The organism is uncultured Helicobacter sp. (assembly GCF_910577135.1).
GTDB classification, from domain to species: domain Bacteria; phylum Campylobacterota; class Campylobacteria; order Campylobacterales; family Helicobacteraceae; genus Helicobacter_C; species Helicobacter_C mastomyrinus.
In genome coordinates, this window is the sequence record NZ_CAJTLL010000004.1 from 66,905 (window position 1) to 124,575 (window position 57,671).

48 protein-coding genes and 9 tRNA genes (2 of these 57 running past the window's edge) are annotated in these 57,671 nt (G+C 38.5%); 32 read left to right on the forward strand and 25 right to left on the reverse strand.

Annotated features, from left to right (window positions below; genetic code table 11):
• The 4 genes from QZ289_RS03135 to QZ289_RS03150 all read right to left on the reverse strand — a co-directional run.
• Positions 1-1,401: the 5' portion of an McrC family protein gene (locus QZ289_RS03135; RefSeq protein ID WP_295699112.1), read on the reverse strand. The gene continues 252 nt to the left of window position 1, outside the view; 1,401 of the gene's 1,653 nt are visible here — the first part of the coding sequence; it begins with the start codon at positions 1,399-1,401; its stop codon lies off the left edge, out of view.
• On the reverse strand, positions 1,391-1,576 hold the full coding sequence (locus QZ289_RS03140; RefSeq protein ID WP_295699115.1) for a hypothetical protein: 186 nt from the start codon (positions 1,574-1,576) through the stop codon (positions 1,391-1,393). The genes QZ289_RS03135 and QZ289_RS03140 overlap by 11 nt, the downstream gene beginning before the upstream one ends.
• Positions 1,570-2,589 carry an AAA family ATPase gene (locus QZ289_RS03145; RefSeq protein ID WP_295699117.1) on the reverse strand — a complete coding sequence of 340 codons (1,020 nt, stop codon included), beginning with the start codon at positions 2,587-2,589 and terminating at the stop codon, positions 1,570-1,572. The genes QZ289_RS03140 and QZ289_RS03145 overlap by 7 nt, the downstream gene beginning before the upstream one ends.
• Before the next feature lie 105 nt (positions 2,590-2,694).
• Positions 2,695-2,874 carry a hypothetical protein gene (locus tag QZ289_RS03150; RefSeq protein WP_295699119.1) on the reverse strand — a complete coding sequence of 60 codons (180 nt, stop codon included), beginning with the start codon at positions 2,872-2,874 and terminating at the stop codon, positions 2,695-2,697.
• 150 nt (positions 2,875-3,024) lie between these two features.
• Between QZ289_RS03150 and QZ289_RS03155 the strand changes: the two genes are divergently transcribed.
• Positions 3,025-3,207, forward strand: a complete 183-nt coding sequence (locus QZ289_RS03155; protein ID WP_295699120.1) for a hypothetical protein — start codon at positions 3,025-3,027, stop codon at positions 3,205-3,207.
• A 709-nt stretch (positions 3,208-3,916) separates the two neighbouring features.
• On the forward strand, positions 3,917-4,498 hold the full coding sequence (locus QZ289_RS03160; protein WP_295699122.1) for a phosphoribosyltransferase: 582 nt from the start codon (positions 3,917-3,919) through the stop codon (positions 4,496-4,498).
• Here the strand turns inward: QZ289_RS03160 and QZ289_RS03165 are convergent, their stop codons facing one another.
• Positions 4,499-4,741 (reverse strand): hypothetical protein, encoded by a 243-nt coding sequence (locus tag QZ289_RS03165; protein ID WP_295699124.1) that lies wholly within the window; start codon positions 4,739-4,741, stop codon positions 4,499-4,501.
• A 300-nt stretch (positions 4,742-5,041) separates the two neighbouring features.
• The gene (gene topA / locus QZ289_RS03170) at positions 5,042-7,261 is read right to left on the reverse strand and encodes a type I DNA topoisomerase (protein WP_295699125.1); all 2,220 of its coding nucleotides are present in this window, start codon (positions 7,259-7,261) and stop codon (positions 5,042-5,044) included.
• Positions 7,262-7,440: 179 nt separating this feature from the next.
• Between topA and QZ289_RS03175 the strand changes: the two genes are divergently transcribed.
• Both QZ289_RS03175 and QZ289_RS03180 read left to right on the forward strand, forming a co-directional pair.
• Positions 7,441-8,985 (forward strand): flagellin B, encoded by a 1,545-nt coding sequence (locus QZ289_RS03175; protein WP_295699127.1) that lies wholly within the window; start codon positions 7,441-7,443, stop codon positions 8,983-8,985.
• A gap of 27 nt (positions 8,986-9,012) precedes the next feature.
• Positions 9,013-10,950 (forward strand): motility associated factor glycosyltransferase family protein, encoded by a 1,938-nt coding sequence (locus QZ289_RS03180; protein ID WP_295699129.1) that lies wholly within the window; start codon positions 9,013-9,015, stop codon positions 10,948-10,950.
• A gap of 212 nt (positions 10,951-11,162) precedes the next feature.
• Here QZ289_RS03180 and QZ289_RS03185 read toward each other — a convergent pair whose 3' ends face one another.
• The 9 genes from QZ289_RS03185 to pheS form a co-directional block, all read right to left on the reverse strand.
• Positions 11,163-12,779, reverse strand: coding sequence for a hypothetical protein (locus QZ289_RS03185; protein ID WP_295699131.1), 1,617 nt, complete (start codon positions 12,777-12,779; stop codon positions 11,163-11,165).
• Positions 12,731-13,525: a hypothetical protein gene (locus QZ289_RS03190; RefSeq protein WP_295699133.1), complete on the reverse strand. Its 795-nt coding sequence runs from the start codon at positions 13,523-13,525 to the stop codon at positions 12,731-12,733. Before QZ289_RS03190 ends, QZ289_RS03185 begins: the two co-directional genes overlap by 49 nt.
• An 11-nt stretch (positions 13,526-13,536) precedes the next feature.
• Positions 13,537-14,055, reverse strand: a complete 519-nt coding sequence (locus QZ289_RS03195; RefSeq protein ID WP_295699135.1) for a hypothetical protein — start codon at positions 14,053-14,055, stop codon at positions 13,537-13,539.
• A gap of 276 nt (positions 14,056-14,331) precedes the next feature.
• Positions 14,332-15,615, reverse strand: coding sequence for a DUF1561 family protein (locus QZ289_RS03200; RefSeq protein WP_295699137.1), 1,284 nt, complete (start codon positions 15,613-15,615; stop codon positions 14,332-14,334).
• Positions 15,575-16,234, reverse strand: a complete 660-nt coding sequence (locus QZ289_RS03205) for a DUF1561 family protein (RefSeq protein ID WP_295699139.1) — start codon at positions 16,232-16,234, stop codon at positions 15,575-15,577. The genes QZ289_RS03200 and QZ289_RS03205 overlap by 41 nt, the downstream gene beginning before the upstream one ends.
• Before the next feature lie 1,615 nt (positions 16,235-17,849).
• A complete protein-coding gene (locus tag QZ289_RS03210) occupies positions 17,850-20,126 on the reverse strand; it encodes a PD-(D/E)XK nuclease family protein (RefSeq protein WP_295699141.1) in 2,277 nt (758 codons plus the stop codon).
• A 9-nt stretch (positions 20,127-20,135) separates the two neighbouring features.
• Positions 20,136-22,097, reverse strand: a complete 1,962-nt coding sequence (gene tkt / locus QZ289_RS03215) for a transketolase (protein WP_295699143.1) — start codon at positions 22,095-22,097, stop codon at positions 20,136-20,138.
• Between the two features lie 28 nt (positions 22,098-22,125).
• Positions 22,126-24,528, reverse strand: coding sequence for a phenylalanine--tRNA ligase subunit beta (gene pheT, locus QZ289_RS03220; protein WP_295699145.1), 2,403 nt, complete (start codon positions 24,526-24,528; stop codon positions 22,126-22,128).
• Positions 24,528-25,517 (reverse strand): phenylalanine--tRNA ligase subunit alpha, encoded by a 990-nt coding sequence (gene pheS / locus QZ289_RS03225; RefSeq protein ID WP_295699225.1) that lies wholly within the window; start codon positions 25,515-25,517, stop codon positions 24,528-24,530. The genes pheT and pheS overlap by 1 nt, the downstream gene beginning before the upstream one ends.
• Positions 25,518-25,709: 192 nt before the next feature.
• On the opposite strand from pheS, the gene QZ289_RS03230 reads away from it, so the two are divergent.
• From QZ289_RS03230 to QZ289_RS03240, 3 genes are read left to right on the forward strand one after another with little or no spacing between them, the layout of a single operon-like run.
• Positions 25,710-26,051 (forward strand): histidine triad nucleotide-binding protein, encoded by a 342-nt coding sequence (locus QZ289_RS03230; protein WP_295699146.1) that lies wholly within the window; start codon positions 25,710-25,712, stop codon positions 26,049-26,051.
• A gap of 28 nt (positions 26,052-26,079) precedes the next feature.
• Entirely contained in the window at positions 26,080-26,712 is a 633-nt protein-coding gene (locus QZ289_RS03235; RefSeq protein ID WP_295699148.1) for a bifunctional 2-polyprenyl-6-hydroxyphenol methylase/3-demethylubiquinol 3-O-methyltransferase UbiG, read from the forward strand.
• A complete protein-coding gene (locus tag QZ289_RS03240) occupies positions 26,702-28,060 on the forward strand; it encodes an MATE family efflux transporter (RefSeq protein WP_295699150.1) in 1,359 nt (452 codons plus the stop codon). The genes QZ289_RS03235 and QZ289_RS03240 overlap by 11 nt, the downstream gene beginning before the upstream one ends.
• Before the next feature lie 92 nt (positions 28,061-28,152).
• Here QZ289_RS03240 and QZ289_RS03245 read toward each other — a convergent pair whose 3' ends face one another.
• From QZ289_RS03245 to QZ289_RS03270, 6 genes are all read right to left on the reverse strand, one after another.
• Positions 28,153-28,449: a DUF3240 family protein gene (locus tag QZ289_RS03245; RefSeq protein WP_295699153.1), complete on the reverse strand. Its 297-nt coding sequence runs from the start codon at positions 28,447-28,449 to the stop codon at positions 28,153-28,155.
• A 16-nt stretch (positions 28,450-28,465) separates the two neighbouring features.
• Complete coding sequence (locus QZ289_RS03250; RefSeq protein ID WP_295699154.1) at positions 28,466-29,197, reverse strand: hypothetical protein; 732 nt, start codon at positions 29,195-29,197, stop codon at positions 28,466-28,468.
• A gap of 319 nt (positions 29,198-29,516) precedes the next feature.
• Positions 29,517-31,751, reverse strand: a complete 2,235-nt coding sequence (locus tag QZ289_RS03255; RefSeq protein ID WP_295699156.1) for an endonuclease MutS2 — start codon at positions 31,749-31,751, stop codon at positions 29,517-29,519.
• Positions 31,752-31,773: 22 nt separating this feature from the next.
• Positions 31,774-32,142 carry a hypothetical protein gene (locus QZ289_RS03260; RefSeq protein ID WP_295699158.1) on the reverse strand — a complete coding sequence of 123 codons (369 nt, stop codon included), beginning with the start codon at positions 32,140-32,142 and terminating at the stop codon, positions 31,774-31,776.
• Positions 32,142-33,461 (reverse strand): UDP-N-acetylmuramate--L-alanine ligase, encoded by a 1,320-nt coding sequence (gene murC / locus QZ289_RS03265; RefSeq protein WP_295699159.1) that lies wholly within the window; start codon positions 33,459-33,461, stop codon positions 32,142-32,144. The genes QZ289_RS03260 and murC overlap by 1 nt, the downstream gene beginning before the upstream one ends.
• Positions 33,458-34,615, reverse strand: coding sequence for a succinyldiaminopimelate transaminase (locus tag QZ289_RS03270; protein ID WP_295699161.1), 1,158 nt, complete (start codon positions 34,613-34,615; stop codon positions 33,458-33,460). The genes murC and QZ289_RS03270 overlap by 4 nt, the downstream gene beginning before the upstream one ends.
• Positions 34,616-35,036: 421 nt before the next feature.
• Between QZ289_RS03270 and QZ289_RS03275 the strand changes: the two genes are divergently transcribed.
• The 22 genes from QZ289_RS03275 to QZ289_RS03380 all read left to right on the forward strand — a co-directional run bounded on the left by QZ289_RS03275 (position 35,037) and on the right by QZ289_RS03380 (position 53,045).
• A tRNA-Gly gene (locus QZ289_RS03275) sits at positions 35,037-35,111 on the forward strand.
• A 101-nt stretch (positions 35,112-35,212) separates the two neighbouring features.
• Positions 35,213-35,300 (forward strand) — tRNA-Leu (locus QZ289_RS03280).
• 42 nt (positions 35,301-35,342) lie between these two features.
• Positions 35,343-35,417 (forward strand) — tRNA-Cys (locus tag QZ289_RS03285).
• A gap of 72 nt (positions 35,418-35,489) precedes the next feature.
• Positions 35,490-35,577: transfer RNA gene (locus QZ289_RS03290), tRNA-Ser, on the forward strand.
• Positions 35,578-35,712: 135 nt separating this feature from the next.
• Positions 35,713-35,788 (forward strand) — tRNA-Thr (locus QZ289_RS03295).
• Positions 35,789-35,843: 55 nt separating this feature from the next.
• Positions 35,844-35,928, forward strand: a tRNA-Tyr gene (locus QZ289_RS03300).
• Positions 35,929-35,989: 61 nt separating this feature from the next.
• A tRNA-Gly gene (locus QZ289_RS03305) sits at positions 35,990-36,066 on the forward strand.
• An 83-nt stretch (positions 36,067-36,149) separates the two neighbouring features.
• Positions 36,150-36,224, forward strand: a tRNA-Thr gene (locus tag QZ289_RS03310).
• A 77-nt stretch (positions 36,225-36,301) separates the two neighbouring features.
• Entirely contained in the window at positions 36,302-37,501 is a 1,200-nt protein-coding gene (gene tuf / locus QZ289_RS03315) for an elongation factor Tu (RefSeq protein ID WP_295699162.1), read from the forward strand.
• A 9-nt stretch (positions 37,502-37,510) separates the two neighbouring features.
• Positions 37,511-37,681 (forward strand): 50S ribosomal protein L33, encoded by a 171-nt coding sequence (gene rpmG / locus QZ289_RS03320; RefSeq protein ID WP_034369264.1) that lies wholly within the window; start codon positions 37,511-37,513, stop codon positions 37,679-37,681.
• Between the two features lie 17 nt (positions 37,682-37,698).
• Positions 37,699-37,774, forward strand: a tRNA-Trp gene (locus QZ289_RS03325).
• Between the two features lie 41 nt (positions 37,775-37,815).
• The gene (gene secE / locus QZ289_RS03330; RefSeq protein ID WP_295699227.1) at positions 37,816-37,995 is read left to right on the forward strand and encodes a preprotein translocase subunit SecE; all 180 of its coding nucleotides are present in this window, start codon (positions 37,816-37,818) and stop codon (positions 37,993-37,995) included.
• A gap of 19 nt (positions 37,996-38,014) precedes the next feature.
• Positions 38,015-38,530 carry a transcription termination/antitermination protein NusG gene (nusG, locus tag QZ289_RS03335; protein WP_295699165.1) on the forward strand — a complete coding sequence of 172 codons (516 nt, stop codon included), beginning with the start codon at positions 38,015-38,017 and terminating at the stop codon, positions 38,528-38,530.
• A 21-nt stretch (positions 38,531-38,551) separates the two neighbouring features.
• On the forward strand, positions 38,552-38,977 hold the full coding sequence (rplK, locus tag QZ289_RS03340) for a 50S ribosomal protein L11 (protein ID WP_295699167.1): 426 nt from the start codon (positions 38,552-38,554) through the stop codon (positions 38,975-38,977).
• 18 nt (positions 38,978-38,995) lie between these two features.
• Entirely contained in the window at positions 38,996-39,700 is a 705-nt protein-coding gene (rplA, locus tag QZ289_RS03345) for a 50S ribosomal protein L1 (RefSeq protein ID WP_295699169.1), read from the forward strand.
• A gap of 90 nt (positions 39,701-39,790) precedes the next feature.
• Positions 39,791-40,273 carry a 50S ribosomal protein L10 gene (rplJ, locus tag QZ289_RS03350; protein ID WP_295699171.1) on the forward strand — a complete coding sequence of 161 codons (483 nt, stop codon included), beginning with the start codon at positions 39,791-39,793 and terminating at the stop codon, positions 40,271-40,273.
• An 18-nt stretch (positions 40,274-40,291) separates the two neighbouring features.
• The gene (gene rplL / locus QZ289_RS03355; RefSeq protein ID WP_295699173.1) at positions 40,292-40,672 is read left to right on the forward strand and encodes a 50S ribosomal protein L7/L12; all 381 of its coding nucleotides are present in this window, start codon (positions 40,292-40,294) and stop codon (positions 40,670-40,672) included.
• 157 nt (positions 40,673-40,829) lie between these two features.
• Positions 40,830-49,514 (forward strand): DNA-directed RNA polymerase subunit beta/beta', encoded by an 8,685-nt coding sequence (locus QZ289_RS03360; RefSeq protein ID WP_295699176.1) that lies wholly within the window; start codon positions 40,830-40,832, stop codon positions 49,512-49,514.
• Between the two features lie 93 nt (positions 49,515-49,607).
• Positions 49,608-49,997, forward strand: a complete 390-nt coding sequence (gene rpsL, locus QZ289_RS03365) for a 30S ribosomal protein S12 (RefSeq protein ID WP_002955409.1) — start codon at positions 49,608-49,610, stop codon at positions 49,995-49,997.
• A gap of 13 nt (positions 49,998-50,010) precedes the next feature.
• Positions 50,011-50,478: a 30S ribosomal protein S7 gene (gene rpsG / locus QZ289_RS03370; RefSeq protein WP_295699182.1), complete on the forward strand. Its 468-nt coding sequence runs from the start codon at positions 50,011-50,013 to the stop codon at positions 50,476-50,478.
• Positions 50,479-50,491: 13 nt separating this feature from the next.
• A complete protein-coding gene (gene fusA / locus QZ289_RS03375; protein ID WP_295699184.1) occupies positions 50,492-52,570 on the forward strand; it encodes an elongation factor G in 2,079 nt (692 codons plus the stop codon).
• Positions 52,571-52,604: 34 nt separating this feature from the next.
• Positions 52,605-53,045 (forward strand): c-type cytochrome, encoded by a 441-nt coding sequence (locus QZ289_RS03380; RefSeq protein WP_295699186.1) that lies wholly within the window; start codon positions 52,605-52,607, stop codon positions 53,043-53,045.
• Positions 53,046-53,561: 516 nt separating this feature from the next.
• Here QZ289_RS03380 and QZ289_RS03385 read toward each other — a convergent pair.
• Genes QZ289_RS03385 through exbB form a run of 3 tightly spaced genes read right to left on the reverse strand, consistent with a single transcriptional unit; the run spans position 53,562 to position 55,050 of the window.
• Positions 53,562-54,263 (reverse strand): energy transducer TonB, encoded by a 702-nt coding sequence (locus tag QZ289_RS03385; protein ID WP_295699189.1) that lies wholly within the window; start codon positions 54,261-54,263, stop codon positions 53,562-53,564.
• Positions 54,229-54,609, reverse strand: coding sequence for a TonB system transport protein ExbD (exbD, locus tag QZ289_RS03390; RefSeq protein ID WP_295699191.1), 381 nt, complete (start codon positions 54,607-54,609; stop codon positions 54,229-54,231). Before exbD ends, QZ289_RS03385 begins: the two co-directional genes overlap by 35 nt.
• 18 nt (positions 54,610-54,627) lie before the next feature.
• Positions 54,628-55,050: a TonB-system energizer ExbB gene (gene exbB, locus QZ289_RS03395; protein ID WP_295699192.1), complete on the reverse strand. Its 423-nt coding sequence runs from the start codon at positions 55,048-55,050 to the stop codon at positions 54,628-54,630.
• 367 nt (positions 55,051-55,417) lie between these two features.
• On the opposite strand from exbB, the gene QZ289_RS03400 reads away from it, so the two are divergent.
• Entirely contained in the window at positions 55,418-55,630 is a 213-nt protein-coding gene (locus QZ289_RS03400) for a hypothetical protein (RefSeq protein ID WP_295699194.1), read from the forward strand.
• Between the two features lie 504 nt (positions 55,631-56,134).
• Entirely contained in the window at positions 56,135-56,575 is a 441-nt protein-coding gene (locus QZ289_RS03405; protein ID WP_295699228.1) for a cupin domain-containing protein, read from the forward strand.
• Positions 56,576-56,638: 63 nt separating this feature from the next.
• Here the strand turns inward: QZ289_RS03405 and QZ289_RS03410 are convergent, their stop codons facing one another.
• Positions 56,639-56,968 carry a hypothetical protein gene (locus QZ289_RS03410; protein ID WP_363322765.1) on the reverse strand — a complete coding sequence of 110 codons (330 nt, stop codon included), beginning with the start codon at positions 56,966-56,968 and terminating at the stop codon, positions 56,639-56,641.
• Between the two features lie 525 nt (positions 56,969-57,493).
• Between QZ289_RS03410 and nikR the strand changes: the two genes are divergently transcribed.
• Positions 57,494-57,671: the 5' portion of a nickel-responsive transcriptional regulator NikR gene (gene nikR / locus QZ289_RS03415; protein ID WP_295699196.1), read on the forward strand. It continues 254 nt past the right edge of the window; the window shows 178 of its 432 coding nt (coding positions 1-178); the start codon lies at positions 57,494-57,496; the stop codon falls past the right edge of the window.

Sequence of the window (57,671 nt, forward strand, 5' to 3'; positions counted from 1 at the left end):
TTGAGCGATATTATCGATATTGTAATGTTTTTGTGAATCTTGGCTTAAAAGTTTCCATTTGGTATCGGCGATAAAAAAGGTTTGTGGGGTTTGTTGGATATTGTCCTTTGTGTAGCCTACAATGTCGGGAATAAGCCTAAACATTTTTTCTTTGTCTTGTTCGGCTAGATATTTTATACTTTCTTGTGTTTTAATGAAGATGTTGTGCTTTTGAATGTCGCTTTGAGAATCTTTCAAAATGTGTTGCACAAATTCATCATAAAGCCCATTTTTGTAGCTTTTATCATTCAAGTATTTTTTCATCTCACTTGCGACATAAGATTCAAATAAAATATTCATATCAAAAAGCAGGGCAAATGCTTTAGAGTTGCCCTGATATGCGCTAAAACTCTGCCTTTTTAAGAAAATTTTGCACCATAATAAAATATTTTCATATACCTTAAAATGCCTCGTGTTTTGACATCTGCTTAAATCTTTATCAATATTTTTGCTTGGCTTAATCTCTGCAAAAATAAAGTGCATTTGTATAAGTTTGCTTTGGGTTTTGCTACTAAGGCTTAGTGTCTCTAAAAGTTTTAGAGTGCTTTTGATAAGGGCATTTTCAGGGATATTATGAGAGAACTCATCACTTGCAGTAAAAAATCGCTCTTTATGTGTGAGGTTGTATTTGAGATGTTGGCTAAAAAGCAATTTGCCCTTTAAAAAAGTGCGATTTTGCTCTTTTAACACATAGTTTGCTCTAATTCCCCTTTTCACAAGGCTCTCAAGCTCATCTAAAAACATTAAAACAAAGGCTTCAAGCAGAGGAAATTGCTGGGCTTTAAGATGTGCAAATTGTGTGTGTTTCAAGGGTGAGTTTTTCAGGCTTTTTAGCATATTGAGTAGAATTTGCTTTGCTTGGCATACTTTGCATTTTTGGCTTTTTAAATTCTCGTTGTGAGGCGATGCATTGATATGGCAATCCACATTGTTTTGGATTGTTTTGTCAGTTTCACTTCCTTGTAATGATGAGCAGGTGCAATTTTTGATTTGAAACACATTGCTTTCTTTAATGCTTTGAAATGTTTTAGGCAGAATCTCTACGCAAAAGCCGCTTTTACTTTGGATAAGCCCGACATAGTTTTGCGCTTTGAGCATATCTTTGCCATTTTGCCTAATGAGTTTTAAAAACTGATGATTGCCCTCATATTTTGTAAAATCTACAAGTTCATTGAATATGCTTTGAGCTTTCGATTCTATGGCTTTTGCTTCACTTGTGATAGTAGCTTTTGTCTCGCTCCATTCTGCATTAGAATTATTAAGAGTAGCATTTATTTTATGATTGGCTTCAAGGGCTTGTTTAACCTCATTAAAACCAAAGCTCTGCCATTCGGCTATGCAAAGGGTGTTTTTAGGCTTCATCTTGCTCGTTTTCTTTTTCTAAGTTAATGTTATTGTCATAAATTCTTTTAAAATTCTCTATTGTCCAATTTTCTTGTTTTGTGATTTCATAAACCACTTTTTCGCTATCAAAATCATTAAATTTTCTCGTGTCAAACAACCTAGAAAATGTCAAATCTTTTTTCTTTTTCACCATTTTATTGCCATTAGGCACGGCGTCAATCTTGGCATAATCCTCATAGAAATACTCCTGCAAAAGCGGGATAATTTTTTAGCAAAAATATTTTTTAAATCCTCTAAGTTTTTAACATCAATAAAAAAGGCGTGCCCTATAGTATGCTCTCTATCGAGCAAAAACTCAATGCGATTGTTTATAGAATCTAAAAGTTTTAGCAGATTCACATCTTTATAGTCATTATTTATTTTACTCGAATCTGGCATTAATTCTATAAACTCAAATCGCCTACGCAATGCCGTATCAAGCAAGGCTATGCTTCTATCAGCCGTATTCATCGTGCCGATGATATAGAGATTTTTAGGCACTCCAAAGGATTCATTGCTGTAGGGTAAACTTACGCGTAATTCCTCACTAGCTCCTATGCGCTTGCCTGGCTCTATCAATGTAATGAGTTCACCTAGAATCTTAGAAATATTCCCGCGATTGATCTCATCAATGATAAGGATATAGGGTTTTAGAGTGTTATCAATAGAATCTGTGGAAATCTGCAATTTTTTTGCTTTTTCTCGCCATTGGGGAGAGTTCTCAAAGTCTTGGATTTTTTCAAAGATGGCATAATATATTTTGGGATCAAAATATATTCCACCTTTTGGTGAAGGAATATTAAACTCCTCTTTTTTAGTATTTTTAAAATTGTTATATTCTGCAATAAGAGCAGCCACACTAAGTTTTTTGGTTGGTTTTTGTGCTGCTGATGTTTTTGCACCTAGCCATCGCTTGTCGGGATTTCCATATATTTTATAAGGACTTGATTCTTTAATTTTTGAAACAAAGAAGTTGTTATAGAATGGAAAATGATATTCTTCATTATCGTCTTCAGTTTCCTTAATTTTTTCTATAAAAGATTCTATTAGTTCTCTTACATAATCCTCTATTTGTAATGTTTCTACTGATTTTTGAGAGTTTTGTAAATTCTCTAAGGCTGCATTGCAAATTTCTTTAAAAATTCCCTCTTCTACTTTATAAACCATTTCATTAGAAAATTCTACTTCAGCATTATTTTTATCGATATCTGGCTTTATCCCCTCGATAAATTCCTCATAGGAAAAGCTTTGATGAAAGGTGATAAATTCAATTTACCTTTTCTCCTTATATTCATCAAAAAGCTTCTTTTGCTCCGCTCTATCATTTGGTATAGAATCTATGAGTTTAAATTCACGCAAGATTTCTAAGGCTTTATTGATAGTATGGTAAGTCTTCCCTGTGCCAGGAGGTCCATAAAGGATTTGATTTAGAGGGATACGATTTTCGTTCATTGATTCTCCTTGTTTTTAATTTGTAGTTTATAGCATATCTTTTTTTTGCAAGTGGCATTAGACAGAATTAATAGAATTTGCCACAAAATGTAATCATTATAGTATAGAACTATTGCTATAATTTTACAATATTTAAGGAAGTTTAGGTGAATGAAGCGACAACAATTAAGCATTTCATCAAGAAATAGCCTTATCAAGAAAGAGATTCATTATGAGGAAAATATTAAGGCTTTGGCTGTAAGTTTAGTAAGCTTTATGGCAATGGCAGAGGAAAGCGGAGTGTTTGTAGGTGTAGGGCTTGGTGCTAATACTTGGCAGAGGAAAGACCTTTGATGTTCCTGATATTAAGAAAATAAGCTTTGATACAGCTCTTAATGTCGCTCTAAGAACTGTATAACCAGATACCATAGCATAGAACTCGCCGCTAGGGAACTATTTGTAGATACTATATTGCATAATCAAGATCCACTAAAATTAATTACAATGTGGGCGTAAGATATGTCTTCAGTTTTTAAGATTTGTTATTGTGCTTATAGCTTTGCTTTCGGGGAGCAGTCCCCGTTAGGCTAAGTAGAATCTTATAGAGTATATCCATAAAATCTTGTAGTAACAAGAGCATAGATATTAGCCCTAATATGTAGAAAAGGGCAATGTCGATTCTCATCTCTACAATTCAAAATTGTAGAGAAATAACATCAGCAATTTATTCTATAAATAAGGCAACTTCCTATTTTTTAACAATAAGCATAGTTAGTGTAGAATAGCAATACCATATCTTGAAAAACGCACTCGATAGATAGGGCACAGCCTTAGCTATAGGTGTATTCTTTAGGCGCATAAGCTGGATTTACTCCTGATTGTGCAAGACCCTTACGGCGATTTATCGCAATAGCAAGGGCATAATAGAATAGCGTTCCTATGCCTTAAAACTTATTTTTTAGGTGCAGATAACATTTGTGTAAATCTCTTTATGCTTTGGCTCATTCCTATTTGTAAGACTACACGGTGCGCTAATATGATAGGGTAGAAATGGAGGGAAAATGTGAAATGTCTTGTATGTGAGCGATATAGCTGGAAGATTCTATGTAGGGATTGCCTGAATGATATTCCTCTAACGCCTCGCCATAGAATCCTTGCAAATTCGATAAAAACTTATAGCTTTTATCGCTATGAAGATGTGGCGTTACTTATGCAGAGCAAATATCATCTTGTAGGTTCGCGTATACTTGCCACTCTTGCAAAAAATGCGGCAAAATATTTTTTTTCACATATATATGATAGTTTAGAGTCCCCAAAACTTACGCTTTTAGGCTTAGATGATTATCCTTATGGAGCATATTCACACACGGGTGTGATAGTTCGGGCATTTACTAAAGAAAGCAAAGGCGTTTTTGAGGGTTGCTATGGTGCGCTTAAGGCACAAAATAATGTAAAGTATGCAGGGGAGAGCTTACAATTTCGACAGGATAATCCTAAGGGATTTGCCTTGCAAAAACCTCTGCAAGATACGCATATTGTGCTTATTGATGATATTATCACCACTGGCACAAGTCTCAATGAAGCTATTAATGTGCTTCATTCTTACCATATCGCATTTTGCTTGACACTTTGTGATGCGAGATAATTATTTTTTCTGTATTTTTTGTGCTTGTGCAGTGTTAAGCACATCAGATTCTATGCGCTCGAGTTCTTGGCAGTATTGTTGTTGGGCAGAGAGAATTTCTTTAAATTTAAACCCTAACATAACGATGGTGTAAAGCTCACTTTTATTCTTTCGCCAATTATAGAGTGTTTTGGTATCGACTTTTAGAATCCCTGCAATATCACGTTGTGAAAGCTTAGGTGAAAGTGAATTATTGCGCCTCATTATGTTTTCCTTAAAGCAATGTATTTTATTCTTTATAAGATTTTACTAAAAGAATATTTCTATTCTATCATAGTGATTATTAAAAATTACTTTTTTACTTAATGCTAGGAGATAAAAGAGTGAAAATTCCTTATGGAAATAGTTTCAAGATCGTGCAAAATATAAGATACTTATCCCTTAAAGAGCAGTTTCATATTTTTTAGAATATCAATATTCACATTTACTAAAATGAGGACAAAGAAGCACCAAGTCTTTATGCGGCTTTTTAGAATCCTTACTTCTATGGGGGGGGGGGGGAAGCTATTTCTCTACTTGATGCTTGCATTTGAGGCATTCATATATGTGCTTTTTGCGATATTCGCGTTCACACATTATCCCACCGCATTCGGGGCATTTTTCTTTAGTAGGTTGAAACTTTGATATAAAATTGCATTTAGGATAGTTCTTACAGCCAAAGAATGCCCCCCTACGGCTGAATCTTTGCACGATTTCACCGCCGCATTGAGGACAAGCTACATCCTCAACGCTTTTAGCTTGAGGCTTATTAGAGAGTGATTTCGTATTTTTGCAGGTAGGATAGCCACTACACGCTAAAAACTCGCCATTGCGTCCAAATTTCTTAACCATAGGCTTACCGCATTTTTCGCATACACCATTGTCTTGGCTTATACCTTGCTCTTTATTTTCATTGGGCTTAATATATTTGCACTTAGGATAGCCACTACACGCCACAAACTCACCATATCGGCTTTGACGCTGCACGAGTTCCTTGCCACATTTAGGACATATCTCGCCTGTAGGTATGATGACTTTCTGCGAGACAATATCTTTTTTGCCTGATTCTATCTTTTGCATAAAAGGCTCATAAAATTCCCATAGCATTGCTTCCCAATCAATTTTTTCTTGTGCGATGTCATCAAGCTTATTTTCAAGCCCTGCGCTAAAGTGAGTATCGACAATTTCATTGAAATGTCCTTCGAGCATTTCAATCACCTTAAAAGCACTCTCACTTGGCACAAGCTGCTTTTTATCAAGCTGCACGTATTCCCTTGCTACAAGTAAAGCAATGGTAGGTGCATAGGTGCTAGGACGTCCTATACCTAAAGATTCCATACTTTTAATAATGCTTGCCTCATTATAGCGCGATGGAGCCTCTGTGGATTTTTCAATCGCCTCTAAATCCTGTAACAGTACACTTTCCCCCTCTTTGCACTCAGGCAAAAGCTTATCCTTATCATCGCTCCCTGTAATTTTATAGAATCCATCAAAGACAAGTTTGCGTCCATTTGCCTTAAAGCTCACCTTATGCTCCCCCTCTTTAGCGCTAAAAATGATATTTTGTGTCTCAAATATCGCATCTTCACTCTGTGAGGCAAGGAAGCGATTGTAGATTAATGTATAGAGTTTATATTCTTCAGGCTTCAAGCAGGATTTTGCCATTTGTGGCGTGAAATCAAGATTTGTAGGACGTATGGCTTCGTGTGCTTCCTGTGCGCTTTTAGACCTTGTCGCATAAATTTTAGGCTTCTTAGGGACATAAGATTCCCCATAAGTTTTTTTCAATACCGCCCTTGCCGCATTTTGCGCTTCTTTAGCGATATTAAGGCTATCTGTCCTCATATAAGTGATAACCCCCATTGTCCCAAAATTCGTATTCACGCCCTCATAAAGCCGCTGTGCGACACTCATCGTGCGCGATGGAGAGAATCCTAAGAGATTTGAAGCACTCTGTTGCAGGGTAGAAGTCATAAATGGTGCAGGGGTGGGCGTTTTCTTAGATTTTTTACTAATTTCTTCAATGATAAATTGAGCACTTTTGATATATTGGCACATCGCTTCTACTGCTTTAGAATCTTGCAAAGAGAGCTTCTCTAGTTTTTTATCATATATAATTAACTCAGATTCTATGCTCTCTTTTGAGGGCAGGGTAAAAGTCGCATTGATCGTATAGTATATGGTAGGCTTGAAAGCGCGGATTTCTCGCTCTCTATCAACGATGATTTTTAATGCGGCGCTTTGCACTCGCCCTGCAGACAAGCCTTTTTGAATCTTGGAAGACATCAGTTGAGAGAGCTTAAAGCCTACGATTCTATCTAGTAGCCGTCGTGCTTGCTGGGCATTGACCTTTGACATATCGATTTTTCTAGGATTTGCTAATGAATGTGTAATAGCATTTTTAGTAATCTCGTGGAATACAATGCGTGGGAACTCATCATAAGGGCGTTCGAGAGCCTGGGTGATATGATAGCCTATTGCCTCTCCCTCTCTGTCCTCATCGGTTGCGATATAGGTAGTCTTTGCCTTTTTGCTCGCATTTTGAATCTTGTCTACAATTTCTTGATGATCTTTATCAATGTCATATTGGGGCGTGAATGTTTTGTCCTTAATCTCAATACCAAAGCTATATTTTGGCAAATCGCGTATATGCCCCTTAGAGGCGATAACCTCATAATTATTCCCTAAAAAAATTTTGATTGTCTTTGCTTTAGCTGGTGATTCTACGATGATTAGATCTTTCATTTAGGCCCCTCATAAAACTTCCCTTGAGATTTAAAGTCGGATTTTAGCATAGATTCTTTGTGAAATTTTATTTATTTTATTTCTTTGTGCAATCTTTATACAAAATTGAATTATTGAATTTGTGGAATCTTTTTTGCTTTATCGACAAAATATAGAAAAATTTTAGCAAAGGATGCAATATGAGTTTTAGGATAAACACAAATATTTCTGCCCTTACCGCACATACCATTGGGGTGCAGAATAACAGAAGTCTGCATAATTCGCTTGAAAAATTAAGTTCGGGTTTGCGACTCAATAAAGCTGCAGATGATGCCTCGGGTATGGCGATTGCCGATAGCTTGCGAAGTCAAAGTGAGGGGTTAGGACAGGCAGTGAGAAATGCCAATGACGCCATTGGTATTATACAAGTGGCTGATAAGGCAATGGACGAACAGCTCAAAATCTTAGATACGATTAAAACTAAGGCTATTCAAGCCGCACAAGATGGGCAAAGCACAGAGACAAGAAAGGCACTTCAAAGTGATATTATACGTTTACTTGAAGAGCTAGATAATATTGCTAATACTACAAGTTATAATGGACAGCAAATGCTCTCTGGCGCATTCTCTAATAAAGAATTTCAAATTGGTGCTTATTCAAATACAACGATAAAAGCCTCTATTGGTCCTACAAGCTCTGACAAAATCGGACACGTGCGTCTGGAAAGTGGCTCGTTTTCTGCTGAAGGTATGCTCGCTTCTGCTGCTTATTCTAACCTCACTGAAGTAATGCTCAAGTTTCGTCAGGTTGATGGAAAACACGATTATGAAACAGAAACCGTTAAAATTTCTACTTCTGCGGGGACAGGTATAGGTGTGCTTACAGAAGTAATTAATAAACATTCAAATACTTTGGGGGTGCGCGCAGCGTGGAATGTAATGGCAACAGGCGATGTGCCCGTGCTTTCAGGCACAGTGCGAGGCTTGGTGATTAATGGTGTAACAATCGGAAATGTTAATGATGTGCGCAAAAATGATTCTGATGGACGCTTACTTAATGCTATCAATTCTATCAAAGAACGTACGGGGGCTGAAGCTTTCACTGATATTACAGGGCGTATCAATATAAGAAGTTTGGATGGACGTGCTATTTCTATTCGCACAGAGGGCGATAGTGGTAAGGTGTTTGGTGGAGGAAACTTTGCCGGAATTTCTGGCACAGAGCACGCCATCATAGGACGCTTAACGCTCATTAGAACAGATGCAAGAGATATTATAGTTAGCGGAATAAATTATAGCCATATAGGATTTCACTCTGCACAGGGTATTGCTGAATATACTGCAAATCTCCGCTATGTGCGTGGGGAAATGGACGCTAATATTGCATCAGCATCTGGAGCAAATGCTAATGTGGCACAAGCCAATCTTCACTTTGATGGTATTGGTGCTGGGGTTACAAGCCTTAAAGGAGCAATGGTGGTTATCGATATGGCAGAATCTGCTCGTATGCAGCTTGATAGATTACGCGCAGATATTGGTTCAGCACAGATTCAGCTTGTTGCAACAATTAATAATGTATCTGTTACACAAGTGAATGTTAAAGCTGCAGAATCTCAAATTCGCGATGTGGATTTTGCTGCAGAATCTGCGACATTCTCTAAACATAACGTTTTGGCTCAAAGTGGTAGCTTCGCTATGGCTCAAGCCAATGCCGTGCAACAAAACGTGCTTCGATTGCTTCAATAGTCATATCGAATAGTGTAAGAATGGTATATGCAGGATTTTTTCTCTCTTAATCTTTCTGCATTAGCAGTAGTTTCTCCTGCTCTTGCGCTAAAACTCAATGATTTTAAACCAAATGAATCTTATGAGGTATTTCAAGGTGATGATGTGCTCAATATCAACATTATTGATAAACGCACACACACACCACTTTTCACACAAAATCCACTAGAAGAAACAAATTCGAAGATTCAGGTATTTAGCACATATTCTCATTATCCATATTTATATTTTTTTGGCGTGGGTAATGGGGTGTTTTATAAAGTGCTGCTGCATAATGAGCTTTTGAAGCGCATAGTCGTGCTAGAGCCTGAGCTTGAATTGCTTTTTATCGCTTTGCATTTTATGGATTTTAGCCAAGAGATTTTGGAGCAAAGAATTATATTTCTTGACGCTACACATTGTGATTTTATCCATATTGATATGCTTTTTGCCACTAATCGCGATGCAAAAGTTTATTCAAAAACCTATGATTTACATTTATTTAATGGCTATTATGAGAAATATGCACAACTCTACATTAATATTAATCAACTTTTTATCCGCGCTATCGAGCATAGTGTCGTGAGTGTGGGTAATGATAGCAGGGACGCTATTATTGGTATTTCTCATCATATACGCAATTTACCAGATGTGCTGAAATCTCCTACTTTGCTAGAGCTTTTAAGGCATATCAAGGGCAGGGATAGCGCTATTATCGTTGCTACTGGACCTAGCTTGAGTAAGCAGATTCCATATCTTAGGCAGATTCAAGACTATGCTACGATTATGTGCATTGATGCGTCTTTTCCTATTTTAGCGAGAGAGGGCATTAAGCCTGATATTGTATTTTCACTCGAACGTGTGGAGCTTACGGCAAGATTCTATGAAGACACGCCTAAGAAATTTCACAAAGATGTGATTTTTGCTATTACCTCTATTGTGCATCAGCGGCTGAAAAATGCGCTTAAAGGCGATGTGGTGCAGTATTCATTGCGTCCATTTGGATATACAAATTACTTCCATATTCCTGAGTATGGTTATTTGGGCATAGGTATGAGTGCGGCAAATATGGCGTATGAGCTTATCGTGCATTCAAAATTTAAGCGTTGTATTATTATTGGGCAGGATTTAGCCTTTGGCGAAGATGGCAGTTCTCATGCAAAAAATGCTGTATATGGCGAGAATGAGATTAGCCCCAAGACAATGGAGGACAAAGGACAAAAGGTAATGGTAGAAAAATATGGCGGTGGCGGTATGGTGGAATCTACTAAAGTGTGGAAGATGTTTTTGACATTCTATGAACGCGATATTGCTAATACGCCCTATCCCATTGAGGTGATTAATGCCACAGAGGGTGGGGCTAGGATTCAAGGCACGAAAGAAATTCCCTTTAAAGAAGCCATTAAACTCATAGATACGACACATAAAAAAAAGCCCATCACCTTAGTTTACCCTAGCACACAAGAGTATGAGGCAAATCTTGATAAGGTAAGGCAGAAGATAGAGGATTGGATTGAGTTAGGCTTAAAGGATAAAGCTTTTGTCGAGGAAGTGTTTTTAGAAGTGGCTGCGCTCACGGAGCGATTTGAGCTACTCAACAAAGAAAATCGGCTAGATGAGCTACAAGCACAGGAGTTGCAAAATTGCATAGATAGAATCCAAAAGGTCAAAGAGCTTTTTGATGATATAAGATTCCGTGAATGCTTTATGGACGCGATACAATCTTATATCTTTCATCAAGAGATGGACATCGCGCGGCTGCTTGTTATGCCTGCAAACAATGAGGAGGCAAAGCTCATCAAACAAGCTGAAATCATCTATGCGCATAAATATTGGCTTTTTTCACTCGCTGGAGGAATGGACGTAGTGATTGAAAAAGTTAAAGAAGCCTATGAGAGTTGGGAGATACATCATCAGGCTAAAGATATGTCTGTAAATAAAGCCTAGGGTTGCATTATCTAATATGGAGTACTAGGGTATATCCTAGCTTCATATAAGAGGAGCTTTTACAAGATAGGGGAGGGAGGGTATCCCTTTATATTTGATTGCAAGTGTAAAATGCAGGGAATCATCAAAGCATTTTGTGTGTTGAGTATGCTGTGTTAAGGAAGCAAAGAGTATAGAATTAAGCTTTTGTGGTAAGCTTAATTCCCTTGCTATCAATACCTATACCCCAGTTGTAGCCAAAATTGCCTACCTACTTCATACACAGGGGTAGCTGTAGTCCCTGCAGTCGTAGAGTATGCAGCTGAAGCAATAGCAAGATTCTTAGCATCTAGCACATTATAAATATCTACATTCATATACATTGTATTGCCTTTATGCATATCTACTTCAAAGCCTAGTCGCATATCCCAAGTAAAAGCCCCTTTAATATCTAAAGGACGAAAGGTATCCACAGGCGTTTCAGGTATGCCATGACCATCAAGGTCAATCTTATCAGGCGGACGAGTAGCCACTGTGGAAGTAGCAAGTGTGCTAGCCATAGCCTTGTAACTACTTCTGTATCTAAAAAAGTTATTTAAAAGCCATTTTGTTTTGCCTACATTAAACGTATGCGTGGTGTTTAAACGCAACGTATAAGGGCGATTAAAGTTTTCTGCTGGTTTATCAGCATAGCGGATAATCTGCCCATTCCAAGAAATCCATTGATTGGCTAATTCTTGATTTGTAAGCGTATCGCTATAATCTGTATAGTTTCTATTCACATTTGTCCAATCAAAGGCAAAAAAGATATGATTTTTCACTCCTAAGATTTTTAAAGGGTGAGTATTTTCTAAAGTGAGAGTGATGACATTGGTAGTAGAGATACCCTCATTGGTGTAGATATAGTAATTACTTGAATAATTTGAATCTGTGGGGAGATTGCTCACGCTTCTGCTACTTCGTCGTATCTCATCTCTCCCCGCACGATAGATATATTTTATCCCTAAATTCATATCATAGATTCTCTGTGAAATACCTATCATCAATTCATCTGCATAAGGGACTTTGAGCTGTGAAAATTTAGTGGTGTTCACGCCTATTGTGGAGATACAATTATCATCATTTCTATTAGTGCATACTCTCCCCTCAGCGAGAATCTCCTCAAAAGATTTGCTTATTTCACTACGTGATACATCTCTACGCAGACTTTCTAGCTGCCCTGATATAGCATAGGCAAATATATTTCTCCCATAGTAGCGATTTGCCCCTGCGGTTATTTGTGTAGCAAAGTGCTGCCCTATATTGCCCTCATTCCAAGGGGTTTGATAATTGAGTGAAAATCTAGGAGCAAAGGTAACTTTTCCCATATAGGAATCACTATCAATGCGTAATCCCGGGCGGATATTTAATGCACCTATATAACCTAAAGGGATTTTCATATTATCCTCAATAAACAATGCTCCCAAAATATTATTGAGTGCGACACTGCCTTTGCCATAAAATCTACTTCCTCGCACCCACTGCCCGTATTGTAATTCATACATCGTATTTCCACCATAGGTAATTTCTTTTACAGAATCTCCATTGGGCGTATATTGGTTCATTCTTATACCAGTAGCATAAGCCTTGCTTGAGTCGCACCATTCTTGATTGGTTTGCAAACAAATAGTTTGTTGTGTTTGTGTCATTGCATAAGGAGTATTAGAGCTTGCAAAGTAATCTCTAGGATTAGCACTTTGCACATATTGATAGCCTAGCTCTAGCCCTGCTTGAAAGTGATGTGTAATGCCTAAGGCATCTTCTATGGGGTGGAAGTCTTGAATGAGTTTATTAGCAATCGTATTTTGCATAGAATCATAGGGCGCATAGCCTCCCTCTCTATAATATCCATTCCAATTTGTGCCATTATGATTTTCAGAAATGAGCCAAAACTTATGGTTGGTATAGCCGTGCTATTTTTCAAAAAAGAGTAGCTAAGGTTGTTGGTAAGCACACCTAAGGCATTATCCCAAGTAGTCTTAAAGCCTACATTATGTCCGCCTGATTCTAAAGTATAAAAGTCTCCTGCGCTCCCTTGAAAGAAATTTTTTGATTTATCGGGCGCAAAGGCATAGCTTAGCTCTAATCTCACAGAATCGCTTGGGTCATAATAGCCTTTGAGAAAGAGATTATAGCTTTGACGATTGATGTCTTGAATAGCATTTTTAAATTGTGATACTTGCGTTACAGGCGTTTCTATGGAGTTTGCATCACCACCTGCATAAGTATGTAGGGGAATAATGCTTTGCGTTGTCGTAAAGCTCGCCATCACTCCACTTCTATCATTGATTTTAGATTCAATACTTGAGCGAAAGAGATGTTTGGTAAATTGAGGCTGATTAGAGCTAGAGGAGGAATTGACAAAGTTTTGTAACGAAGTGGAGTTTGCCTCATAGATATGATAATTTGTAAGGGAGAATTTGCCCGGTTCTGCATTGCCTTGCGTGATTTGATAGCTTATATTTGCGCCAAAGCTTTTTGTAGGTCTCCTTGTATTTGCCTCTACTACTCCGCCTGTGAATCCTCCATAGGCTGCAGATACATTAGAATCTTGCACCGAAATAGATTCTAAAAGGCTAGTCCTTGACTTCTACCTTGCCCCTCTCCGCCATACGCTCCGGCTGTGCCTATGGGATTTATATCATTATTCATATTAAACCCATCAAGCTGGAAGTTATTTTGATAATGCAAACCACCGCTTATACTTATTTTAGCCGGGTCTATCTCTCCGGGTGTAGCACTTCGTAATTGCTGTGTGTCATATTGGACGTTGGGGATGATTCTAAGTATGCTTGTGATGTCGCCATTCCCGCTAGGGTTGGATTCTAACATTTGGGCATTGATAATCTCTCCGCTTTGATAGGCTTTTATTTCATTTACTTCTCGCACAATAGATGTGCCTAGATTGACTTTTCTTATAGAATCTTTAGAGTTTTCTTCATTAGAATCTACACTACTTATTTCATCGGCAGTAAGTGGAAGTGTGAATATCAAGCAAATATATAGAAGTAAAATATGAATTTTGCTAAAGATTCTATCTATCCCCCAAACCCACAGCTTTTTCATAGTATGTTTTAAACATCGCATAATAACCTCCAACTTTATATGAGAAAGTAAAGTAGGGCGAATAATATTATTTCTTATCTTTTAATAAAATAAAAATAGTTATTATTTTATATTGTCAATATGATATAAAAGATATTTCATAAAGTGTGATAGCATAGATTAGGGTAGGAAGAGCTGATAGCTTAGGATTATATTCAAGTATTCGATTCGCTCATTTTATAAAAGTGATATGTGTTTTTAATATCTATAGAAGTTTAGAGAATCTTATTCAATCCTCTAAAACTCTCTTGTCTTCGCCTACTGAACCACACATCTGCCGCTAACACATTGATTAATCATAGTGCTTAAGGGCATACTTGCGCTTCCGTGTCTATCCTCACCCTCGCCAGTGCAGTTATTATTAGACACAAAACTTGTGATAGGATTAGGATAAATTTCGCGTAAACGTAGGGTGTAAAGCATATAAACTTGATGTCTGCCATTATTACTAATGATATTATAAGCCCCTCTTAAATTGTGTGCTAAAGAGGCGTTTAAAGCATATTGATATTCCTCATAAGTTCCATTAGAAAAATTGATAGGAATGAAAAGCACTCCATCGCTTGTGCAAAGAGCCGGCATAGCGTGTCCGTGACGTGCGCCATCGGGGGTAGTATAATACATTTGCACTATCCATAAAGTCCCACTAGGCTGCTCGAATAAATCCCTTAGATTGCTGCGAATAGTAATATCACTTGAAGCAAATTCTGAAGCCATCCAAAAATGCCCCGGAAAGAGTGTTAAAGCCACAGAGCGATACATTTGTGCAGCGTATTCAAAGGTTTGAGCGCGTGATAAGCCTCTTGGTATATTGGAGGATTGATATTGCTCTAAGGAAGCAGCCAAAAGAGGGTATCTGTTTCTAAAAGAAATGAAAGGATTATGCCCATAGAGTGTATCAAAGAAAAAGCCTCCTAGTTCTAGTGGGGCGTAGGTGTATTCTGTTAGTTCTGCTATCATTTGATAACTATGCAGTAAGCACACACCACAATCTCCAGCACGGTCTAGCACCCCATCAGTTGTTGTAGCAATGTCATACAGCCTTCTTTTCCATTCATCGCTTAAAACAAAGCTAGGAGGAAGGATAAGGAGCTTTTGAGTTTTGGCGTTCGTGCCATTAGCCGGACACACAGGCAAAGAATCTGATAAATTACCATTTTTAAATCGCTGCCAATCTTGTAAATTATGGCTGAATCTAAAATAAGAAGTTTGATCTTGCCCTGTGTCTTTAGCTAGATAATCAGGCTTTGCAGTATAGGGCACACCCCAATGCACGCCGTATTTAGTAACGCGTAAGAAATTTCCTAGGTAATCTTTGAGCATAGCTTGATCGTTTTCACCAAATAAAAATAACTCCCATCTTTGATTAGGTTTTGTGTTTGTATTGGTACAGCTTTCCCAGTCTACCCAATTCCAAGCTTGGGAGGTAGTCTGCAAGGAAGTAAGGCAAGTGAGTTTGCCATTTTCGGGGTGATAGAGGGCTATGGTGTTGTTTTCTACATTAAAATACAAAATCCTGCGGGTCGTTTTTGATAGATTCATCATTGGTTATATAATACAAGTCAAACTCGCCAGAGCTAATAAAACTCCAAGCCATGAAGCTTTTAAGATTTAAAGGCGGGGGAGTGGCAATGGTATCACTCCATTCTTGCATATGGTGTAAAATCACCTTAGGCTTAGTGGAAGTTGGCTTTTCAAAGCTCGGTATATTGTTGCTTAAATCAAGCTGGTAGTTCATATCGGGGGTGTAGATTGTATTATCTTTAATCACAAAACTTTGAGTTTTATCATCAATCACGCAAGGTCTTAATACAACAGCCCTGCCCTCGGCATAATCCTCATTTTGTCCGCTCATACACAGCCATACATCATTATAATTCCAAGCTATGTGGCTAAAAACATCATAACGAGCTTCTTGTGCATTTTGATAATCACTTATTCCTACATAGCTCTCATTTTGCCTAAAAATGGGCGTGAGGCATTGAATCAGCGTATCAGGACTGGTTTGAAAAGTAATGATTTTGTCTTTTGGACTATCAGCAAGTTTTTGAGTGGGAGCAGGAATAGCTGAAAAAGAAGAAGGAGAATTTTCAGCCTTAAAAAACAAAAAGAGACAAAACCCAAATATAATGGCACATAGCCCTGCAATGAACACTTTCATTAATACTCCTTTGTGCGAAAATGAAACCATTGTATTGTAGCTTTTTTATTTTTATGTTAATGTGATGATGCTTGATCCCATTTCTTGCCTAGTGAAGCGGAGCAGATATAAGTGAATTTTATACTTATTTGGTTTTGTAATTTAATCTAAATTTTTGAATGTTTGTATTAAAAACGAATTTCTAAGTAAGTTTTTAGATTAAAAAATTAAGTGGCAATATGCGATCATTAACTTTGAAATAATCTTAAGTAATAAATCTCCTAATCAATCCAAGATAGAAATGTTAATCAATTTCTTATAACTTTTCTCAATATGTATAAGGGATAAGAGATAGAGCTATCAATGATATAAGTTTTAGAGATTCACTAGAGATTTTAAGTAAAGAAAAACTATATTATTTTTAAGTTTAGAATGTTTTGCTTTTACAATAAGATTAAATCTTTAAAAAATGATTTGTGCTTTGTTTGAGAGAAACTTATAGTTTTTAAGCAATGAAAAAATGTGATGAAACTAAAGAGATTTTGCTATGAAGTTTATACTTTGTATTGCTCCAAGCAAAGATGTAAAAATTCTTCTCTTTAGTAAAAAACTTTGATAAATATTGTGAAAAAGATTGCAAAGGATTCTAAGCAAAAATTTTTATTGCCTTGTTGAAATTTTTAAAACAAAAAAGCTCACAAAAACCAATAATTTTCTTTCAAAACCTCTACTCAACTTAGATTGTTTTTTGAAAAATTTTCATCGCATTTGAACATTGAAATTTTCAAAAAAGTTCAAACATTACCACTAAAATCACAAAATTTGTGATTGACTAGCATAAAACACCCTTGTATAAGGCATTTGATACCTTTTGATGTGCATAAAAAGGGTTATCCTGCACTTTTTGATTTTGGACTTATTTTTTCTTGAATATTAAGAGAAAGCTTCAAGAAATTTTCTAAAATATTTTTGTATTCTACATATTTTGCCTTTGTTTCTTACCACATTATCAAAAATTTTACTCTCTTAAGCGCATAATTTATATCTTTGCTACAATATAAAAGTAGTTTTCCATTGAGCTTCATTAGATATTTTCTTTTGATGAACATAAGGGAAATAAGATAAAAGACATCATTATTGACATACCCTTGGAAAGCGAATTATTGATGATAAATTATTTGAATACACTTCGTTTAGAAAAGCAAGAATCTTACCTCAAATCTATCAAGCAAGAGTAAGGAATGCTTTTCAATAATCTTACTTAATCTGCTCTATTATATTTACTCCACATAAGATAAATAAAAAGCACATTGTGATAAAAAATATTGGCAATATAAAAAGGATTTGTTTAAAGAATGCTTTAACCTATACGATTGAAAAAAGCTATCAAGCATTTTTCTTTGATACTTTGAGGGATATTTTTAAACAGAATCTCTTTATTCTCTCTCAAGGCAAACTTGATTATACAAATGAAGCAAGTTTAATAAAATTTTCTAAGACATTTCATAGCCTATTACACTACTTTTTTAAGAACCATAAGGGATAAAGACTAGTGTAGTATATTAGAAGCGCTTTGCTTTTTAAATGCTCTTGTTATATTGATTATGCCCAACGCACAGGTTATAAAGATACAACATTATCTATCACACAAATCTGTGAAATCGCAATAATGGCAGTGCTGCTTATTCTCGCATTTGTGAAAGTTTATCTCATCTTGAAAAATTTTAAGGTGTTCTAGTAATTTCTCATTTTTCTCCTCCACACTTTCTTCTTCTACAATCTTACAGCCCTTAATATCCCAATAGCACATTGTTATAGGTAATGAGGCATATTGTGGATTATTCTGCTTAAAAGCCTCTGCATAAAGGATAAGCGCAAAATCACTCGTTTTTTCTGCATTTTTCTCTACCTTGAAATTTTGACGATATTTATAGTCAATGATTTCTATACGCTCTCCTATCTTTTGGATTCTATCCGCACACACACTAAAGTCAAACCCCCCATAATGGGCTTTCATTTTTTCCTCAAGATAGAGAATCTCCACCTCTCTTTTATCCTCATATTGTTTTAAAAATGCCTCTATTTCATATGCAAGTAGCTGTGTATTAATGCCATCTAATGCGCTCATAGAAGCATATTGTGCCTTAAAGTGAGTAAGAATATTTGCATAGATTTCCTTTGCATTAAGCTGCACTTTTTTGCCTATATACTGCCTATATACAGATTCTAAACATTGATGTGCGACATTACCCATAAACGCAACATTACTCTCTTCTTGCACTTTACACAAAGATTCTTCATATTGGTAAAAATAACGCCTCGGGCATTCTAGGAGCGTTTTTAACTTACTTGGTGTAAAAAAGCGCGGAATCTTACCCATAATCTCATCTTCACAATACTCATATTTCCCCCCATGTGGTAAAAGCGCAAAACGCTTATCGCCATCATTTGACGTAATATGCGTATATTGCTCTAATTCCTCAAGTAAAAGGCTTTTATGCTTATCCTCATTCTCCACATACGATACGACTACTTCATCAGCACTGCTAAAAATCCCATAGTAATAATGCTTTTGAAGTTGCTCCTTATCTCGCATTGTCGGCATACCAAGTCTTTGCCTTAGCATAGAGTTCAAAAATAAATCATCTTGTGCTACATTTGGTATCACGCCTTCATTAAAATCCACAATAATAGCCTTCTTACACGTAAAACCTCGCGATTCTAGCACCCCCATCACGCGAATCTTCCCGCCCATCACATCATCAATACTGCATTTTTTTAGCTCCTCTAACAAAAGCTCTAAAATCTCTTTGTAGCGACAATCTGCAAACCCCGCATTTTCCCATATAAAAAGCAGCTCACTTAGACTTTGCCTAAGCTTTTTACTTCCTCTATCATCAAGTGATATAAGATTTACTTCAATCATCTCACATATTTGCTTATAAGGATAAGTTTGCATATCCGCTTCATAGACACTTAGCATATTTTCTAGGCATTTATAAGCCTGTGTACGTGTGATGTCCTTCCCCATTGCAAAGTTAAGATTATGCGCTTTATCAAACAGTGCCAAATAGCTTACAAAATGCTCATCTGGCACAATTACAGCGATCTCCTCCGTATTTACACCATTTCTAAGCCATTCTTCAATCTTATAAAAAACTAATGCCACTTGCGAAATGCGAAGTGAAAAATGATACGTACTCACGCACATAGGGCGATTTATGGGTGCGGATTCTAAAATCTCATTTGTAGCGGGATTAAGCACATAGCGGTGAAAAGGTTTGCAATCCTTCATTTGGGTAAAAAAGGGCAAAGTGATATTAAAATTATCAAGCCAAAAATGCAGCCTAAGGGTAGTCATCTGCGCTACTTGTGATAGAAGCGCAAGATGTGCCTTGCTCACAATTCCCTCAATATATATATCAATGTGTGAAAAATGTCGCACATAAGATTCATTAATGCGTATATGCGCCTGTGGAGGCAGAATTAAGCCATCATAATACTTTAGTTCCTCCAAACGTTGCTTGTATCGATTTTCCACCCATTTTAATACTCGCAAATGGTCTTCATAGTCCCCATACGTATCAAGCAATGGAATCTCATCAATAGAGACTTGCGCTTGAGTAAGCTCATCAAAGAAGCCAAATAAAAATTGCGAGGATTCTAAAAAAGCTAAAAAACTCTGCTCGAAAATAAATTTCACCCGTTCTAATTCTTTAGCGCATTCTTTTAGCACAGACATAGACAGGGGCAAACGCATCGCTTGAGGCAAGGCTCTATATCCATCAACAATAACAAGCTGCGTGAAAAACTCGCCCATCATTATGTGCGGTGAAAGTAGCTCCCCCTCGTTCAAATGTTGCACTAAGGAGCGATGAGAGCTATATACTTTTAAGCAAGATTCACCCGCCAAGATATGCCCTTAAGAATCTGTGCCAAGAAGCTGCTGTGCGACTTCTACAATATGTTCCACACTAAAGCCAAAATGTGTGAATAATCCCTCGCCTTTGCCCGATGCACCAAAGCTTTGCATACCTATCACATAATCCGCCACAACATACCATTCCAACCCCCTTGAAGCTTCAATAGCTAGGACTTTGCTCCCTTGAGATAAAGATTCTCTATAGCTTTTAGGCTGCTTTAATAGCAAATCCAAGCAAGGTACACTCACTACTTGCGCTACTATACCCTTTGCTTGGAGGGCTTCGCTTGCTTTTAATGCAAGGCTCACCTCGCTTCCACTTGCCATTAATGTAACTGCTGCATTGTCTGCAGGAGATAGCACATAAGCACCCTTTTGCACTTGCTCTTTAAGCGTAGATGTGTAAGGGACGATGATAGGGAGATTCTGACGACTTAGCACAAATGCACAAGGCACAGCGGAATCCAAGCTCACCTGCCAACACGCCACATTCTCGTTCCCATCAGCAGGGCGAAATACCAATAGATTAGGCATAGCACGGAAATGGCTTAACTGCTCGATAGGTTGATGTGTCGCGCCATCTTCTCCCACGCCTATACTATCGTGCGTCCAAATGTAATAGACTTTGCTTTTCATTAGGCTTGCCACACGCACACTAGGAGACATATAATCGCTAAAAACAAAAAAAGTCGCGCAAAATGGCAAAAATAGCCCATAATTTGCCACACCATTAGAGATTGCCCCCATTGCGTGCTCCCTAATGCCAAAATGCCAATTTTTGCCTTGGGGGAAGTCTCCCTCATTCTCTAAATGCGTATTGTTTGATGGAGCTAAATCCGCGCTCCCCCCTATAAAACCCTCTAGGCTTTGAGAGATAGCATTAAGAATCTTGCCATTACTCACACGTGTAGCCATACTTTCTCCTAGCTCAAAGTGGGGATAGGCAATGCGTGAAGTATCTACATTTTGCATATTATCAAAGCGCTCTCTAGTGATTTGCGGGAGATTCTCATATTGCTTATGCCATTGCTTAAAGGCGAGTTCCCCTCGCTCCCTCATCAAGCCAAAGGTAAATTTCACATCATCGGGCACATAGAAAGATTGCGCCTCTAGCCCTAGCTTTGCCTTTGCCTTTGCAATAATCTCCTCTCCCAAAGGTGCGCCGTGCGCTTTATGACTACCCTCTAGGTCAAGGGCATTTTTTGCAATAATTGTCTTTGCGATGATTAATGTCGGCTTTGTAGAATCTTTAGCGCGAGTGAGGGCATTATGAAATGCTAAGATATTATGCCCATCACAATTTAGCACTTGCCAGCCTTGCGCTTCAAAACGTTTGCATATATCCTCGCTCATACTCACATTTGTATTACCCTCAATCGTAATATTATTACTATCATAAATCACAATGAGATTATGAAGCTTATGATGTCCTGCAAGGGAAGCAGCCTCATAGCTAATGCCCTCTTGCAAATCTCCATCACCACATAGACAATACACATAATGGGAAATAATCTCTTTACCAAAGAGATTCTGTGTGTATTTACTCGCCATAGCTATACCCACAGCATTTGCCACACCCTGCCCCAATGGTCCTGTGGTGATTTCAACACCTTGTGTATGTCCGTATTCTGGGTGTCCGGGCGTTTTAGAGCCAAGTGTGCGAAAAGATTGCAAATCTTTCATACTCACATCAAAGCCCCATAAATGCAAAAGCGCATATACAAGCGCACTCGCGTGTCCACCGCTAAAAATGATTCTATCGCGATTAAGCCAAGTGGGATTATGCGGAGCAAGGCGGAGATGAAAACTAAGCACACTTGCTATATCTGCAAGTCCCATAGGTGCACCCGGGTGCCCGCTATTAGCCTTTTGCACCATATCGGCACATAAAAATGCAAGCGTATGGGACATCTTTTGCAATAGTGGTAAATCCTGTTCTGTGATTTGTGGTAGGCTCTGCATACTCTCTCCTTTTGTGATAAGCTAGAATCTACGCGCGTAGCGAAGCATTGAATGTATTTGTAAGCACGTTAAGTACGGCTTGTGTTGCGCTATTTAGCTGGGCTTCTTGCAGGGTATCCTCAAAAGACTGCAGCACAAGGCGAATACTTAATGCCATTTGCTCTCCCAATGCGCTATCATAATACACATCGATAGGATATACATTTTGCAAAAATGCAATATTTGCCTGTGTAATTGCCTCCCGCACACGATAAAATGGAATCTTTTTATCGATAAGAATCGTCAAATCACGCATAGATTTTTGATATTTTGAAAACGTCTTTGCCTGTGGCAGCGATACGTTGCTTAAATCAAGCTCTATTTCACAAATAAATGTCTCGCTTAAATCCATATCCGTGGCAATTTGTGGGTGCAGTTTTGCTATCACGCCCACAGGTTTATCCTCCATATATACAAAAGCACTTTGATAGGGGTGCAAGATTCTATCATCGGCAAATCCAAAAGATAGAAGAATCTCATTCGCCCCCTCTACATCGCGAATATTTTTTAAAGATATATCCCCCACACATCTTTGACACACAAGCCCAAAGGAGTAAAAATCCCAAAGTGCTGCTTTTATATGCGGATAGCATTCATCTTTCATTGAACCACTTGCCACAAATGCGAGTTTGTTTTTTTCCTCTCGTTGAGCCGTATAGACACTGCCCATTTCAAATAATGCTATGCTCTTAAATCCTAGATTCTCATTGCGTTTGATAGAATCTAAAAGTGCAGGAAGCAAACTTGTACGTAATGTATCTAGCTCTTGCGTGATAGGATTTAGCAGGGCTAAATTCTCATCAATTTGCACAAAGCCAAGTTGCATTAATCTTTGCGAAGAGGCAAACACGTAGTGTATACACTCCATAAAAGCATTTGCGATAAAGCTACGGGCGAGTTTTCTGCTATTTTTATACACAAAATATGCATTTGATGTATTATGCGATTGTAAGCAAAGCAGAGGTGAAGAAGGAATATTATCAATCCCATAGATTCTTAGTACCTCCTCTGCTACATCTTGTATGCTCTCTATATCGTGGCGATAGTGCGGCACAGCAATCATAAAGAAATTTTCATCACAAGTTACATCAAGCTTGAAATCAAGACGTTTGAGTATGGTAGCAATTTCTTCTTTATCTAAATCAATCCCTATAATCTTATTAATCGCGCCAAAAGTCGTTTTAATCGTTATTTCATCGGCACTTTGAGAAATATTATGCGAACCAGAATACACCAGCACGTCCGAACTATTAACCATTTTTTTACATAAAAAATCCATGCCTTGCTCTAAGAGCGGATTGCTCCCCCTTGTACTACGATAGGTAAGCTGCGTATCGCCTTTGATTTTATGCTGATGGATTGCCTTTGCGATTTGCACAGGTTTCACATAGCTTGCTTCGATGATGAGAATCTCTGAACGTGTCCCAAAATGCCGTTCCCCATAGGTTACACCAATCATAGAAAGTTTTGTATTAGCAAATACTGCCTCTAAGCCATTTTCATCTTTTTTTACTCGAAGCTGTGCGGCTAAACCATTATCTAGAACAATGTCCTTACTCTCGCACTCACGCAGTTTGTAAGCGTTCAAAATCACACCTGTCATATATGTGCCAAATTCCAAAAAATTGCATATAATATCATCAGCTAAACTACCATTTCTTGCTAAAGCAATGGCAATATCTATGGGAAGCCGCGCTTGTTTAACCTCTATAACGCGATAGAGTAGGTGCGCATTAATTTTCTCATCAGTAAGAATCTGCAGTACCCGCCCAAGCCCTAGAGTGATAACATTATCCATATCAATCTCGTGTTTTAAGCGTAAATCATAGCAAGTAGCAAGCTCACGTGCGATACCTAGCACACTCAAGCAATCTCCACGATTAGGTGTTATGCTTACTTCAATCACATAATCGCTAAAAAGCGGTAATTTGCTTAACTCCTGCCCTAGGGTGAGCTTCCCCGCACTCTCATCTAAAATCATAATGCCATCATTGATTTTAGGTAATCCTAGCTCTGTGCTAGAGCATAGCATTCCGCAACTCTCCACACCGCGCAAAGTCGTCTTTTTAATGGTTAGTTCACCGCTTTTGGTATGTGGGATTATCGCACCTTCTAATGCCACCGCTACATACTGATCGGTTTTGACATTGGGCGCACCACATACGATTTGCAGCTCCTGTGTGCCTATATGCACACGGCATACACTTAGTCTATCCGCGTCAGGGTGCTGACTACAAGCAATAATCTTACCTACTACAACATTTTTAGGAATCTTAAGGGCATAGGCAGATTCTACTTCTAATCCAATGTTGCTTAGACGCTCACTCACTTCATTTATATCAAGATGAGATATATCCACAAATTGCGATAATAAATGTTTTGAAAAGATCATTAAAACTGCTCCAATACCCGTAAATCTGTCTCAAAAAAGCTACGTAAATCATTCACACGATGAGTAAGCATAGCAAACCGCTCAACACCAAGTCCAAAGGCATATCCGCTCACATCTTTATAGCCTACAGCATCAAACACCTTTTGATTCACAATGCCACAGCCTAGCACTTCAAGCCACCCTGTATGTGAGCATACCCTGCAACCCTCTGCTTTGCAAAATACACAGCTAATATCCACTTCCGCACTTGGCTCTGTGAAGGGGAAAAAGCTCGAGCGGAAGCGAATGCGAACATCGCCAAACATATAGTGCAAAAAATCCTCTAAAATATATTTTAAATGTGCGAAATTGACTTTATCTTTTTCATCTACTACTAGCCCCTCGACTTGATGAAACATCGGTGAATGCGTCAAGTCATAATCCCGTCTAAACACATTGCCCGGAGCAATCATACGAATAGGCAAGGAATCCTTTTCCATAGTGCGAATCTGCACAGGCGAAGTATGTGTGCGAAGCAACATAGAATCTTTAAAATAAAATGTATCCTGCATATCGCGCGCTGGGTGGTATGCGGGGAGATTGAGGGCTTCAAAATTATGAAACTCATCTTCTACAAGTGGTCCTGTGCCGATAGAAAAATCCATATTGACAAAAAAATCAATGATTCTATCCATTGTTTGCGATATAGGGTGCCCTTGACTTTTTAAACGCAAGGTGCTAAATAAACTCGCATCAATAGATTCTTGAGCGAGATTTTCACTCATTTGAGCTTTTAAGAGCATATCTTTTTTGGTATTAAAAGCCCTTTCAAACTCTTCTTTAGCGGCATTTAAATCCGTAGCAAAAGACTTTTTCGCCTCTCCTTGAAGTGTTTTTAGTATGACAAATTGCTGTGTCAAAACACCCTTTTTCCCTATAACCTCTATCCGCAATGCTTCTAGGGCTTCTAGATTCCCTACCTGCTTTAACTTTTCTAAAATCTCTTGTATTTGCTTTTTCAAATTCCCTACCTCTGTGTTATCTGTTCTTGTGTGATTGGTATTTGCGCGATATAAAAAGCGATATTGTAGCATATTTAAAGATTATTATTGATATTTAAAGCTATAATATCACTTATTCTACATACAATGAGCATTCTCATCTTTATCATATAGCATTAAGAGTCTTGCAAGGAGCATAAAATGGCAGAAAAAAATATTTTTGAGAAAATCGTAGCAGGGGAGCTTCCCTGTAAAAAAGTGGCAGAAAATGAGCAATTTCTTGCTTTTTATGATATTAATCCTAAAGCGCCTGTGCATATTCTAGCCATTCCAAAAGTATGTGTTAAGGACTTCTCTTGTGCTTCTGCGGAGCTTTTAGGAGGGCTTTGTGCATTCAGTCAGGAAGTAGCACGTATGGTAGGCATTGATAAAAGCGGTTATAGAATCTGCACAAATATTGGTGCAGACGGAGGGCAGGAAGTGCTGCATTTGCATTTTCATATCCTCGGCGGAGGTAAACTCTCTTTCTCTAAACTCGCATAGATTCTATTAAAGCACATAAAGTAAAGCAATGCACGAAGACGCACTCAAATGGAATGAACGTTATAAAAATGACTTTATGCCTAATGAGCCAAGTGCGTTTGTTATCAACGCTTGTGCGCTGCTTGAAGCCCATTTCCCACAACTTAAAGTGATAAAAGATACAGACAATCCGCGTCCTGTGGCACTTGATATAGCTTGTGGCAATGGACGCCACGCAAAGGTGCTATCACAGCTTGGTTTTATGGTAGATGCGCTTGATATTTCCTCTATCGCGCTTAAAAATCTTGCCAATATAGCGCATATCACGCCTGTTTTAGCAGATTTAGACAACTTTATATTCACGCCAAATCGCTATGATGTGGTATTGAATAGCTTTTTCCTTGATAGACGCCTTTTTCCATCGCTCATTGCCTCGCTTAAGCCTAATGGCATTGTACTATTTGAGACGTTTATTCGCCTTGATGTGGATTCTCACTTAGATAAAGCCGAAAAAGCCCTTTATGTAAATGAATTAGAGAGTATCTTTAGCCCACAAAATGGCTTTATCACACTTCATCATCATATCTATGAAAATATAGAATCTAGCACAGGTAAAAGGGCGGCGTATCCGCATATCGTGCAATTCATCGCACAATACACAGGCAATCATAATGACATATAATTTCAACCAACGTATGCGTAAGATTCTAAGTATTGCCTTGCCATCTGGAGGCAATTCGCTCTTAGATATTGTTAATATTGCCATTGGTATGTATTTTATCGCGCATATTTCTGCAGATGTGGAGGTTACAAAGCATAATATTGTGGCACTTGGGCTGGGTATGAGCTGCTGGATGTTTCTCTTTGCGCTTACTACGATTTTTTATGTGGGCACAAACGCACAAGTCTCACGTGCCTTTGGAGAAAGGAATTATACGAAAATGCAAGCCGTACTTAGCACGATGAGCATAGGGGTTGTGTTTTTTTCTATACCTATTTATCTCCTTGCTTATAATTTTAATGGCTTGTATTTTGATTGGATGGGTGTGGGGGAGGAGACAAAAGCCTTGGGTATGCTGTATTTGGGCTGGATTTTTTGCTCTATCCCCGCCCTTTTACTTAAAACGATTTTTATCTCCGCCTTAGCCTCCACGGGCGATACAAAAAGTGTCTTTTTTATTAAAATCATTAGCACAAGCTTAAATATTGCCTTGAATTTTATGTTGATTTTTGGCGTGCATTCCCTCCATATCCCTCCGCTTGGCATTGCAGGTGCAGGGATATCAAATGTTATGATCTCTTATTTTGAAGGCATTATTTTGTTTGGAATCCTCTGTGGGCTGCATAGACACTTAAAAATATCTTTGGTTTTTAAATGGCGGATTTTGCTTTTTGGATTGCGCATCGGCTTACCCTCTGGGATTGAACGAGGGCTTACCATTCTCTCCCTTGTGCTGATTACAAAGTTTATGACAGACTATGGCTTAGAGGTGATTGCTGGGTTTCAAATCGGATCAAGGGTGGAGAGCTTTATTTGTATGCCCGGATTTGGATTCCAAGTCGCTGCAATGGCGTTAGTAGGACAAATGCTAGGGGCTAAGCGGCTTGATTTAGCAGAATCTTTTATCCGCACGATTTTGCTTATCTCCTCTATTATTATGGGTATATTGGGGATTGGGCTTTGTGTGTTTGGCAGGGAGCTTTCAAATCTCTTTAGTGAGGATATGGCAGTGCTTGATTATTCTTTAATGTATCTTATCGCCGTTGGTGTATCGCAAGTGCCACAAATCTGCGTGTTTGTGCTTGATGGAGCATTAAGGGGAAGTGGCGCGACAAAGCTATCGCTTTGGATTAATACCGGTAGCATTTGGCTACTTAGAATCTTCCCTATGTGGCTCTGTGTGCATTACCAACTTCACGCAGGATATATTTTTGGGATTATCTGCTGTGAGACATTCCTACGTGCTCTTATCTTTGGCTTTATTTTCTATAAAGGTATATGGAAGCACTATATTGCAAGAATCTTATAAGTGAGATTCTATTATTCTTTGCTTCCAAAATGTTGGAGATGTGGCTTGAGCGAAGAGAAACGCTCTTTAAAACTTAGAGTCATTAATAAGTGTTATATGATAGGAGATGTGACATTGTGCGTATAGATTCTTATATCTGTTTTGCCAAAGGCTTGAAGTAATTTATTGATAATAAAATGTGCATTTTGTTCGTTTAAAAATATTCTAAATAATCCATATTCTTGCCTACCGCTTACTTGTTCATCAGCACTCTGCAAAAGTGAGCTTGAAGCGTATTTGGCACATTTGATATGAAAAAAATCATCATATCCATCTTCTAGCAACATATCTACAATGCTATCTTTGAGTGTAGCCTTAAAATAAATATCAATGCTAAGTTCTGCTTCCATAAGATACCCTATAATGTTATGAAATTGTATTTGGGATTTGCTCCCCATAGGCGATAATTTGATGGATTCTAAAAACAGCAATAAGATAGAGAATACAACCAACAATTAGCAAAATGCAAGTGGCTAGTAAAAGCAAGGCGACTATAACGATAAGGGCTTCACTTTTTAGACCTAAGGCAACCATTGTAAAAACTAGCTCTACAAGCATAGCTATGAATGATATAACCATCATCTTTGTGCCTTTAAAGAAGTAGGCGTCATTGAGAATAAAGCTTAGCTCCTTACCCATTTGCCAAAAGATATAGAAATATACAGGTAGGGCAATACAAGTATAAAGGAATAAAGCCGCTACTGCTAGACTCCCTTCAGAATCTTTGCTAAGTAAATCATCTATATCTTGTGACACAATAAAGTTGATAATAGCCCCAATAAGTGCGATTGCAAAAACAACAATATAGAGATTAAAAATACGTCTTCTTAGGCTTAATTTAGAGAAATAAAAAAAGACGATGAAGAGAGCAATAAATGAACAAGCAGAGAAGATGTTAAGAAATATATTAAGTTCTGGCGGAATAACCGTAATTTCTTTATATCCTGACCAAAATATAAAAGAAAACGCAACACAAAAACTGACAAGATAAGTAGTAACAAGAATAAGTTTCGCACGTTTGAGTAAGGGAGTGTCAGCTATATTATGAATTGCTACACTATCGGGGACTTGAGGCATATTGACTTGAAAGAGAGCCATAAGTTTCCTTTGCTACAAAAAAATAAGAGCAGGATTATAACACAAATATTTGCAGAATCTATTCTTAGAAGCGCTGTTTTAAGGATAAGACCTTTTGATCTTTGCGGCGGTTACATTGCAAAACCCAATCTCTAAATTAACTTGTAAATATGGATTAACACTTCGTGCGAATGACGAATAAGACAATGTCTTAGCCATAAGTCAATAACTTTGGGTGTAAATGGGTGTTTACCCCCATTTACAAGAGCTTGTGTAAGTGTGGATTGGCTTTAAGGCACAAATGCGGAGGCTTAAGCCTCAATAAGCAAAGGCATAAATATTATAACTTAACAACCTTTGCCCCAAAGCCACCCATTTGTGCGGGTGCGTCTGCAAAGGATATGACTTTAGGGTGGGTTTTAAGATAATCATATACAAGCTTACTTAAGATTCCCATACCTATGCCGTGATACACAAGCACTTCATCATATCCAGCAATGAGCGCAGCAGAGAGAAACTCATCAAGTCTCTCTATCGCTTCATCGCCCCGCATTCCGTGCAAATCAAGGCTTACCCCTGCCTTTGCGGGGGCTTTGAAAATAATATCCATCTTTGGAGGAGGTAATGGCGTGCTAGAGGGCTGAATATCCTTAAGATTTGCTTTGATTTTCATACCGCTTTCAAGTGTGATAGTGCATACCTTACCCTTTATGCTAAGGATATGCCCTTGTGTGTTTTGATACTTCACTCTATCACCTACTTTGAAAATATGAGGTTTTTGTGTGTGCGGTGTCAAAGGCTGTGTTTGTAGGGATTGCGTATGTGATAGAATCTTATGGGCTTGGTTAAAAGCCTTGTGTATTTCTTTGCTTTCTTGTGCTTTGAGGGTAGCTTTAAGCGTTTGCGTGGCTTGATGATAAGTAGATTCTAAATTGCGCTTGAGTGTGAGAAAAGCTGTCTTTTGCTCCTCTTCTTGCGTTTTAAGCGATAGAATCTTCGCCTGATATGTTGCAATCGTGGCTTCAAGCTCTGTACGTTTGGTTTGAAGCGCACTCTCTAACTCGCTGGAACGTTCTATAAGTTCATTTAATCGCTCTTTGTCCGCGCCATACACTTCTTTGGCTGTTTTGATAAGGGAAAGTGGGATTCCGTAACGTGCGGCACTTTCAAAGGCATAGCTTTTGCCAATACTCCCATCAAGAAAGCTAAAAAGCGGTCTTTGGGCTTGTATATCATACATCGCTGCACAAAGCTGCACTTTGGGATTATGCGCCATAAGTGCACTCAAATGCTTGTGGTGCGTGGTGAGTAGAATCTTTGCGTGATTATTCATTAAATGCTCTAATAGCACTTTATAGAGACTTGCAGCTTCATCAGCGTCCGTGCCTAGCTCGATTTCATCAATACCAAGCAGTAGATTTTGTGTTTGCAAAATCTGCTTAAACTCAAGCATTCTCCCCGCAAAAGTAGAAATATCGTTTTTGCTATTTTGTGGATCGCTTATAATCGCCACGATATGTTTAAAATAGGGGATTTTAGACTTATAGGCGTTGATTTTGAGCGGGATAAGATATTTGCTTAAGAAACACACAGCAAGGAGGGATTTAAGCAGGATAGTTTTACCCCCTGCATTCACGCCTGTAATCATTAGCACATCACCATTACAGGCAAAGCTAATGGGCTTTGGATTGGCTAATGTGGGGTGTGAAAATTCCTCAATGACAATCTCTTTTTGTGTTGTGAGTTCATATATGAAAGAGAGATTATAAGCCTTTGCAAAGGCGATTCGGGCATAAATTTGATCAAATGTATCAAAGGCGTGATTAAGAAATGTGAGAAAAGGTGTGTATTTATGTAGAGTAAGGCAAAGGCTCTTACAAAGGGTGTAGAGGCTCTCTTGCAAAGTGTCTTTAAGCGCATTTTGCCGCTCTTTTAATGTGTTAATCGCATCTGGCAGGAGATAGAAAAATCCATTGTGAGAGCGCTCAAGTACCATTCCTTTAATCACTTGATTATACCCTGCTTTAAGCAGTAGGCACTCATTTTGATTGATGTAATGCATACTATTATCGACAAGATAGGGTGTAATCTCGCGGGAATGCAGAATCCGTCTGATTTGCTCGTCAATGTGGATTTTGATCTGCTTGATATGGGACTTTAGGTTGTCAATGTCTGGATAAATACCCTCACATAGCTCACCTTGTGTGTCAAAGATAGATTCCATATCGCATATTGCTTGAGGAATGAGAATCTTATCAAGCCACGTTTTTGTATGCGGGGTGGATTCTGTAATATGTGCTTTGAGATAGAGAAAATAACGCACAAGCTGCATAAAGGTAAAAATCGCTTCAAGTTGTAATGTGCTGTGCTTTTGCAAATGCACGATGGGTGTATCAAGCGTGGGTAGAGGTGGCGGAGCATTAAGAGGGATAGAATCGAGCTCTTGCAGGATTTGTGCGTAGAATCTCCTATCGCCATTGAACATAAAGGGTTTTTCTCGTGCAAAATATGTGTGAAATTGAGAAACAAAATCACTTAAATCAAGGCGAGCGATGAGTGTTTGATGGCTTTGCACAGCTTAATCCATAAGATTAAAATTAATCCACTTCTTGCAAAGTGCAATCTTGCAAAGGAATGATAATGTGCGAATAAGAGCTGTTTGGCTTACCTTGAAAGCTCATCGTGCCATTGCTGAGATTAAAGTCTGTTTGTGTAATTTCAATCGCGCTGCCTTGATAGCTACAAACAAGTGGAATATCCCGCACAAAGGCACTTTTAAGTGCGCTAAGATTCTCACTCTCTTTTTCTTGTAGAGTATTATAAATCCCAATAAGCAGGGCGATTGCTAAAAACGAAGCGCCTATGAGAACTTGCGTTTTGCGTGAGATGTGATTTTTATATTTCCCCACAAGCAAACCAATGGCGACAAAAAGTAGCAGTGTAAGCACAAAAATAAGATAGCCCATTATTTTTCTCCTCGTAATTGATAGGTAATGTCCCCCGCACCAAGCCCGATAATAATGGCATTTTGCAGTGTTTTTATAGAATCTTTGCCATCAAATAGGGTAATGCAATCCCCCTCGCGCTTAAGATGTGTAGCAAAAATGGGATTATAGCGCATAAAAAGTGAAGCAAAATCAATATCGACGTGAGATTCCCCTGCTTTCCACACAGGCAGGATAACAAGCTCATCGCATAGATTTGCAAAGCAATCAACAAAGGCTTGGAGATTATCAAGTACACGTGAATACTTATGCGGTTGCCAAATGGCGATGACTTTTTGGTGGGGTTTGAGCTGATTGTAGATAGCTACGCTTTTAAGCGTCGCGAGAATCTCGGTAGGGTGGTGTGCGTAATCATCAATGATAGTCGTTGTGCCTTTAGCGATGATGTCAAAACGTTTTTTAATGCCCTTAAAATGCGCAAGATTTGTCCTTATCTCTTCTAGCGCATCTATGCCTAACTCATCAATCGCACACAATATCGCCAGACTCGCATTTTGCGCCATATGCTCCCCAAAGCCCCATACCTTGAAGATTCCATAATCTTTAAACTCAAAGCTTGTTTGTGGCTCGTCATTGTGAATTTCAAAACGTATATTTGTAATATCACTTTGAGGATTTAAAGTAATAGCTTGTATGGTTTTTAGGCTTTGCAAAAAGGGGTCGCTAAGGTTAAAAATGCGCTTCTTAGCCGTATGGATAAATTGCCTATAAGCACCATAAAATTCATTTAAATCGTGATTGTAGCTCTCCATATGCTCTGGCTCGGCATTGGGGATAATGGCGTAGTAGGGATTGGAATTAAGAAAGCTTTTATCGGATTCATCAGCTTCAAAGATGATAGATTCACTCTTTGCCTCGCGCACATTTGAGCCAAATTCTTTAGAGTCTGCTCCGATAATTGCGCCAAAATGCGGGAAAATACTGCTTAAAATTGCGCTTGTAGTGGATTTGCCGTGTGCGCCACATACGCTAAAGACACGTTTTTCTTTGAGAATAGAGGCAATGGCTTCTTTGCGGGAAAGCACTTTAATACCCTTTTTGATAGCTTCTTGCACCTCGACATTATCAGGCTTGATAATCGCAGAATGGATCACAAGGTCTTGATTAGTGATAGCAGCAGCGTTATGAGGAATATTGATAGACACACCTTGTGCGCGGAGATATTTTGTCGCGCTTCCTTCTGCGATGTCTGAACCGCTAATCTCTATGCCTTGTGCGCGGAGATATTTTGCCAAGCCTGAAATGCCAATACCACCAATGCCTATAAAATGTATTTTCATACATACTCCTTTTTATAAAACTTGATAGCCTCTTTCAGAGCATTTAAAGCTCTTTTTATGGTCTCATTATCATACACAAGAGCTATCCTCACATATCCTTTGCCTTGCCCCTCACGCCCTAAGTAGCTTCCGGGTAATGTCAGCACTCCCATTTTTTCATAGGCAAATTTACAGAATCTTTCATCATCTCCTACATAAAGCCATACATAGAATGTATAGGGAGTAATCTCTGCTTTACTAAGTTGCAAAATTGTTTCTGCAAGGGCGAGATTTTGCGCATAAATGTGGCGAATAGATTCTGGAATGCGCATATCGTTCCACGCAACTGCTGCAGCCTTTTGTAAGGGCAATGGAAGCGCACAGCCTAGATAGGTGCGGTAGAGATTATAGCTTTTTAGAATTTGCTCATCTCCAGCGATAAATCCACTACGCAAACCGGGCGCAGAGGAGCGTTTGGAGATAGAATTAAGGGCGAGAATATTTTTAAATGTGGGATTATCTGCCTTAAGAGAGGCTTGGAGAATACTAGGCGGTGGAGAATTGGCATAAATTTCACTATAACATTCATCATTAATAATCACAAAATCATATTCTAGCGCCTTTTGCACCCATTGGCTTAAAGATTGGATATCTAATGCCCTGCCGGTAGGATTATTAGGGGAATTAAGAATAACTAAATCCACTTCTTTAAGCTGTGTATCGCTAAGAGAGGGCATAAAATTATTATCTTGCGTGAGATTCATAAGGATTATTCGTGCTTTTGAGGCAATTGCCGCGCCCTCATAGATTTGATAAAATGGATTAGGGTAGGCAATGCTAGGGTTTTCTTTGCCAAAAAGATAGAATTGGGGGAAGTTGAAAAGCACTTCACGTGTGCCAAAAGTAGGGATAATTTGATGATGGGTAAGCTCAAGTTGATAGCGATTTTTAATAAAGGAGAGTTGAGCGTTTTTAAGCTCATCTTCACCGCTTGATTTAGGGTATTTGTTCAGCAAGGGAGCGTTATTTTGCCAAGATTCTATAATATTTTGCGGCGTAGGGAATTGAGGCTCACCGATGGTAAGAGTGAAAATTTCACAATCTTTGGGGGGATTACTGTGTTTGAGAAGCGTGTGGAGCTTGTCAAAGGGGTAACTTTCAAAATGATTTAGCACATTTTTCTCCTTGAAAAATTAATATTGATTTATTGGTGGAAACTATCATCTTTAAAACTTACATAAGAATCTATAATTTTTTCTATCCATAATAAGGGGGAGGGCTTAAATGTACAAGTGTGGGCTGGTGCTAAAGCACAAGCACGAGGTCGCTCCCTCCCTCTCCCCTACCACTACGATGCTTTAAGAGGTAGCACTTCGTGCGATTTGATTTTATGCAAGTGAGATATATCTCACTTGTGGGGAGAATAGAGATTTTATGCTTTTAAAACTTAATCTACTTGTAAATCAAGTTTAGAGATAGATTTCATATTTGTGCGGCAGGGATTATATAGTAAAATGATAATTTTTTATTATATTCTTGTATTTTACTCTTGATTTTTTTAAGAAGCGTTGATACAATTATGCCCTTAAAAATTATGCGGGAGTAGCTCAGTGGTAGAGCACAACCTTGCCAAGGTTGGGGCCGCGGGTTCGATCCCCGTCTCCCGCTCCATTAAGACTTAATCTTTACAACTCCATTTTTGTAGTCAATCTAAAAATATTGCTCTTTGATGTTTTGTGAGGAAATGTATTATTTTACATATCAAATCAAAAGCCCGGGTGGTGAAATTGGTAGACACAAGGGACTTAAAATCCCTCGGACATTGCGTCTGTACCGGTTCAAGTCCGGTCTCGGGCACCACCTGATTATCGTAAAAGATTCGTTAAGAAAATATGATAAGGTGGCGACATAGCCAAGTGGTAAGGCATGGGCCTGCAAAGCCTTGATTCCCCAGTTCGAATCTGGGTGTCGCCTCCATAACACTTAAGCATACATTAAATATACTCTTAATCAGTTATGTTTCTAGAATCTGTATTATATTTATGGTAACGGGAGATGGCTGAGTGGTTGAAAGCGGCGGTCTTGAAAACCGTTGAGGGTAACACCTCCGGGGGTTCGAATCCCTCTCTCCCGGCCACTTACTTCTACTTCATATCTCAAAATATTTTATTTTGGGTATTTTCATGATTATATTCATAATGGACATGACGCTTCAATGGATTTACCCTTGACAAAGGGCAGTGAAATCTATATAATTGCAACTTTTTTATGCGCTGGTTTAGCTCAGTTGGTAGAGCATCTGCCTTGTAAGCAGAGGGTCGGGGGTTCAAGTCCCTTAACCAGCTCCATTTTGCACTTTAGCATATTTGCTTTCAGTGTTTGACCAGTTTTGTGATTATTTTTGGTGAGTTACTCAAGTGGCCAACGAGGGCAGACTGTAAATCTGCTGTCTATGACTTCCGTGGTTCGAATCCACGACTCACCACCACTATAAATTGATGATTTTACAATCATTAAAAAGTGGTAGTCAAAATAGTTTTTTTAAGTTTGCGGGAATAGCTCAGTTGGCTAGAGCATCAGCCTTCCAAGCTGAGGGTCGCGGGTTCGAGCCCCGTTTCCCGCTCCATACTGGGAGCTGAATCTTCACTTTGATAACTTTAAGTTAAGATTTTCTCCAAAATAGATTATTATTGTAGTTATTTATAATATGCCCATATAGCTCAGTGGCAGAGCACTTCCTTGGTAAGGAAGAGGTCGGCGGTTCAATCCCGCTTATGGGCTCCAGTTTTCATAGGCTAGAATCTTTAAAAGTCATAATTTAGGGATTCTAAAAAAATAAAATTTTGAGTTAGGAGAACAAAATGGCAAAAGAAAAGTTTGTGAAAAACAAACCTCACGTAAATGTGGGAACAATTGGACACGTGGATCACGGTAAAACAACTTTGAGTGCGGCTATATCCGCTGTATTGGCTACTAAGGGTCTTGCAGAGTTAAGGGATTATGATAATATCGATAATGCCCCTGAAGAAAAAGAAAGAGGTATTACTATCGCTACTTCTCATATTGAGTATGAAACAGAGAATCGCCACTATGCGCATGTGGATTGCCCTGGGCACGCTGACTATGTGAAAAATATGATTACAGGTGCGGCTCAAATGGATGGCGCAATTCTTGTTGTGTCTGCCGCAGATGGTCCTATGCCACAAACAAGAGAGCATATCCTTCTTTCTCGTCAAGTAGGTGTACACTACATCGTTGTATTCCTAAATAAGCAAGATATGGTAGATGATGCAGAATTACTTGAGCTTGTGGAAATGGAAGTGCGTGAATTGCTTAGTCAATATGACTTCCCCGGTGATGATACTCCTATTGTAGCAGGTTCAGCTCTTAAAGCACTTGAAGAAGCAAAGGCTGGAAATGTTGGAGAATGGGGAGAAAAAGTATTAAAACTAATGGAAGAAGTTGATAGATATATCCCTACTCCTCAACGTGATACAGAAAAAACATTCCTTATGCCTGTTGAAGATGTATTCTCTATCGCTGGTCGTGGAACTGTGGTAACAGGTAGAGTAGAAAGGGGTGTGGTAGCAGTAGGCGATGAAGTAGAAATCGTAGGGCTTCGCGATACACAAAAAACCACTGTTACAGGTGTTGAGATGTTTAGAAAAGAGCTTGATAAGGGTGAAGCGGGAGACAATGTAGGTATTCTCTTAAGAGGAACAAAAAAAGAAGAAGTAGAAAGAGGCATGGTGCTTTGTAAGCCCGGTTCGATTACTCCACATAAGAAGTTTGAAGGCGAAATCTATGTGCTTTCAAAAGAAGAGGGTGGAAGACATACTCCATTCTTTAAAGGCTATCGTCCACAATTCTATGTACGAACAACTGACGTTACAGGTTCTATTGAACTACCAGATGGTGTAGAAATGGTTATGCCCGGTGATAATGTAAAAATCACAGTGGAGCTTATCGCACCTGTGGCACTTGAAGATGGCACTCGTTTCGCAATTCGTGAAGGTGGTAGAACAGTTGGTTCAGGTGTTGTAACAAAAATTATTGAGTAGAGGCTTGATATGGCAAAAGGAAACACTGTTAAGATAGGACTTAAGTGTTCAGAATGTGGTGATATTAATTATAGCACTACCAAAAATGCGAAAACGAATACAGAAAAACTGGAGCTCAAAAAGTTTTCACCTCGTTTGAATAAACATACGATTCATAAGGAAGTAAAACTTAAAAGCTAGGCTTTTGCCTAGCTGATAGGTCAGTAGCTCCAATGGTAGAGCGTCGGTCTCCAAAACCGAGTGTTGGGGGTTCGAGTCCCTCCTGGCCTGCCACAAAGCTGTAAGTTTAGATATTGAATAAAAGAGATACGATGATTAAAAAAATAAAAACCTATTTCCAAAATGCAAATGAAGAACGAACAAAAGTAATATTTCCCACAAAAGAACAGATTCGCAATGCTTCTGTATCTGTTCTTATCGTGGTAAGTGTAGTTACTTTATTTTTAGCGTTAGTTGATTGGATTTTATTTCATTCTGTATCCGGTATTTTGTAATATTGTGGAGAGGTGAAACTTGGAGTGGTATGCGATACAAACATATTCTGGTAGTGAAGAATCAGTTGCTAATGCAATAAGGAATCTTATTGAGCAGAATCAAATGCAAGATAGATTTGCTGAAGTGGTTGTGCCTACAGAGCCTATTATTGAGGCGAAGAAGAAAGTTGTAAATAGAAGTCTTTATCCCGGCTATGTCTTTATAAGGGTTGATTTAGACACAAAACTTTGGCATATGATTCAATCTTTACCTAGGGTTGGACGTTTTATTGGTGAAAGTAAGAAGCCCACACCGCTTAATGAAGCTGATATTGCTAAAATTTTAGAAAAGGTAAGAAATCCAAGCGCACCAAAACCAAAGATTTCTTTTGAACACGGCGAAGTTGTGCGGATTATTGATGGACCTTTTGTAAATTTTACAGGCACGGTAGAGGAATATGATTTAGAGCATAAAAAACTGAAGTTAAACGTCTCCATTTTTGGACGAAACACTCCTGTTGAAATTTTGTATTCGCAAGTAGAAAAAATCATTTAATTTGACAAAAAGGAAGGCATAATGGGTAAAAAAGTTGTTGGTGAATTAAAATTACAGATTCCAGCGGGAAAAGCGAATCCATCTCCTCCGGTAGGTCCAGCATTAGGACAAAGGGGGGTTAATATTATGGAGTTTTGCAAAGCATTTAATGAAAAAACAAAGGATATGGGTGATTTTAATATTCCTGTTGTTATTACCATCTATCAGGATAAGAGCTTTACCTTTATTACTAAAAAGCCGCCTGTAACAGATCTCATTAAAAAGGCTGCAAAAATTACAAAGGGTTCTGACAATCCTTTAAAAAATAAAGTTGGGAAGCTTACAAGTAAGCAACTTGAAGAGATCGCTCAAACCAAAATGGAAGATCTCAATGCTTCGAATATTGAGGCTGCAAAATTGATTGTAGTGGGCAGTGCAAGAAGTATGGGTGTTGAAATCCAAGATTAGAATAGATGGAGTTTGTTTATGGGTAAAAAGATAGCAAAGAGACTGCAGGCTTTACAAGCAAAGGTAGATTCTCAAAAGGTATATGATATTCAAAGTGGTGTGAGTGCGGTGAAATCTCTTGCTTCGGCAAAATTTGATGAAACTGTTGAGGTAGCATTGCGTTTAGGAGTAGATCCAAGACACGCTGATCAAATGATACGGGGGGCTGTGGTTTTGCCACACGGGACAGGCAAAAAAGTGCGTGTTGCTGTGTTTGCAAAAGGTATTAAGGCAGATGAAGCAAAAAATGCCGGAGCTGATGTCGTAGGGGCTGATGATTTGGCTGATGAGATTAAAAATGGCAATATTAATTTTGATATCGTCATAGCTACACCTGATATGATGGCTCTTGTGGGGAAAGTAGGACGTATTTTAGGACCAAAAGGTTTAATGCCAAATCCCAAAACAGGCACGGTTACAATGGATGTGGCTAAAGCTGTTTCTAATGCTAAGAGTGGGCAAGTGAACTTTAGAGTGGATAAAAAGGGTATCATTCACGCACCTATTGGAAAAGTTTCTTTTGATGAATCTAAAATACGAGATAATATGCTTGAACTTGTTCGTGCAATCAATAAGCTAAAGCCTACCTCGGCAAAAGGTAAGTATATCCGTAGCAGCACATTGTCTTTAACGATGAGTCCTGCAATTAAGCTTGATTCACAGGAATTGATGGATACAAAATAACAGATTTGTATTCTTTATCTTAGACCAAAGAGCATAGGGGCTTAGCTTAAAATTTACCCTATGTGAGGTTTTGGGCTGAAAGGAGGAGAAATGACTAAGCAAGAAAAGATTCAGGTTGTTGAATACTTAAGTGCTGAATTTAAGCAATCTTCTGCTTTGATTGTGTGCGATTATAAAGGTTTACAAGTGAGTCATCTTGAGGAACTAAGACGCACTTCAAGGGCTGTAGATGTCAAGGTGCAAGTAATCAAGAATACTTTAGCAAGCATCGCTATAAAAAATGCAGAATGTCCAGATTTAGAACTTAAGGATACAAATATCTTTCTTTGGGCAGATGATCAGATCGCTTTGTCTAAGGTGGTTTGCAAATTCGCAGAATCTCATAGCGAACATTTTAGTCTCAAAGTTGGTATATTTGATGGGCAAGTAGTTGATACGAAGCATATCGTGTCGGTTTCTAAGCTACCAAGCAAAGAAGAACTTATTGGTATGTTGTTGTCTGTATGGACAGCTCCAGCGCGATACTTTGTTACAGGGCTTGATAATTTAAGAAAACAAAAAGAAGAAAATTAACATTGCAAGGAGTGTAAAATGGCAATTTCTAAAGAAGAAGTATTGGAATACATCGGGAATCTTTCAGTATTAGAGCTTTCAGAGCTTGTAAAGGCTTTTGAAGAGAAATTTGGTGTAAGTGCTGCACCAACAGTTGTAGCTGGTGCAGCAGCTGGCGGAGGTGCAGCAGCTGGCGGAGCAGAAGAGAAGACAGAATTTAATATCGTGCTTGTTGATGCAGGTGCAAATAAAATCAATGTCATCAAAGCAGTGCGTGAAATTACAGGCTTAGGTCTTAAAGAAGCAAAAGACGCCACAGAGCAAACTCCAAGCACACTTAAGGAAGGTGTGAATAAAGAAGATGCTGAAAACTTTAAGAAAAAACTTGAAGAGGCAGGAGCAAAAGTCGAAATTAAATAGGTTTGACATTCACTTCATATACAATTGCTAAATCTTAGATACTAAGGTTTGGCTTTTTGCATTTAATAGAATATTGTAAAAATACTTTATAATTATAGGTCTTTTTAGAGTATTTTGCTCTTTTTCATAATCTAATAGAATAAGAAGGACACAACACATGGCAAACTTCACAAAACTGAAAAATAGACTCCGCGCTGATTTTACTAAAAATCCTCAAAATATCGAAGTCCCTAATCTTTTATTGCTCCAAAGAGATAGCTATGATGATTTCCTTTCTATCGAGGGAGAGGGAGAATCTGGTATTGAGCGGGTATTCAAGTCTGTTTTTCCCATTCAAGATAGCCAAAACCGCATTACGCTTGAATATGCAGGATGTAAATTTGGTAAGCCTAAATATACTACAAATGAGGCAATGGTTCGTGGTGTAACCTATGCTATATCACTACAAGTAAAAATTCGCCTAGTGCTTTGGGAAAAAGATGAAAAAACGGGTGAAAAGCTAGGCGTAAAAGATGTTAAAGAACAAAATATTTTTGTCCGCGATATTCCTCTTATGACAGACAGAACAAGCTTTATTATTAATGGCGTTGAACGCGTCGTGGTCAATCAACTCCATCGTAGCCCGGGAGTGATTTTCAAAGAAGAGGAATCTAATACTTCATCAAATAAACTCATCTACACAGGGCAGATTATCCCCGATAGAGGCTCTTGGCTATATTTTGAGTATGATTCTAAAGATGTGCTTTATGCACGTATCAATAAGCGTAGAAAAGTGCCTGTAACTATTATTTTGCGTGCAATGGGGTATAGCAAACAAGATATTCTTAAGATTTTTTACCCCTTGCAGAAAGTAACATATAAAAAAGGTAAATATCTTATCCCCTTTGATATTGATAGTATAGGCAATCGTGCAGAATTTGATATTAAAGATGCAAAAGGGAATCTTTTGGTAGCTTCGGGCAAGCGTCTATCTGCTAAAAAAATCAAGGAGCTTAAAGAGGCAAGAATCGATCTTATTGAATATCCCCTTGAGAGTTTGACAAATAAGTTCCTTGCTCAACCTATTTTAAACTTGCAAGGTGAAGTGCTTTTTGACACTCTCACACAGCTTGATGAGAGTAAGCTAAAAAAACTCCTTGAGTTAAAAATCAATGAGTTTGTGATAGCCAATGATAGTGCTGCAGGTGTGGATAGCTCTATTATTAACTCATTTATTGCTGATGCAGAATCTTTAAAAATGCTCCGTCAAAGCGAAAAGATTGATGATGAGAATGAATTAGCTGCTATTAGAATCTATAAAGTAATGCGTCCGGGTGAGCCTGTAACAAAAGAGGTGGCAAAGAACTTTATGCGTCAGCTTTTCTTCGATTCTGAACGTTATGATTTGACACGTGTAGGACGTATGAAAATGAATCATAAACTGCAAATTAACGTGCCTGATTATGTTACTGTGCTCACACACGAGGATATTATTAAGACAATTCGGTATCTTTTGAAAGTTAAGAATGGCTTGGGTAAGATTGATGATAGAGATCATTTAGGTAACCGTAGAATCCGTTCAAGTGGTGAGCTTTTGGCTAATGAACTTCACGCAGGGCTTGTAAAAATGCAAAAAGCTATACGTGATAAGCTTACTTCACTAAGTGGAGCGTTTGATACGATTATGCCTCACGATTTGGTCAATGGCAAGATGATTACTAGCACGATTATGGAATTTTTCACCGGTGGGCAGCTTTCACAATTTATGGATCAAACTAACCCTCTTTCGGAAATTACACATAAACGAAGACTTTCGGCTCTTGGAGAGGGTGGGCTTGTAAAAGATAGAGTAGGTTTTGAGGCAAGAGATGTGCATCCTACACATTATGGTAGAATCTGCCCTATTGAAACACCAGAAGGGCAAAATATTGGTTTGATTAATACACTTTCTACCTATACGCGCGTAAATGACTTAGGTTTTATTGAAGCACCTTATAAAAGAGTAGAAAATGGCGTAGTAACAAATGAAATTGTTTATCTTACTGCTGCACAAGAAGAGGGTATAGTGATTGCTCCAGCTAGCACAAAGGTAGATAAAAATGGGCATATTGTTGAAGATTTGATTGATGCACGCAAAGATGGAGAGATTATTTTAAGTGAGAAATCACGTATTCAACTTATTGACTTAAGCCCTCGTATGCTCGTAGGTGTGGCTGCTTCTCTCATTCCATTTCTCGAGCACGATGACGCAAACCGTGCGCTTATGGGTTCAAATATGCAGCGACAAGCTGTCCCATTGCTTAAACCTGATGCACCTGTGGTAGGAACAGGTATCGAGCAAATCATTGCACGTGATGCTTGGGAGGCTGTTAAAGCTACTCGCAGTGGTGTAGTAGAAAGAGTGGATTCTAAAAATATCTATATACTTGGTGAAGATGACAATGGAGCATATATTGATCATTATCATTTGGGTAAAAATCTCCGTACCAATCAAAATACCTGCTTTTCACAGCAGCCTATTGTGCAAGTAGGAGATAAGGTAGAAGCAGGGCAAATTATTGCTGATGGTGCAAGTATGGATAATGGTGAGCTGGCATTGGGAAAAAATATCCGTGTCGCCTTTATGCCATGGAATGGTTACAACTTCGAAGATGCGATTGTCGTAAGTGAAAAACTTATCAAAGAAGATGCCTTTACATCAATTCATATTTATGAAAAGGAAATTGAAGCACGGGAGCTTAAGCACGGACTTGAGGAAATTACAGCTGATATTCCAGGCACTAAAGAATCAGAAACAGCGCATCTTGATGAAAGTGGGATTGTGCGAATAGGCACATATGTAAGTGCGGGTATGATACTTGTAGGAAAAGTTTCTCCTAAGGGTGAAGTGAAACCTACTCCTGAAGAAAGGCTTTTGCGTGCTATCTTTGGTGAAAAAGCCGGACATGTGGTAAATAAATCACTTTATTGCCCACCTTCTCTTGAGGGAACGGTGGTTGATGTGAAGATATTCACAAAAAAAGGTTATGAGAAAGATGCACGTGCCATAAGCGCGCACGATGAGGAAAGACGTGTGCTTGATATTGAGCATCACGATCGTTTAACGATGATTCAACAAGAAGAAGCCTTAAGAATCTCTCTTATGCTATCTAAAGAAAAACTCGCAAGTGATGCTAAAGTGGCTAATAAAGTCTTCAAAAAAGGCACACAGATTTCCAAGGAAGAGTTAGCTACGTTTAATCCTTTCACTTTAAGTATTCTTCTCAAGAGTTATTCTAAGGCTGTGCAAACACGATATGAGCAAATTAAAAGAAACTTCTTAGAGCAGAAAAAAACTTTAGGTGAAGAACACGAGGAGAAGCTTTCTATTTTAGAAAAAGATGATATTTTGCCAAGTGGTGTAGTAAAACTTGTAAAAATTTATATTGCCACAAAACGCAAGCTCAAAGTGGGTGATAAAATGGCAGGACGTCACGGAAATAAGGGTATTGTATCTAATATTGTGCCTATGGTAGATATGCCTTATACTGCTGATGGTGAGCCTGTGGATATTGTATTGAATCCTCTTGGTGTGCCAAGTCGTATGAATATTGGGCAGATTCTTGAGGTGCATTTGGGATTGGTAGGAAAGAATCTTGGACAGCAGATTCAAGAGATTTTTCAATCTCAATCAAAACAATGGATAAACGCATTACGTTCAAAGATGATTGAAATTGCTCAGGTAGTTAATTCCAATGATAAGACAATGGTTTCATTCTTAGAAAGTATGAGTGATGAAGATTTGATGAGCTATGCACGGGATTGGAGTAATGGTGTGAAGTTTGCTATTCCTGTATTTGAGGGCATAGAGCAGGAGAAATTTGATAAACTTTTTGCGTTAGCAAAGATTGATACTGATGGTAAAACAGAGCTTTATGATGGCAAAACCGGCGAAAAAATGCGCGAAAGAGTGAATGTGGGTTATATGTATATGCTCAAACTTCATCACTTGGTTGATGAAAAGGTCCATGCAAGAAGTACAGGTCCTTACTCTTTGGTTACGCAACAACCTGTGGGTGGAAAGGCTCTCTTTGGTGGGCAGCGTTTTGGAGAGATGGAAGTATGGGCATTAGAAGCTTATGGTGCGGCTCATACACTAAAAGAAATGCTCACTATTAAATCTGATGATACAGAAGGGCGAAGAGGTGCGTATAAAGCTATCACAAAGGGTGAGCACGTAGGGGAATCTGAAATCCCTGAAACATTTTATGTTTTGACAAAAGAGCTTCAGTCGCTTGCCCTTGATGTTAATATCTATGGTGAAGAAAAAGACGAAAATGGTGCTGCTCTGCCTATTGTGATTAAAGAAGATGAACGCCCTAAGGATTTTAGTTCATTTCAGCTAGTTCTGGCAAGTCCAGAGAAGATTCTCTCTTGGAGTCATGGAGAGGTAAAAAAACCTGAAACAATTAATTATCGCACATTAAAACCAGAGCGAGATGGCTTATTCTGCACGAAAATCTTTGGTCCTGTGCGTGATTATGAATGTTTATGTGGTAAATATAAAAAAATGCGCTATAAGGGTATAGTGTGTGAAAAATGTGGTGTGGAAGTTACGCGTGCGAAAGTGCGCCGCTCAAGAATGGGGCATATAGAGCTTGTTGCTCCTGTGGCGCATATTTGGTATGTGAGTTCATTGCCTAGTCGTATTGGCACTTTGCTTGGTGTGAAGATGAAAGATTTAGAGCGAGTATTGTATTATGAAGCATATATTGTAAAGACACCCGGCGAGGCATTCTATGATAATGAAGGCACAAAACCTATTTTAAAATATGATGTACTTAATGAAGAGCAATTCCAAAGCATTAATCAGCGATTTGAACATACTGGATTTGTCGCACAAATGGGTGGAGAGGCGATTAAGGAGCTACTTGAAGAATTAGACTTAATGGTGCTTCTCAGTGCATTGCGTGAGGAGATTAATCTCACTAATTCTGAAGCAAAGAAAAAGACGATTGTTAAGCGTTTGAAAGTAGTTGAAAGCTTTATCAATTCAGGTAATCGTCCAGAGTGGATGATGCTCACCATTCTGCCTGTGCTTCCACCGGATTTACGTCCTTTGGTGGCACTTGATGGTGGAAAATTTGCCGTAAGCGATGTGAATGATCTTTATCGCCGAGTAATTAATCGTAACCAACGCTTAAAACGTCTTATTGAGCTTGATTCGCCAGAAATTATTGTGCGCAACGAAAAAAGAATGCTTCAAGAAGCGGTTGATGCGCTTTTTGATAATGGAAGAAATGCTAATGCTGTAAAAGGTGCAAATAAGCGTCCCCTAAAATCCCTTTCTGAAATTATCAAAGGCAAGCAAGGACGCTTTAGACAGAACTTGCTCGGTAAGCGTGTGGATTTCTCTGGACGTAGCGTGATTGTGGTAGGACCAAACTTAAAAATGGATCAATGTGGATTGCCTAAAAATATGGCTTTAGAGTTATTTAAGCCGCATTTATTTGCTAAGTTAGAAGAGAAGGGCTATGCGACTACACTTAAACAAGCTGTGAAAATGGTAAGTCAGAAGACAAATGAAGTATGGGAATGTTTGCAAGAAATTGTTGATGGCTATCCTGTGTTGCTTAATCGTGCGCCAACCTTGCATAAGCAATCCATTCAGGCATTCCACCCAAAACTTATTGATGGCAAGGCGATCCAGTTACATCCACTTGTGTGCTCTGCGTTTAATGCAGACTTTGATGGTGACCAAATGGCAGTTCATGTGCCGCTTTCTCAAGAGGCTATTGCAGAATGTAAGGTGCTTATGTTAAGCTCTATGAATATTTTGCTACCTGCTAGTGGTAAAGCTGTGGCAGTGCCAAGCCAAGATATGGTTTTGGGCTTGTATTATCTCTCCTTAGAAAAGAAAGGTGTAAAAGGGGAACATAAAGTTTTTGCAAGTATTGATGAAATCTTTATGGCTATTGAGATGGGTGAGCTTGATATCAATGCGCGTATTAAAACTGTGCATAAACGCCGTGTGATTGACACAACGGCTGGGCGTATGATTCTAAGTTCTATCTTACCTGATTTTGTGCCACTTAGTCTTTGGAATCAGACAATGAAGAAAAAAGATATAGGTATATTGATTGATTATGTATATAAAGAAGGGGGCTTGGGTATTACGGCAACTTTTCTTGATAATCTTAAGAATCTTGGCTTTAGATACGCGACAAAAGCAGGTATTTCTATTTCTGCAGCGGATATTATTATTCCTCACGATAAAGCAAAAATGATAGATGATGCCAAAAAAGAGATTAAGCGCATACAGGGCGAGTTTGAGCAAGGACTTCTTACTGCACAAGAGCGATATAATAAGAGTATTGATATTTGGACAGAAACGAGCGAAAAAATGGGTAAATTGATGATGGAGAAAGTTAAAAATGATAAAGAAGGCTTTAACTCTATCTATATGATGGCAGATTCTGGTGCGAGAGGTAGTGAGGCACAGATTCGCCAACTTTCGGCGATGAGAGGGCTAATGGCAAAACCTGATGGCACGATTATTGAAACACCTATTACCTCAAATTTTAAAGAGGGTTTGAATGTGCTAGAGTATTTTAACTCAACGCACGGTGCGAGAAAAGGTCTAGCTGATACTGCCTTAAAAACTGCTAATGCTGGTTATCTTACAAGAAAGCTTATTGATGTGAGCCAAAATATGAAAGTTACTATTGAGGATTGTGGCACGCACGAGGGCGTTGAGATTACGGATATTACGGTGGGTAGCGATATGATTGAACCACTTGAAGAGCGTGTTGTGGGACGTGTGCTAGCACGTGATATTATCGATCCTATTGCTAATGAGATTCTGCTTAGTGAAGGTGTATTAATCGATAATGCGATGGCAAGACGTATTAAAGAGGCAAATGTTAAGTCTGTGATGATACGCACCCCTGTAACCTGTAAGGCTCCTAAGGGTGTGTGTGCGAAATGTTATGGATTGAATCTTGGCGAATCTAAAATGGTAAAACCCGGTGAGGCAGTAGGGGTGCTTGCCGCACAAAGTATCGGTGAACCCGGCACACAGCTGACATTAAGAACATTCCACGTTGGTGGAACAGCAAGTAGAAGCACAGAAGAGAAGCAAATCGTAGCTAAGAAAGAGGGCTTTATCCGCTATCATAATATCCGCACTTACACTAATAGTAAGGGGCAAAAGATTGTGGCAAATCGCAGAAATGCGGCGATTTTGGTTGTTGAACCACGTATTAAAGCGGAATTTGATGGAGAAATTCGAGTAGAGAGTGTTCATGATGAAGTGCATATTACTATTGTGGGTGATAAAAAACATTCTGTTACGCATCGCTTAAGAAAAGATGAAGTAGCCAAACAAAATGAACTTGCCGGTGTAGCAGGGAAGATTGAGGGTAAATTGCTTGTGCCGCACGAGAGTGGCTATAAGGTCAAAGCGGGCGGCAGTGTAGTTGATATTATTATGGATAGCTGGAATGTGCCTACACGGATTCCTTATGGAAGTGAATTGAAAGTGGAGGATAATGCACCCATTTCCCAAAAAATTACTGCTAAAGAAAAAGGTGTTGTGAAATTTTATACACTTCGCTCTGATACGCTTGAACGTAATCACAATGTCAAGGCAGGTATGGTTGTGAATGAAAAAGGTATGTTTGCCGTTATTGCAGACCAAAATGATAGAGAGGCAATCCGCCATTATATTGCGCGAACCTCTAAGATTCTTGTTGATGACAATAGCGAAGTGGATATCAATACATTGATTTCTGAACCTACTTCAAGTGAGCAGATTGTGGTGGCTGAATGGGATGCTTATAGTGAGCCAATTATTGCCGACCAAGCAGGTGTAGTATCTTTTAGGGATGTGGTTGCAGGGCTAACTGTAAGCGAGCAAGAAGACGAAAATACGCACCAAAAGAATTTTGTTATTAATGAATATGTGCCCGCAGGCTACAAGCCGATGATTGTTGTAACGACAAAAGAAGGTAAGGAAATGGCTTATCGCTTAGAATCTCGTACTTCTATTGCTGTTAATGATGGAGATAAGGTTGAAGTGGCAGATATTATCGCTAAAGTACCCAAGGCATTAGCAAAATCTAAGGATATTACAGGTGGTCTTCCGCGTGTAACGGAATTGTTTGAGGCAAGGAAACCAAAAGATACCGCTATTCTTTCTGAACTTGATGGAACAGTGAGCTTTGGCAAGCCTATGCGAGGTAAGGAGCGTATTATTATTACATCAGCTGATGGACGAGTGGCAGAATACTTGGTAGATAAGAATAAAAAGATTCTTGTACATGAACAGGAGTTTATCCACGCCGGAGAAGCGATGACAGATGGTGTTGTCTCAAGCCACGATATTTTACGCATTAGTGGGGAGAAAGAACTTCACAAGTATATTGTGAGTGAAGTGCAGCAGGTATATCGCCGACAGGGTGTAAGTATTGCCGATAAGCATATAGAAATCATTGTGTCTCAAATGCTCCGCCAAGTGAAGATTGTTGATAGTGGCAATACAAAGTTTATTGCAGGTGATTTAGTAAGCAAGCGACATTTTAAAGAGGAAAATGAGAGAATCTTACGTATGGGTGGAGAGCCAGCGATAGCTGAACCTGTCCTTCTTGGTATTACTCGTGCGGCTATTGGAAGTGATTCTATTATTTCAGCGGCTTCATTCCAAGAAACAACAAAAGTGCTTACAGAGGCAAGTATCGCAGCTAAAAAAGATACACTTGATGACTTAAAAGAAAATGTTGTGCTTGGACGTATGATACCTGTGGGAACAGGCTTGTATAAAAATAAAAAGTTCTCTTATAAAGGCGACGAGCAAGAATACTATTGTGATAGTGAGGAAGAATAGGCATTTTTTGCCTATTCTCTAAGAGAAATAAAAGTTTTCATTGGGTAAAATCCCGCATTTTTTATTTTCTAAAATTTACATAAAGGAAAGTCAGTGCCAACCATAAATCAATTAATTAGAAAAGAGCGCAAGAAAGTTATCCGTAAGACAAAGTCCCCTGCGTTACTAGAGTGTCCGCAAAGAAGGGGTGTATGCACACGTGTTTATACGACAACACCTAAAAAGCCAAACTCGGCTTTAAGAAAGGTGGCTAAAGTAAAGCTTACTTCGAAAGTAGAGGTGATTAGCTATATTCCGGGAGAAGGGCATAATTTGCAAGAGCACTCCATTGTACTTGTGCGTGGCGGACGTGTAAAAGACTTACCCGGTGTGAAGTATCATATTATACGTGGGGCATTAGATACTGCAGGTGTGGCTAAACGAAGTGTTTCACGTAGTAAATATGGTGCAAAAAAAGCAAAAGCCGGTGGCGATAAAAAATAACTAAGGAGAAGAGATGAGACGAAGAAAAGCTCCTGTGAGAGAGATTTTAGGGGACCCAATTTATAACAACAAGGTAGTAACAAAATTCATTAACAAAATGATGTTTGATGGCAAGAAAAGTGTAAGTGAAAAAATCATTTATGCAGCATTTGATAGGATCGAGGAAAAAAGCGGTGAAAAGGGCATAGAGGTATTTGAAAAAGCGCTTGAGCGCGTCAAACCTCTTGTAGAGGTAAGAAGCCGCCGTGTAGGTGGAGCGACTTATCAGGTACCTGTTGAAGTAAGACCCGCTCGTCAGCAATCTCTTTCTATCAGGTGGTTGCTTGAGGCGACACGTAAAAGAAATGAGCGCACAATGGTAGAGCGTTTAGCAAGTGAGCTAGTAGATGCTGCAAATGAAAGAGGAGCAGCTTTTAAGAAAAAAGAAGATGTGCACAAAATGGCTGAAGCTAACAAGGCATTTGCACATTATCGTTGGTAAGGAAGGATAAAGAATGGCTAGAAAAACTCCTTTAGCAAGAATTAGAAATATCGGTATTGCTGCACATATTGATGCGGGTAAAACTACGACTTCAGAACGGATTCTCTTTTATACCGGTGTAAGCCATAAAATCGGTGAAGTGCACGATGGCGCAGCAACTATGGACTGGATGGAGCAAGAAAAAGAACGTGGGATTACCATTACTTCTGCAACTACAACTTGTTTTTGGAAAGACTATCAAATTAATCTTATTGACACTCCCGGACACGTTGATTTTACTATCGAGGTAGAACGTTCTATGCGTGTGCTTGATGGTGCTGTTGCGGTATTTTGCTCTGTGGGAGGTGTGCAGCCTCAAAGTGAAACCGTGTGGCGACAAGCAAACAAGTATGGTGTGCCTCGTATGGTGTTTGTGAACAAAATGGATAGAATCGGCGCAAATTTCTATAATGTAGAGAGCCAAATCAAGCAACGCCTAAAAGCTAACCCTGTGCCTATTAGTATCCCCATTGGTGCAGAGGAGAACTTTAAGGGTGTGGTTGATTTGATTCAAATGAAGGCTATCGTGTGGAATGATGAATCAATGGGTGCAAAATATGATATTGAGGATATTCCTGCTGAACTTATAGAAAAAGCAAATGAGTATAGAGAAAAGCTTGTAGAGGCTGCCGCAGAACAAGATGAAGCTTTGATGGAAAAATATCTTGGTGGTGAGGAGCTGAGTATCGAGGATATTAAAAAGGGTGTAAAGATTGGTTGTTTAAATATGAGTCTTATTCCTATGCTTTGTGGCTCAAGCTTTAAGAATAAAGGTGTGCAGACATTACTTGATGCGGTGGTTGATTTTCTCCCTGCACCTACTGAAGTGGCAGAAATCAAAGGTATTGACCCAAAAGATGAATCTGAACTTAGCGTAGAATCAAGCGATAATGGCGCGTTTGCAGGTTTGGCGTTTAAAATTATGACTGACCCATTTGTAGGGCAGCTAACCTTCGTCCGTGCATATCGTGGGAAGTTAGAATCTGGTAGCTATGTTCTAAACTCTACAAAAGGTAAAAAAGAGCGTGTAGGGCGACTTTTGAAAATGCATTCAAATAAACGCGAAGACATAAAAGAGATTTATGCGGGTGAGATTTGTGCTTTTGTAGGATTAAAAGATACAGTGACAGGTGATACGCTTTGTGATGAGAAGCAGCCTGTTATCTTGGAGAGAATGGACTTCCCAGAGCCAGTTATTCAAATTGCTGTAGAGCCAAAAACTAAGGCAGACCAAGAAAAAATGTCTATTGCACTAGGCAAACTTGCAGAGGAGGATCCTAGCTTTAGAGTAAGCACACACGAAGAAACAGGGCAAACACTTATTGGCGGTATGGGTGAATTACACTTAGAAATTATTGTTGATAGATTAAAGCGTGAGTTTAAGGTTGAGGCTGAAGTAGGTGAGCCACAAGTCGCTTTTAGAGAGACTATACGCACTGCCGTAGAGCAAGAGTGTAAATATGCAAAACAATCCGGTGGGCGTGGGCAATATGGACACGTGCATATTAGGCTTGAACCAAAAGAACCCGGTGAGGGCTATGAGTTTGTGAATAATATTAGTGGCGGTGTGATACCAAAAGAATATATTCCTGCTGTTGATAAAGGTATCCAAGAAGCAATGCAAAATGGTGTGCTCGCAGGCTATCCTGTCGTGGATTTTAAAGTAACACTTTATGATGGAAGCTATCACGATGTGGATTCATCTGAAATGGCATTTAAAATTGCTGGTTCTATGGCTTTTAAAGATGCTTGTCGTAAGGCAAATGCAGTATTATTAGAGCCTATGATGAAAGTCGAAGTGGAAGTCCCAGAGGAGTATATGGGTGATGTCATAGGAGACTTGAACAGGCGAAGAGGGCAAATTAACTCTATGGATGATCGTATGGGCTTAAAGATTGTAAATGCCTTTGTGCCTTTAGCTGAAATGTTTGGATACTCAACTGATTTACGTTCGGCTACACAAGGTAGAGGTACATATACAATGGAATTTGACCATTATGGCGAAGTACCAAACAATATTGCTAAAGAGATTATGGAAAAACGTAAAGGTTAATCATTTATTAGGTGAAGCTATAAGGAGTTAAAAAATGTTAAGATATATATTATTTGTGCTCTGCATTATTTTCGTTGCTTGCTCTAGTGACAATAAAGTAGAGCAAGCAGCAGATGAAACATCAGGCAATAAAGTAGAGGATAGAGTAGAAGATTCTCAAAAAGATATGCCTGAAGCAGATAAATCTCAAGCTCCCCAACAAACACTCCCAGCAGCTCAAAATAAGCCAGATGCAGCGGTACTTTATGCTAAATGTGCGGCTTGCCACGGTAAAGATGGTAAAAGTGTCGCACCCGGTAGTGTAGGCAATGTGCTTATTGCTTCTCTCAATAAAGCTCAAGTGGTAGAATCTCTTAAAGGATTCCGTGAGAGGACATTAAGCAAGGGAGGTAATTCTATAATTATGTATATGCAGGCAAAAAATCTAAGCGATGAGGATATTGACGCCTTAGCAACATATATCGACGCATTTTAGTGATTTTGCTTATTCATTTGTTTTATATTTCTCTTATCTCATAAAATCTTTGATTTATTCTTTTTAGAGAAAGTCCGCTATAGCTATGCTATTGCGGCATTATAACACATTACATTTGTTGGGTCTATTTGACTTATGACTTGCTTGGTTTCTAACAAATGAAGGTTTAAGCTAGATTCATATAGCTACGCTTATTCTCTTGTGGAATAAAGTGTTAGTAAATATCGCTAAATACTATATCTCGCATTATTCTATGGCTTGTTTCTCTCTTTTGCACATGAAGCCAATTTGTGAATATATATATTTACAGAACGAAGCTTTGCTTCAAGTATGAGTTTGTTTATCTTGTGGATTGTTCAGCACTTAGGGCTTTATAATTGAGAGAAGAAAACTGATATATTATATTTATGATTGTTATATAGTGATATGGTTTTTAGATGGGGCTAAAAATATAAGTATTTGAAATGTAAACCACGCATAAGTTAGTTTTACTTTGCTTATTCTTTAGCCAATCATTTATATATTATCCATTTTAAGCTCATATACGATAGGCAGCTCGATTTTTGTTGATATATTTAGGATAGGGAAATCATTTTGTGCTTTTCTAATAGCATTGAGTGCGGCGACATTAAAAGGATCGTGCGAGGGCTTCACAATCCGGATATCCGCCAACCTGCCATCTTTATAAATCACAAATTCTACTATCACTTCCCCCTCCAATCCACGTTTCCTAGCCATAGGTGGATATTTGTTTTTGCGCTCAATGGCACGTTTGATTTTAGAAAATAGCTCATCTTCGCTTCCATCTCTATAAGAGAGCGTCTGTATCACATCACCTTCCTCTGCTTTTTCATCAGGCTTTGCTTTGGGAGATTGAGCAGGAGGGATGACCTCTTCTTCTTTTTTGCTCAGTTTGCCATTTTCTTTGAGTATTTCTTTATGATAATGCCTTTTCTTGTGTGTGATAGGTTTGGGCTTTGGATTTTCTATATTTTCCTCATTAGAGGGATTTTGAAAAGTGGCTAGGGCAATGGTAGTGATATTATCACCACTTTGCTGCAACTCCATATTATTATGAAAAAAATCATAGAATGTTAAGGCAAGGGCAACGTGCAAAACAGCGCTAATAATGAATCCTGTGCGCATAGAAGTAGAGAATGATTTGTTGTTACATTGGGGATTGCTATTTGTTTTTGGTTGAGATACCGAAGTTTTCATGTCCCTTCTCCTTTAAAATATCAACGATTTGGATAAAACTCTCAAATTTTGAATCCTTATCGCTTTTGAGTTGAATAAGCGTTTTATTATCAATACTGCTCAGTTCCGTCTTAAGCGATTGTATATCAATAGGCTTATCATTAAAATAAATAATGTTGTTATTATCAATGGCAATCACAATAGGTTTTTCTTCCTTGTTTTGCTGATTTTGACTTGCATAGGGCAGTTCGACTTTGATTTGCCCTTGTGCGATGAAAGTCGATATACTTAGCACAATGGCTAAAAGCACTAGCATCACATCAATGAAAGGAACGATGTTTAAGCCGTCTTTTTTAGGAATCCTCATTCTCTAACCTTGTTTTGCTTATTTTTGTAAAAGTTTGTAGCGGTTAAGCTCCACGTCCATTTTACGCACGAAGCAGTTATAGACAATCAAGGTAGGGATTGCCACTAGTAAGCCAAGAGCTGTCGCTTTAAGCGCAGTGGATAAGCCTACCATAATACTTTGAGCGTCCATTCCACCACTCATACCCATATCATAGAAGGTAATCATAATCCCAATAACAGTGCCTAAAAGCCCTACATAGGGTGCATTGGAGTAAATAATATAAAGTGCAGTGAGATTCTTGCTCAAGGCTTCTTCTAGCAATTCTTCATTAGGATAATCGTTAAGATTTATACGTATATAAAAAATCAATCTCTCACAGCTAAACCATAGGCTTAAAAAGCTCATTAAGCCCAATGTAGCGAAAATTATATGGTCTATATTACCTTTAAGAAATTCCATTTTTATAATGCTCCCTTATATGCCAATTCTATTTTGTAATATTATAAAAATCATTCTTAAGATAACTTTATATTTTTCTTTAATTTCACTTAGTGTTTGGAAATTGGGTTTGAAAGGTTAAATAAAAATGTATAAGCACGACTTTTGCGCAGTAGTGATATTTTATACTTGATATAAAATTGTTGTAACAAAAAACTCTTTGCTATTTTAAGATTTTTGCCCACTCTTTGTATTTTTATTGCAAAAAGATTTTTATTTAAGATTTTTTTTGATGCAATCAAAATCTTTTAAAGAGTTCAAAATTAAACAAGCAAGGCAGATTCAAAAGAACTGCAAACCTTTTATTAAAAAACCAAAAGGAGGGATAATGAACGATAACAATGTAGATTCTAAAGCTGTGTTACAAGCACTTTTTGAAAAGTATAAAAGTGGGGCGAGTGAGGGTGGAATTGGCAATGTGATAATGAATGCAGCTTTAAATACTGGAGATTGTGTTGTTGCGACTTTGAGAAAAGCTGGGTTAAGAATAGCACAAGAGCACAAACAAAGGGTTTTACAAGTTTTTAGATGTGTCTCATAAAGATAAAATACCTTTGGCATTAAGGTAACAAATGTCGCCCCTGGATTGTTCCGCACAAACTTCTATCAAAGCGGAAAATGGGGCATTACGCCCGAGATTCCTATTCAAGATTATGACGCACACAAATAGCAAGAATCTTTTGTAGAAAATGCCTTGAAAAACGAACAGCCCGGCAACCTTGCAAAATTTGTAGATTTGATTGTGCAGGTTGCAAATGTTTCTAACTCTCTACTACATTTGCCTATTAGAGAGATGCAATCTCTGGTGTGGAGGATTCTAATTCTAAGTTTCAAAGCGATATAAAAGTTTGGAAATCAAAGGCTGTGCAAATACAATTTGATTAAATTTGTTCCCCCCTCCCCTTGACAAATACTAGGTGTCAGGTTTTATAATTTTACAATGTATTTTTATATCACAAAAGGAGAACAGATGCAAAAATTCATTGCTATGGCTTTGGTTGCAACTTTAGGTTGCGTAAATATCGCTTATACAAAGGAGGCAAAAATGCAAAAAACGCAAGAAGTGGTAAAAGCGGGTAGTCTTGGAGGATTTAAAGGAGATTCTAAAATCTTTAGTGGTGAAGTGAATGTAAAAATGCTTTTTAAAAGTGGAGATTATCGTAATTTTAGTGGCGCAGAAGTTATCTTTAGCCCAAAGGCTAGGACAGCGTGGCATACTCACCCTGCAGGACAGACACTCATTGTTACGCAAGGCACGATTTATACAGGCACAAAACAGGGAATCACACAAATTGCAAAGGTTGGCGATGTGGTGCTTTGCCCCTCTGATGTAGAGCATTGGCACGGAGCAGGTTTGAAAGAGAAGGGCGTGCATATTGCACTTACACACGAAAAAAATGGCAAGAATGTTACTTGGTTAGAGCTTTTGAGTGATGCCGAATATGAGGGCTACATCAAGGAAGCAGAAAGTAAAGCGAAGAAGTAGCTAAGTCTTATTCTTACAAGAAATTCTGCATTAAGCGATAGATAAGATTCTAAGCTTAAATTGTTAGCTTTGTAGATATTCTTGTAGGGCATAGGCTTCATTCATATTGCTATTTTGTATTTCTTTAATTGCTTCAATTGCTACACGTGCGGCAGAGAGTGTTGTAAAATATGGAATTGAGTTTTTAATAATCTGCGTGTGAATAAGAAGTGTATCGCCTTTGTTTGAGCGATGATCGCTTGTATTAATAGCAAGGGCGATTTGATTATGTGCCATCTTATTAGTGATATTTAGGCGTTTCTCACTTAACTTTTGGAATCTGTGAGGATTCATATTGTTTTCACAAAGTGCTCGATAAGTTGTAATCCCTCGTGTAAAATCAAAGTGAGAGATTTGACTTTGATTTCAAACATTAAATTTAAGTAAGTTTTAACAATCCCTAGCTACAAAAACTAACCTTTAAATCTTATCTCCCCCAGCCCTTATAAAAAGCCTTTAAATCCCTCATACGACAAAATAACACCACTAAGCCTTTTAAATCTTTTAACACCCACCACGCGCATTAAAACATCTTTAAAAGGTCCCTTAAAATCCCATTTTCTTACGTTTCATCACTTTTTCTCATCTTTGTGCCACTCTCACTCTCGCATTTATTGCAATCGCTTATTTATTATAAAATCTTGCTTTGGGCAAGTAAATTGCCCTTCGCGCTTAAACTTACTCTCTACGGAGGGGCGAGAGGCATATCTTTGAATCGGGGAGTGGGCAATAAAAGCTGGAATGCTCTTTAGATAGAAACAAGAGCAAAAGGACACGCTTATGATTATTGGTGTATTCATCATTTACTTTAATTTCACACTTCTTTTTCTTAATATTTTTCAGCTACAATTTTTCAGTAAATTTGCTAAAGGAAAATCAATGAAAGCTAGCATTATCCGCTTTAGCGTATCTCTACCGCAGAATCTGCTTGATAAACTTGATGAGCGTCTCACGCATAAGGGTTATTCCTCACGCTCGGAGCTTGTACGCGATATGATACGTGAGAAACTAAATGAGGAAGTGTGGAGCAGTGGTGCTGAAGATACGCAAGGTGTGG

Excerpts from the sequence above, each read along its gene's own strand:
- QZ289_RS03400 (WP_295699194.1), top strand. The coding sequence starts at position 55,418 with ATGAACGATAACAATGTAGATTCTAAAGCTGTGTTACAAGCACTTTTT.
- QZ289_RS03140 (WP_295699115.1), bottom strand. The coding sequence starts at position 1,576 with ATGGTGAAAAAGAAAAAAGATTTGACATTTTCTAGGTTGTTTGACACG.
- topA (WP_295699125.1), bottom strand. The coding sequence starts at position 7,261 with ATGAAAGATCTAATCATCGTAGAATCACCAGCTAAAGCAAAGACAATC.
- rplK (WP_295699167.1), top strand. The coding sequence starts at position 38,552 with ATGGGTAAAAAAGTTGTTGGTGAATTAAAATTACAGATTCCAGCGGGA.
- exbB (WP_295699192.1), bottom strand. The coding sequence starts at position 55,050 with ATGGAATTTCTTAAAGGTAATATAGACCATATAATTTTCGCTACATTG.
- rpmG (WP_034369264.1), top strand. The coding sequence starts at position 37,511 with ATGGCAAAAGGAAACACTGTTAAGATAGGACTTAAGTGTTCAGAATGT.
- QZ289_RS03195 (WP_295699135.1), bottom strand. The coding sequence starts at position 14,055 with ATGCGATGTTTAAAACATACTATGAAAAAGCTGTGGGTTTGGGGGATA.
- QZ289_RS03360 (WP_295699176.1), top strand. The coding sequence starts at position 40,830 with ATGGCAAACTTCACAAAACTGAAAAATAGACTCCGCGCTGATTTTACT.
- QZ289_RS03260 (WP_295699158.1), bottom strand. The coding sequence starts at position 32,142 with ATGGGCTATCTTATTTTTGTGCTTACACTGCTACTTTTTGTCGCCATT.
- QZ289_RS03165 (WP_295699124.1), bottom strand. The coding sequence starts at position 4,741 with ATGAGGCGCAATAATTCACTTTCACCTAAGCTTTCACAACGTGATATT.
- QZ289_RS03205 (WP_295699139.1), bottom strand. The coding sequence starts at position 16,234 with ATGAAAGTGTTCATTGCAGGGCTATGTGCCATTATATTTGGGTTTTGT.
- QZ289_RS03200 (WP_295699137.1), bottom strand. The coding sequence starts at position 15,615 with ATGAATCTATCAAAAACGACCCGCAGGATTTTGTATTTTAATGTAGAA.
- QZ289_RS03385 (WP_295699189.1), bottom strand. The coding sequence starts at position 54,263 with ATGAAAACTTCGGTATCTCAACCAAAAACAAATAGCAATCCCCAATGT.
- rpsG (WP_295699182.1), top strand. The coding sequence starts at position 50,011 with ATGAGACGAAGAAAAGCTCCTGTGAGAGAGATTTTAGGGGACCCAATT.
- tuf (WP_295699162.1), top strand. The coding sequence starts at position 36,302 with ATGGCAAAAGAAAAGTTTGTGAAAAACAAACCTCACGTAAATGTGGGA.
- fusA (WP_295699184.1), top strand. The coding sequence starts at position 50,492 with ATGGCTAGAAAAACTCCTTTAGCAAGAATTAGAAATATCGGTATTGCT.
- QZ289_RS03245 (WP_295699153.1), bottom strand. The coding sequence starts at position 28,449 with ATGGAAGCAGAACTTAGCATTGATATTTATTTTAAGGCTACACTCAAA.
- tkt (WP_295699143.1), bottom strand. The coding sequence starts at position 22,097 with ATGCAGAGCCTACCACAAATCACAGAACAGGATTTACCACTATTGCAA.
- rplA (WP_295699169.1), top strand. The coding sequence starts at position 38,996 with ATGGGTAAAAAGATAGCAAAGAGACTGCAGGCTTTACAAGCAAAGGTA.
- QZ289_RS03185 (WP_295699131.1), bottom strand. The coding sequence starts at position 12,779 with ATGCAAAATACGATTGCTAATAAACTCATTCAAGACTTCCACCCCATA.
- exbD (WP_295699191.1), bottom strand. The coding sequence starts at position 54,609 with ATGAGGATTCCTAAAAAAGACGGCTTAAACATCGTTCCTTTCATTGAT.
- murC (WP_295699159.1), bottom strand. The coding sequence starts at position 33,461 with ATGAAAATACATTTTATAGGCATTGGTGGTATTGGCATTTCAGGCTTG.
- QZ289_RS03150 (WP_295699119.1), bottom strand. The coding sequence starts at position 2,874 with ATGAACGAAAATCGTATCCCTCTAAATCAAATCCTTTATGGACCTCCT.
- QZ289_RS03230 (WP_295699146.1), top strand. The coding sequence starts at position 25,710 with ATGGCAGAAAAAAATATTTTTGAGAAAATCGTAGCAGGGGAGCTTCCC.
- rplJ (WP_295699171.1), top strand. The coding sequence starts at position 39,791 with ATGACTAAGCAAGAAAAGATTCAGGTTGTTGAATACTTAAGTGCTGAA.
- QZ289_RS03155 (WP_295699120.1), top strand. The coding sequence starts at position 3,025 with ATGAAGCGACAACAATTAAGCATTTCATCAAGAAATAGCCTTATCAAG.
- QZ289_RS03235 (WP_295699148.1), top strand. The coding sequence starts at position 26,080 with ATGCACGAAGACGCACTCAAATGGAATGAACGTTATAAAAATGACTTT.
- QZ289_RS03405 (WP_295699228.1), top strand. The coding sequence starts at position 56,135 with ATGCAAAAAACGCAAGAAGTGGTAAAAGCGGGTAGTCTTGGAGGATTT.
- QZ289_RS03240 (WP_295699150.1), top strand. The coding sequence starts at position 26,702 with ATGACATATAATTTCAACCAACGTATGCGTAAGATTCTAAGTATTGCC.
- QZ289_RS03250 (WP_295699154.1), bottom strand. The coding sequence starts at position 29,197 with ATGGCTCTCTTTCAAGTCAATATGCCTCAAGTCCCCGATAGTGTAGCA.
- QZ289_RS03175 (WP_295699127.1), top strand. The coding sequence starts at position 7,441 with ATGAGTTTTAGGATAAACACAAATATTTCTGCCCTTACCGCACATACC.
- QZ289_RS03145 (WP_295699117.1), bottom strand. The coding sequence starts at position 2,589 with ATGGTTTATAAAGTAGAAGAGGGAATTTTTAAAGAAATTTGCAATGCA.
- QZ289_RS03380 (WP_295699186.1), top strand. The coding sequence starts at position 52,605 with ATGTTAAGATATATATTATTTGTGCTCTGCATTATTTTCGTTGCTTGC.
- rplL (WP_295699173.1), top strand. The coding sequence starts at position 40,292 with ATGGCAATTTCTAAAGAAGAAGTATTGGAATACATCGGGAATCTTTCA.
- pheT (WP_295699145.1), bottom strand. The coding sequence starts at position 24,528 with ATGATCTTTTCAAAACATTTATTATCGCAATTTGTGGATATATCTCAT.
- QZ289_RS03180 (WP_295699129.1), top strand. The coding sequence starts at position 9,013 with ATGCAGGATTTTTTCTCTCTTAATCTTTCTGCATTAGCAGTAGTTTCT.